The organism is Pseudomonas sp. PDNC002 (assembly GCF_016919445.1).
Classification (GTDB): domain Bacteria; phylum Pseudomonadota; class Gammaproteobacteria; order Pseudomonadales; family Pseudomonadaceae; genus Pseudomonas.
Genome location: NZ_CP070356.1, coordinates 6184019 through 6239268, shown reverse-complemented (window position 1 = coordinate 6239268; position 55250 = coordinate 6184019). Strand labels below are relative to the sequence as shown.

51 protein-coding genes and 1 riboswitch (1 of these 52 cut by a window edge) are annotated in these 55250 nt (G+C 64.7%); of the genes, 22 read left to right on the top strand and 29 right to left on the bottom strand.

Going from position 1 to position 55250, the window contains the following annotated elements:
- Positions 1-612: the 5' portion of a 1-acyl-sn-glycerol-3-phosphate acyltransferase gene (locus JVX91_RS28240; RefSeq protein WP_205337317.1), read on the bottom strand. The gene continues 549 nt to the left of window position 1, outside the view; only the first 612 of its 1161 coding nucleotides appear in the window; its start codon is at positions 610-612; the stop codon falls past the left edge of the window.
- Between the two features lie 130 nt (positions 613-742).
- Here JVX91_RS28240 and JVX91_RS28235 point away from each other — a divergent pair, with 130 nt between their 5' ends.
- The 3 genes from JVX91_RS28235 to JVX91_RS28225 are packed head-to-tail and all read left to right on the top strand — an operon-like array spanning position 743 to position 1822.
- On the top strand, positions 743-925 hold the full coding sequence (locus tag JVX91_RS28235; protein WP_205337316.1) for a CPXCG motif-containing cysteine-rich protein: 183 nt from the start codon (positions 743-745) through the stop codon (positions 923-925).
- Entirely contained in the window at positions 925-1191 is a 267-nt protein-coding gene (locus tag JVX91_RS28230) for a DUF2007 domain-containing protein (protein WP_205337315.1), read from the top strand. Before JVX91_RS28235 ends, JVX91_RS28230 begins: the two co-directional genes overlap by 1 nt.
- A 19-nt stretch (positions 1192-1210) precedes the next feature.
- Positions 1211-1822: an SOS response-associated peptidase gene (locus JVX91_RS28225; RefSeq protein WP_205337314.1), complete on the top strand. Its 612-nt coding sequence runs from the start codon at positions 1211-1213 to the stop codon at positions 1820-1822.
- Positions 1823-2051: 229 nt separating this feature from the next.
- Here the strand turns inward: JVX91_RS28225 and JVX91_RS28220 are convergent, their stop codons facing one another.
- The gene (locus JVX91_RS28220) at positions 2052-4184 is read right to left on the bottom strand and encodes a methyl-accepting chemotaxis protein (RefSeq protein ID WP_205337313.1); all 2133 of its coding nucleotides are present in this window, start codon (positions 4182-4184) and stop codon (positions 2052-2054) included.
- A gap of 359 nt (positions 4185-4543) precedes the next feature.
- On the opposite strand from JVX91_RS28220, the gene JVX91_RS28215 reads away from it, so the two are divergent.
- Together JVX91_RS28215 and JVX91_RS28210 are read left to right on the top strand one after the other, a co-directional pair.
- The gene (locus JVX91_RS28215) at positions 4544-5362 is read left to right on the top strand and encodes a M48 family metallopeptidase (RefSeq protein ID WP_205337312.1); all 819 of its coding nucleotides are present in this window, start codon (positions 4544-4546) and stop codon (positions 5360-5362) included.
- 77 nt (positions 5363-5439) lie between these two features.
- Positions 5440-6423, top strand: coding sequence for an NAD-dependent epimerase/dehydratase family protein (locus JVX91_RS28210; protein ID WP_205337311.1), 984 nt, complete (start codon positions 5440-5442; stop codon positions 6421-6423).
- 396 nt (positions 6424-6819) lie between these two features.
- On the opposite strand, the gene JVX91_RS28205 is transcribed toward JVX91_RS28210, so the two are convergent.
- The 6 genes from JVX91_RS28205 to JVX91_RS28180 all read right to left on the bottom strand — a co-directional run bounded on the left by JVX91_RS28205 (position 6820) and on the right by JVX91_RS28180 (position 12560).
- A complete protein-coding gene (locus JVX91_RS28205; protein ID WP_205337310.1) occupies positions 6820-7263 on the bottom strand; it encodes a ketosteroid isomerase-related protein in 444 nt (147 codons plus the stop codon).
- A gap of 100 nt (positions 7264-7363) precedes the next feature.
- On the bottom strand, positions 7364-7945 hold the full coding sequence (locus JVX91_RS28200) for a TMEM165/GDT1 family protein (RefSeq protein WP_205337309.1): 582 nt from the start codon (positions 7943-7945) through the stop codon (positions 7364-7366).
- 5 nt (positions 7946-7950) lie between these two features.
- Positions 7951-8157, bottom strand: a riboswitch (yybP-ykoY riboswitch).
- Positions 8158-8201: 44 nt separating this feature from the next.
- Entirely contained in the window at positions 8202-9659 is a 1458-nt protein-coding gene (locus JVX91_RS28195) for an amino acid permease (RefSeq protein ID WP_205340125.1), read from the bottom strand.
- Positions 9660-9779: 120 nt separating this feature from the next.
- Positions 9780-10781: a class I SAM-dependent methyltransferase gene (locus tag JVX91_RS28190; RefSeq protein ID WP_205337308.1), complete on the bottom strand. Its 1002-nt coding sequence runs from the start codon at positions 10779-10781 to the stop codon at positions 9780-9782.
- Between the two features lie 52 nt (positions 10782-10833).
- A complete protein-coding gene (locus JVX91_RS28185) occupies positions 10834-11598 on the bottom strand; it encodes a DUF1835 domain-containing protein (RefSeq protein WP_205337307.1) in 765 nt (254 codons plus the stop codon).
- On the bottom strand, positions 11595-12560 hold the full coding sequence (locus JVX91_RS28180; RefSeq protein WP_205337306.1) for a 2-hydroxyacid dehydrogenase: 966 nt from the start codon (positions 12558-12560) through the stop codon (positions 11595-11597). Before JVX91_RS28180 ends, JVX91_RS28185 begins: the two co-directional genes overlap by 4 nt.
- Before the next feature lie 82 nt (positions 12561-12642).
- On the opposite strand from JVX91_RS28180, the gene JVX91_RS28175 reads away from it, so the two are divergent.
- On the top strand, positions 12643-13272 hold the full coding sequence (locus JVX91_RS28175) for a LysE family transporter (RefSeq protein WP_205337305.1): 630 nt from the start codon (positions 12643-12645) through the stop codon (positions 13270-13272).
- 421 nt (positions 13273-13693) lie between these two features.
- On the opposite strand, the gene JVX91_RS28170 is transcribed toward JVX91_RS28175, so the two are convergent.
- Entirely contained in the window at positions 13694-14470 is a 777-nt protein-coding gene (locus JVX91_RS28170) for a helix-turn-helix transcriptional regulator (RefSeq protein ID WP_205337304.1), read from the bottom strand.
- 88 nt (positions 14471-14558) lie between these two features.
- On the opposite strand from JVX91_RS28170, the gene JVX91_RS28165 reads away from it, so the two are divergent.
- Positions 14559-15743: an MFS transporter gene (locus JVX91_RS28165; RefSeq protein WP_205337303.1), complete on the top strand. Its 1185-nt coding sequence runs from the start codon at positions 14559-14561 to the stop codon at positions 15741-15743.
- A gap of 104 nt (positions 15744-15847) precedes the next feature.
- Here JVX91_RS28165 and JVX91_RS28160 read toward each other — a convergent pair whose 3' ends face one another.
- Positions 15848-17023 carry an acetyl-CoA C-acyltransferase gene (locus tag JVX91_RS28160; RefSeq protein ID WP_205337302.1) on the bottom strand — a complete coding sequence of 392 codons (1176 nt, stop codon included), beginning with the start codon at positions 17021-17023 and terminating at the stop codon, positions 15848-15850.
- A gap of 257 nt (positions 17024-17280) precedes the next feature.
- On the opposite strand from JVX91_RS28160, the gene JVX91_RS28155 reads away from it, so the two are divergent.
- The 4 genes from JVX91_RS28155 to JVX91_RS28140 all read left to right on the top strand — a co-directional run bounded on the left by JVX91_RS28155 (position 17281) and on the right by JVX91_RS28140 (position 25575).
- A complete protein-coding gene (locus JVX91_RS28155) occupies positions 17281-18963 on the top strand; it encodes a fatty acid--CoA ligase (RefSeq protein WP_205337301.1) in 1683 nt (560 codons plus the stop codon).
- A 207-nt stretch (positions 18964-19170) separates the two neighbouring features.
- Positions 19171-21099, top strand: a complete 1929-nt coding sequence (locus JVX91_RS28150) for a DUF1302 domain-containing protein (RefSeq protein ID WP_205337300.1) — start codon at positions 19171-19173, stop codon at positions 21097-21099.
- A gap of 168 nt (positions 21100-21267) precedes the next feature.
- Positions 21268-22635 (top strand): DUF1329 domain-containing protein, encoded by a 1368-nt coding sequence (locus JVX91_RS28145; RefSeq protein ID WP_205337299.1) that lies wholly within the window; start codon positions 21268-21270, stop codon positions 22633-22635.
- A gap of 216 nt (positions 22636-22851) precedes the next feature.
- Positions 22852-25575 (top strand): LuxR C-terminal-related transcriptional regulator, encoded by a 2724-nt coding sequence (locus JVX91_RS28140; protein ID WP_205337298.1) that lies wholly within the window; start codon positions 22852-22854, stop codon positions 25573-25575.
- A gap of 674 nt (positions 25576-26249) precedes the next feature.
- Here JVX91_RS28140 and JVX91_RS28135 read toward each other — a convergent pair.
- Positions 26250-27122: a hypothetical protein gene (locus JVX91_RS28135; RefSeq protein WP_205337297.1), complete on the bottom strand. Its 873-nt coding sequence runs from the start codon at positions 27120-27122 to the stop codon at positions 26250-26252.
- Positions 27123-27294: 172 nt separating this feature from the next.
- Here JVX91_RS28135 and JVX91_RS28130 point away from each other — a divergent pair, with 172 nt between their 5' ends.
- Complete coding sequence (locus JVX91_RS28130) at positions 27295-28233, top strand: alpha/beta hydrolase (RefSeq protein WP_205337296.1); 939 nt, start codon at positions 27295-27297, stop codon at positions 28231-28233.
- A gap of 354 nt (positions 28234-28587) precedes the next feature.
- Here JVX91_RS28130 and JVX91_RS28125 read toward each other — a convergent pair whose 3' ends face one another.
- Positions 28588-29427 (bottom strand): metal-dependent hydrolase, encoded by an 840-nt coding sequence (locus JVX91_RS28125; protein ID WP_205340124.1) that lies wholly within the window; start codon positions 29425-29427, stop codon positions 28588-28590.
- 121 nt (positions 29428-29548) lie between these two features.
- Here JVX91_RS28125 and JVX91_RS28120 point away from each other — a divergent pair, with 121 nt between their 5' ends.
- Positions 29549-30565 (top strand): AraC family transcriptional regulator, encoded by a 1017-nt coding sequence (locus tag JVX91_RS28120; protein WP_205337295.1) that lies wholly within the window; start codon positions 29549-29551, stop codon positions 30563-30565.
- Between the two features lie 62 nt (positions 30566-30627).
- Here the strand turns inward: JVX91_RS28120 and JVX91_RS28115 are convergent, their stop codons facing one another.
- From JVX91_RS28115 to JVX91_RS28100, 4 genes are all read right to left on the bottom strand, one after another.
- Entirely contained in the window at positions 30628-31950 is a 1323-nt protein-coding gene (locus JVX91_RS28115) for an alginate export family protein (protein WP_205337294.1), read from the bottom strand.
- A gap of 110 nt (positions 31951-32060) precedes the next feature.
- Complete coding sequence (locus JVX91_RS28110) at positions 32061-33239, bottom strand: MFS transporter (protein ID WP_205337293.1); 1179 nt, start codon at positions 33237-33239, stop codon at positions 32061-32063.
- On the bottom strand, positions 33236-34366 hold the full coding sequence (locus JVX91_RS28105) for a class II histone deacetylase (protein ID WP_205337292.1): 1131 nt from the start codon (positions 34364-34366) through the stop codon (positions 33236-33238). Before JVX91_RS28105 ends, JVX91_RS28110 begins: the two co-directional genes overlap by 4 nt.
- Before the next feature lie 182 nt (positions 34367-34548).
- The gene (locus tag JVX91_RS28100; protein ID WP_205337291.1) at positions 34549-35361 is read right to left on the bottom strand and encodes a helix-turn-helix transcriptional regulator; all 813 of its coding nucleotides are present in this window, start codon (positions 35359-35361) and stop codon (positions 34549-34551) included.
- A gap of 119 nt (positions 35362-35480) precedes the next feature.
- Between JVX91_RS28100 and JVX91_RS28095 the strand changes: the two genes are divergently transcribed.
- Both JVX91_RS28095 and JVX91_RS28090 read left to right on the top strand, forming a co-directional pair.
- Positions 35481-36122 (top strand): MBL fold metallo-hydrolase, encoded by a 642-nt coding sequence (locus tag JVX91_RS28095; protein ID WP_205337290.1) that lies wholly within the window; start codon positions 35481-35483, stop codon positions 36120-36122.
- An 84-nt stretch (positions 36123-36206) separates the two neighbouring features.
- The gene (locus JVX91_RS28090) at positions 36207-36920 is read left to right on the top strand and encodes an OmpA family protein (RefSeq protein WP_205337289.1); all 714 of its coding nucleotides are present in this window, start codon (positions 36207-36209) and stop codon (positions 36918-36920) included.
- 142 nt (positions 36921-37062) lie between these two features.
- Here JVX91_RS28090 and JVX91_RS28085 read toward each other — a convergent pair whose 3' ends face one another.
- The 4 genes from JVX91_RS28085 to JVX91_RS28070 all read right to left on the bottom strand — a co-directional run bounded on the left by JVX91_RS28085 (position 37063) and on the right by JVX91_RS28070 (position 41777).
- Entirely contained in the window at positions 37063-37977 is a 915-nt protein-coding gene (locus JVX91_RS28085) for an acyltransferase (RefSeq protein WP_205337288.1), read from the bottom strand.
- An 80-nt stretch (positions 37978-38057) separates the two neighbouring features.
- On the bottom strand, positions 38058-40190 hold the full coding sequence (gene pta, locus JVX91_RS28080; RefSeq protein WP_205337287.1) for a phosphate acetyltransferase: 2133 nt from the start codon (positions 40188-40190) through the stop codon (positions 38058-38060).
- Positions 40191-40251: 61 nt separating this feature from the next.
- Complete coding sequence (locus JVX91_RS28075; RefSeq protein WP_205337286.1) at positions 40252-41442, bottom strand: acetate kinase; 1191 nt, start codon at positions 41440-41442, stop codon at positions 40252-40254.
- 2 nt (positions 41443-41444) lie between these two features.
- The gene (locus JVX91_RS28070) at positions 41445-41777 is read right to left on the bottom strand and encodes a DUF3565 domain-containing protein (RefSeq protein WP_205337285.1); all 333 of its coding nucleotides are present in this window, start codon (positions 41775-41777) and stop codon (positions 41445-41447) included.
- Between JVX91_RS28070 and JVX91_RS28065 the strand changes: the two genes are divergently transcribed.
- The 3 genes from JVX91_RS28065 (at position 41746) to JVX91_RS28055 (ending at position 43789) form a co-directional block, all read left to right on the top strand.
- A complete protein-coding gene (locus tag JVX91_RS28065; protein ID WP_205337284.1) occupies positions 41746-42231 on the top strand; it encodes a peptidylprolyl isomerase in 486 nt (161 codons plus the stop codon). The genes JVX91_RS28070 and JVX91_RS28065 overlap by 32 nt on opposite strands.
- 219 nt (positions 42232-42450) lie before the next feature.
- Positions 42451-42936, top strand: coding sequence for a glutathione peroxidase (locus tag JVX91_RS28060; RefSeq protein WP_205337283.1), 486 nt, complete (start codon positions 42451-42453; stop codon positions 42934-42936).
- A gap of 112 nt (positions 42937-43048) precedes the next feature.
- On the top strand, positions 43049-43789 hold the full coding sequence (locus tag JVX91_RS28055; RefSeq protein WP_205337282.1) for a nitroreductase family protein: 741 nt from the start codon (positions 43049-43051) through the stop codon (positions 43787-43789).
- On the opposite strand, the gene JVX91_RS28050 is transcribed toward JVX91_RS28055, so the two are convergent.
- Complete coding sequence (locus JVX91_RS28050; RefSeq protein ID WP_205337281.1) at positions 43776-44183, bottom strand: tautomerase family protein; 408 nt, start codon at positions 44181-44183, stop codon at positions 43776-43778. The two genes, JVX91_RS28055 and JVX91_RS28050, sit on opposite strands and share 14 nt — an antisense overlap.
- Before the next feature lie 4 nt (positions 44184-44187).
- A complete protein-coding gene (locus JVX91_RS28045; RefSeq protein ID WP_205337280.1) occupies positions 44188-44493 on the bottom strand; it encodes a carboxymuconolactone decarboxylase family protein in 306 nt (101 codons plus the stop codon).
- 107 nt (positions 44494-44600) lie between these two features.
- Here JVX91_RS28045 and JVX91_RS28040 point away from each other — a divergent pair, with 107 nt between their 5' ends.
- The 4 genes from JVX91_RS28040 to JVX91_RS28025 all read left to right on the top strand — a co-directional run bounded on the left by JVX91_RS28040 (position 44601) and on the right by JVX91_RS28025 (position 48678).
- Positions 44601-45491: a LysR substrate-binding domain-containing protein gene (locus JVX91_RS28040; protein ID WP_205337279.1), complete on the top strand. Its 891-nt coding sequence runs from the start codon at positions 44601-44603 to the stop codon at positions 45489-45491.
- A gap of 74 nt (positions 45492-45565) precedes the next feature.
- Positions 45566-46156 carry a TetR/AcrR family transcriptional regulator gene (locus JVX91_RS28035; protein WP_205337278.1) on the top strand — a complete coding sequence of 197 codons (591 nt, stop codon included), beginning with the start codon at positions 45566-45568 and terminating at the stop codon, positions 46154-46156.
- A 70-nt stretch (positions 46157-46226) separates the two neighbouring features.
- Positions 46227-47339, top strand: a complete 1113-nt coding sequence (locus JVX91_RS28030; RefSeq protein ID WP_205337277.1) for an NADH:flavin oxidoreductase — start codon at positions 46227-46229, stop codon at positions 47337-47339.
- 379 nt (positions 47340-47718) lie between these two features.
- Positions 47719-48678 (top strand): DegV family protein, encoded by a 960-nt coding sequence (locus tag JVX91_RS28025; RefSeq protein ID WP_205337276.1) that lies wholly within the window; start codon positions 47719-47721, stop codon positions 48676-48678.
- A gap of 3 nt (positions 48679-48681) precedes the next feature.
- Here JVX91_RS28025 and JVX91_RS28020 read toward each other — a convergent pair whose 3' ends face one another.
- From JVX91_RS28020 to JVX91_RS27990, 7 genes are all read right to left on the bottom strand, one after another.
- Positions 48682-49890, bottom strand: coding sequence for a glycosyltransferase family 1 protein (locus JVX91_RS28020; protein WP_205337275.1), 1209 nt, complete (start codon positions 49888-49890; stop codon positions 48682-48684).
- 210 nt (positions 49891-50100) lie between these two features.
- Entirely contained in the window at positions 50101-51258 is a 1158-nt protein-coding gene (locus JVX91_RS28015; RefSeq protein WP_205337274.1) for a hypothetical protein, read from the bottom strand.
- A 370-nt stretch (positions 51259-51628) separates the two neighbouring features.
- A complete protein-coding gene (locus tag JVX91_RS28010) occupies positions 51629-52063 on the bottom strand; it encodes a hypothetical protein (protein WP_205337273.1) in 435 nt (144 codons plus the stop codon).
- Between the two features lie 392 nt (positions 52064-52455).
- Positions 52456-53256 (bottom strand): hypothetical protein, encoded by an 801-nt coding sequence (locus tag JVX91_RS28005; RefSeq protein ID WP_205337272.1) that lies wholly within the window; start codon positions 53254-53256, stop codon positions 52456-52458.
- A 109-nt stretch (positions 53257-53365) separates the two neighbouring features.
- Complete coding sequence (locus JVX91_RS28000; protein WP_205337271.1) at positions 53366-53815, bottom strand: hypothetical protein; 450 nt, start codon at positions 53813-53815, stop codon at positions 53366-53368.
- A 35-nt stretch (positions 53816-53850) separates the two neighbouring features.
- Positions 53851-54627, bottom strand: coding sequence for a hypothetical protein (locus JVX91_RS27995; protein WP_205337270.1), 777 nt, complete (start codon positions 54625-54627; stop codon positions 53851-53853).
- Entirely contained in the window at positions 54624-55034 is a 411-nt protein-coding gene (locus JVX91_RS27990; RefSeq protein WP_205337269.1) for a hypothetical protein, read from the bottom strand. The genes JVX91_RS27995 and JVX91_RS27990 overlap by 4 nt, the downstream gene beginning before the upstream one ends.
- Between the last annotated feature and the right edge of the window lie 216 nt (positions 55035-55250).

Below are 55250 nucleotides of genomic sequence, written 5' to 3'. Positions count from 1 at the left end.
GCGGTCGTCACCGTCCTTGGCGCGGCCCTCGGCCTGGGCGATCCAGATCGACTGGACGTCTTGGCAGATCGAGTGATTGATGTAGGCCGAGAGGTTCTGGTACGCCGCCAGCTTCTCGCGCCGGCCGCTGATGGAGCGGTGCACGATGAAGCTCTTGTTCAGGCGCATCAGGTCGCTGACGAAGGGCTTCTGCAGCAGGTTGTCGCCGATGGCGATGCGCGGGGTCGGCAGCTTGGCGTGGTAGATCGCGTAGTTGCAGAAAGCCGGGTCCATCACGATGTCGCGGTGGTTGGCGATGAACAGGTAGGCGCGGCCGGACTTCAGGCGCTCGACACCGGAGTAGGTGACACCGTCGGTGGCGTGCTCGATGGTGCGGTCGACGTAGGGCTCGAACTTGTCCTGCAGCGCGACGACGCTGCGGATGCCGGTGACTTCGCGGGCCAGCCGATGGGCTATAAGAGGTCTGAGCAGCCAGCCGAACGGACCGGACAGACGCGGGAAACGGTAACGCGCCAGCGCGCCGAGAAAGGCGTCATCGCTCAGCAGGCGTTGCAGGACGGCCGGGACTTCGGCGTCGTTGTACGGTCGGATGGCTTCGAACTCGCCCATCATGCTCTCTATGTATTTGTGGAGGCCGGGCCGCGAAGTAGAGGGCCCGGAAGGGTATGCCGCTGGCCGATTGGCCGAACGGGCACCCAAAAAGACCGCGCGATTATAAACGGAAGTCACGGGGGAACCAGCGATGCTCGAAAGTCAGGATTATTCCTGCCCGTATTGTGGCGAGCCGGCCGAGGCTGTGCTCGATCTCTCCGGCGGCGACCAGAGCTACTATGAAGACTGTCCGGTCTGTTGCCGGCCAATCCTGTTCCAGCTCCATACCGACGGTGTGGAGTGGACCCTGGAAGTCCAGCGCGAGGACGACTGATGCAGCGAATCTATTCTCCCGCCGACCTGATCGAAGCCGAATTGCTGGGTGGCATGCTGATCAACGAGGGCATTTCGTCGCACCTGGGCGGACGCCACCTGGTGGGCGGCATCGGCGAGCTGCCGGGGCTGGGACTGTTGCACCTGTGGGTCGAGGACGATCATGCCGAACGCGCGCGGGAGCTGATCGCCGCGTACAATGCCGCACAACCCCTGCCCGGGCCCGTCGACGACCATGAAGGCGGCCCAGGCGTCCTGCTTTGCTGATTCGTTTTCAAGGGTCCCGATGACCAGCCGCTACGCCCTGTTTCGCTGGAATCGCGAGCTTGCCGATAACGCCGGCTTCCCGTCCGACCTGCAACCGCAGTGGAATCTCGCCCCCGGCGCCCGCGTGCTGATGCTGCGCGAGGAGAACGGCGCGCGCCACGCCGAACTGGCTCGCTGGGGGCTGACACCGTCCTGGTTGAAAGACCTGTCACGCACGCCGGCCCATGCGCGCACCGAGACCGTGGCCGAGCAGCCGATGTTCCGCGATGCGTTCGCCCTGCGCCGCTGCCTGTTGCCGGCCAACGGCTTCTACGAATGGCGCGGGCTGCGCAAGCGGCCGCACTGGGTGTCCGGTGGCGGATTGATCTGCTTTGCGGGGCTCTGGGAGGCTTATCCGGTGGAAGGCCACACTTACTACAGTGTGGCGATGCTGACCCAGGAGGCGGGCGGAATGCGTCGTCCGCTGATCCTCGACGTGGCCGAGCAGGCGCAATGGCTGTCGAGCGAGACCGACACGGCGCGTCTGATGGAGCTGCTGCAACTGCCGCAGGCGAAGTTGCGCATGCAGGCGTTGGCGAACTTCGTCAATGACCCTACCTGCAACGGGCCGGAGTGTTTGACGCCGGCCTGAAGGTTCGTGCCTGGGGTTGCCCTCACCCTAACCCTGGCTACGCGCCCCGATCCTGAGGGAGAGGGGACTGTCAGGTGCAGGATGAAACCTTTATGTCAGCCGGCACGAACGGCCCCCTCTCCCTGAGGGAGAGGGCTGGGGTGAGGGGGAAAGCTTCGCAGCGGGGCACGGTTCACGAGCAAGCTCGCTCTTGCAGCGGCAGGGAGCGAGCGCACCCTGCCGCTATGCCTCACACCTTGAACTGATTCACCAGCCTGCGCTGCTGCTCGGCCAGCTTGGTCAGCTCGGCGCTGGCCTGGGAGGCTTCGTCCGCGCCGCCGGCCACCTGGTTGGCGACCATGCCGATGTTGCTGACGTTGCGGTTGATGTCCTCGGCCACCGCGCTCTGTTCCTCGGCGGCGCTGGCGATCTGGGTGTTCATGTCGTTGATCACCGATACCGCCTGGGTGATCGACTCCAGCGCCTGGGCCGCTTCGCCGGCGTGGCGCACGCTGTCCTCGGTCTTGTCCTGGCTCTGCTGCATCACCTGCACCACTTCGCGGGTGCCGCTCTGCAGCTGCTGGATCATCGACTGGATTTCCTCGGTGGCCTGCTGGGTCTTCTGCGCCAGGTTGCGCACTTCGTCGGCGACCACCGCGAAGCCGCGGCCCTGTTCGCCAGCGCGGGCGGCCTCGATGGCGGCGTTGAGCGCCAGCAGGTTGGTCTGCTCGGCGATGCCGCGGATGGCCACCAGGATCGCGTTGATGTTCTCGCTGTCGCGGGCCAGCGACTGCACCACGCCCACCGCGCGGCCGATCTCGCTGGCCAGCGCCTGGATCGCCGTCGAGCTGCTCTCGACGATGCGCTTGCCGTGGTGCGCGGCCTGGTCGGCGTGGTTGGCCGCTTCCGCCGCGTGGGTGGCGTTGCGCGCGACGTCCTGGGCAGTGGCGGTCATCTCGTGGACGGCGGTGGCCACCAGCTCGATCTCCGCCAGTTGCTTCTGCACGCCCTGGTTGGTGCGGATGGCGATATCGGCGGTGTGCTCGGAAGAGTCGCTGACGTGCTGCACCGAGGTCACCACCTGGCCGATCATGCCCTGCAGCTTGACCAGGAAGGTATTGAAGCCTTTGGCGATGGAGCCCAGTTCGTCGGCGCGGTCGCTGGTCAGGCGGCGGGTCAGGTCGCCTTCGCCCTGGGCGATGTCGTCGAGCATGCCGACCAGTTGGCGCAGCGGGCGGGCGATGCCGTGGCCGACCAGCCAGATCACGGCGAGGCCAATGGCGGCGATCAGCAGGCCGACCAGGGTCATGCCCAGGGTGTCGCTGTCGCGCTGGGATTTCAGGTCGCTCTGCAGCTGGTTCAGGTCACCCAGCACGGCTTCCTGCGGCAATTGCAGCATCAGGGTCCAGCGCGCGCCGGAGTCGGCGATGGTGAAGGGCAGGAACAGTTCGATGTGGCCGTGCTCCTTGTCCACCGAGGTCAGCGGCTGGTCGAGGGTGAGCTTGCCCAGGTTGGCCACTTCGTTGGCGTCCAGCACGCTGCTGGCGGATTCGCCCAGCTTGGCCGGGTCCTTGGTGTAGGCGACCAGGCGGCCGTTGGTGGAGATCAGCGCCATCTCGCCAGCCCCGTCGTACAGCTGGCTGTCGGCGGTCTTGAGCAGGTCCTGGATGAAGTCCAGCGACAGGTCCACGCCAACGGTGCCCTTGAACTGGCCCTTGACCATGATCGGCGCGTTGAACGAGGACATCAGCACCATCTTGCCGCCCATCTCGTAGGGCGCCGGATCGATGATGCAGGGTTTGTGCTTCTCTTTCGGGCACAGGTAATACTCGCCCTCGCGTACGCCGGTGGGCTGCATCTTCTGGCTTTCCAGGGTGTCACCCATGGCTTCCACGGTGAGGCTGCCATCCTTGCGATACCACCAGGGCATGAAGCGGCCGCTGGCGTCGTAGCCCGGCAGTCCGGCGTACTGGCTGTCGTTGCCGGCGAAGGCGTTGGGTTCCCAGCCGGCGAAGGCGTCGAGCAACTTGGGATTGAGCTCGACGGTCTGGCGCAGCAGGTTGGACATGCCGGCGCGGCCGATGCCCAGCAGCGGCTGGCCGTTGGCATCGGTCTCATCCATCAGGGCGTTGGTGTTGGCCAGGTCGCGGGCAACGGTGAGCGGGTATTCCAGCTCGCGCTGGATCTGGCTGACCTGCCCGCGCGCCAGGGCGACAAGGCGCTCATTGATCACCTGTTCGAGCAGCGCCTGGGTGCGCTCCTGCACCAGTGCCTGCGTCCGCGAGCCGGCGAACAGTGCGTACAGCACCAGCGCGGCGACCACCGCCAGAACGCTGGCACCCGCCAGCGCGACCACGGAAAACTGGATCGACTTGAATTTCATACGGGTACCCGGAATCTGCCAGAGCCTGCGTGTCTCTCTGTATCGGCAGGCCCCATGGATTTCCTTAGGCGTCCGTTGTAAAGGGTTGTAACGCGCCTGTTTGCCGCTTGTCGCAGGATTGTCGGCACTGGCTCGGCGGACTAGCATGTGATGGCTTTATGAAATCATGGCGACCCCGAAGGCTCGGCGACGACCGGCAACCGCCGCTGCGCAAGCGTTCGCCGCGGCGCCTTCGGCACGGCTGGTGCGTTTCGTAAGTCCCTGCTGCATCGGCGGTTTTCGCGGTGGTTGCCGGGCACCGGGGGTGGGCCTACCATGCGCGCTGTCCTTGGGAGATTGCATTGTTTCAGGAGAGCATCATGCCCAGCGTTTTTCGTGTAGCAGGCCTCGCCGCAGCCCTGCTGCTGACCGCTTGCCAGCAAGTGAACACCACCAGTGGCGGTGTCGTTGGCGTCGAGCGCAAGCAGACCATGTTCAGCATGCTGTCCAGCGCGCAGGTCGACCAAATGTACGCGCAGTCCTACCAGCAGACCCTCAGTGAAGCGTCCCAGGCCGGCAAGCTGGACGCCACCAGTGCCGACGCCAAGCGCGTGAAGGCCATCGCTGACCGGCTGATTCCGCAGACCGGCGCCTTCCGCCCGGATGCGCCGTCCTGGAAGTGGGAAGTCAACGTCATCAAGAGCGACGAGCTCAACGCCAACTGCGGCCCCGGCGGCAAGATCATCGTCTACACCGGCCTGATCGATAAGCTGAAACTGACCGACGACGAACTTGCCGCGGTGATGGGTCACGAGATTGCCCACGCCCTGCGCGAGCACGGCCGCGAGGCTATGTCCCGCGCCTATGCCGAACAGGTCGGCCTGGGCCTGGGCGGCCAGTTGCTCGGCCTCGGCCAGACCAGCGTCGACCTGGCGCATCAGGTGGTGGAATACAGCCTGACGCTGCCCAACAGCCGGCAGAACGAGAACGAAGCCGACCTGATCGGTCTGGAATTGGCCGCACGCGCCGGCTATAACCCCAACGCTGCGCTGACGCTGTGGCAGAAGATGGGACAGGCCGGAGGCGATGCGCCGCCGGAAATCCTCAGCACCCACCCGGCGGACAGCACGCGGATGGCCAACCTGCAGGCCGCCATCCCGAAGGTCATGCCACTGTACGAGCAATCCAAGACCCGCTGATTTCGGTTCGTGATCCTCTTGATCGGCCAGGGGCGGCGTAAGGTTGCGCCGCCCGACCCAATGAACAGGGAGCAACCGTGAAAATCGCAGTACTCGGAGCCACCGGGCTCCTGGGCCATCATGCCGCCCGTGCGATCAAGGCGGCGGGCCACCAGTTGGTGCTGATCCATCGACCCTCGTCGCAGATCCAGCGCCTCGCCTACCTGGAGCCTGAGTGCCGGGTAGCCGAACTCTTCGATCACCAGGGCATGGCCCGCGCGCTGAGCGGGCTGGACGGGGTGATCTTCAGCGCCGGTTACTACCCGGTGCGGCCGCGCCGCTGGCAGGAGGAAGTCGCCAGCGCACTGGACCTGACCAATCATTTCTACGCCGCCTGCCTGCAGGCGAAGGTGCCGCGGATCCTTTACGTTGGCTCGGCGTTCGCCATGCCTTCGCATCCGCAGGGGCTGCCGGGGCACGAAGGGCTGTTCTACGAGGGCCTGCCCACCGGCAAGAGCGCCTACGTGATGTGCAAATGGGCGCTGGACGAACAGGCCCGCGAGCAGGCCCGTGGTGGCCTGCCGGTGGTCATCGGGATTCCCGGCATGGTGCTGGGCGAGCTGGACATCGGCCCGACCACCGGGCGCCTGATCACCGCCATCGGCCGCGATGAGATGCTGCATTACGTGCCGGGCCGGCGGAACGTCATCGATGCTTCCGAGGCCGGGCGCGGACTGCTCAAGGCACTGGAGGGCGGCCGGGTAGGGGAGCGCTACCTGCTCACCGGACACAACATCGAGATGGGCGAACTGACCGCCACCATCGCGCGGCTGCTGGGCAAGCCAGCGCCAACGCCCATGCCGCTGCACCGTGCCCGCGCGCTGGCGACCCTGGGCCGCTGGCGCTACCGCCTGACCGGCAAGATGCCGCTGCTGGACGACACCGCCATCGAGGTCATGGCCGGCGGGCAGTTCCTCGACGGGCGCAAGGCGCGCGAGGAGTTGGGCTTCGAATCCCATGTGCCGCTGGAGGACACACTGGAGCGGGCCATTTCCTGGTTCCACGCCAACGATTACCTGTAGCCGTATCGCGTGGGCTTGTCCTCGTAGGGGCAACTGTCTTCTTCTGGGAAATCCATACCAGTTCATCCCCCTCACCCCAGCCCTCTCCCTCAGGGAGAGGGCAGTCCGAGCCGACTGACGCAAAGGTTTCATCCTGCACCAAACGGTCCCCTCTCCCTGTGGGAGAGGGCCGACCCAAGCACAGAAGCATCTAGTAGGAGCGGACCTTGTCCGCGAAATCCGTCCGATTACGCCGTCTGCTTCCGGCGACCCCTCGATACTCGACTTTGTCCGGTTGGTCGGTTTGGTTGCGGCGCCACTGACGGGATCGGCTTGGTGGCCGGACTTCGCGGACAAGGTCCGCTCCTACAAATGGCGGCTGGAAAAAAGCCCGGCGGATGCCGGGCTTTTTCTGGGTCAGGGCAGTGCCTTCTCGGCAAACGGCCGGTTGGGCAATCCCATCTGCGCGCGGAAGCTTTCCATGTCGAACAGCGTGCACAATTCCTGCAACTGGTCCTGGCTGTTGAATATCCAGAAGCCCATGGCCGAGATGCTGACAATACGGTCGCTGGCCGGATAGCCCAGCACCGGGCGAACGATGCAGCCCATCAGGGTGCTCCAGGTGAAGACCTTGTTGCCCTCGCGGATGCACTCCTCCACGGCCACTTCCAGGTCCTCCATGCCACTGCGAATCTCCTCCACCAGCGCCCGGTAGCCGGCGTTGTCCAGCGGCTGGGCGGTGAAGGCGCTCTTGTAGATGAAGTCCGGGCTGTGCAGTTGCTCGACCAACGCCAGGTGTCCCTTGTTCCAGGCGAGGTCGATGTGATGGCGGGCGATCTTCTTCAGGTCCTTTTCCGGCATGACGACTTCCTTGGTCGTGGGAGGCGGAAGCGCCACTGTGTATCGATGGCGATACACAGGCATTGGCCGGCGCGCCAGCCTCCCAGCGAAAAGCAGTCGGTCAGAGCACGCCGCCCAGTTTCAGCGCGTGCCACACGGCGGCCAGGCCGAGGATGGCGAAGGCGGCGGCGGCCAGGCGACGGATCAAGTTGAGCGGCAGGCGCTCGGCAGCGAAGTTGCCCGCCAGCACCACCGGCACGTTGGCAATCAGCATGCCCAGCGTGGTGCCGATGACCACCAGCCAGAAGTGCGGGTACTGGGCGGCCAGCATGACTGTGGCGACCTGGGTCTTGTCACCCATCTCGGCGAGGAAGAAGGCGATCAGGGTGGTGAGGAAGGGGCCGAACTTCTTCAGCGAACCTTCTTCGTCGTCATCCAGCTTGTCCGGAATCAGCGTCCAGCCAGCAACGGCCAGGAAGGACACGGCCAGCACCCAGCTCAGCGTGGCTTCGGAGAAGAACGAGGCGACCCAGCTGCCGACGGCACCGGCGGCGAAGTGGTTGGCCAGGGTGGCGGCGATGATCCCGGCGATGATCGGCCAGGGTTTGCGGAAACGCGCGGCGAGGACGAGCGCGAGCAGTTGCGTCTTGTCGCCGATTTCCGCGAGGGCAACGATCAGGGTTGGGACGAAGAGGGATTCCATCAGGCGTTCCTAAAGGGGGCGGGTCGACTAATCACCATGACACGCGCCACCTGCCCGCCCCGGGTCAGGTTGCTCGTGTCATAGGTCTTGTCAAACCCGGGCCTGAACGCTGCAGGCCTGGATCGTACGCGCCATGGTCTGCGGACCAAGTGTGTTGACGCGTACCGGGCGAGCTGGGAGCTCGCGGGAGACTACTCCCCTAGGACGGGGCGCATTCTGCCCAAGTCGTAGGACTTGGGCAAGCCTGCGCGTCGGATCATTCGCGGGTGGGGCGAATGTCCATCTCCTCGTAGCGGATGAAGCGGGTCTTGTTCTTGAAGCGGTAGCCCAGCCAGATCGCGAGGAACAGCGGGATGGTGATGTAGGTGGCGATCAGCCCGGCCCAGTCCACGTGTTCGCCGACGAAGGCCTGGTAGTTCTGCCCCAGGGTGATGATCAGGCAGAGGGTGAAGGCGAACAGCGGGCCAAAGGGGAACCACTTGGCGCGGTAGGGCAGGTCGTTGAGGTTGCCGCCCTGCAGGACGAAGCCCTTGCGGAAGCGGTAGTGCGACACGGCGATGCCCAGCCAGACGATGAAGCCGCACATCCCCGAGGCGTTGAGCAGCCAGGTGTAGACGGTCTTGTCGCCGATGAAGCTGGTGAGGAAGCACAGCGCGCCGATCAGCGTGGTGGCGTACAGGGCGTAGCGCGGTACGCCGCTCTCGGACACCTGGCTGAACAGGCGTGGCGCCTTGCCCTGGGTGGCCATGGTGTAGAGCATCCGGGTCGAGGCGTACATGCCGGAGTTACCGGCCGAGAGGATCGCCGAGAGGATCACCGCGTTCATCACGCCGGCCGCGGCGGCGAGGCCCGCGCGCTCGAACAGCAGGGTGAAGGGCGAGGTGCTGATGTCGCTGCTGTCGGTCTTGAGCAGGTTCGGATCGGTGTAGGGGATCAGCATGCCGATGACGAAGATCGACAGGATGTAGAACATCAGGATTCGCCAGAACACCTGGCGGATGGCGATGGGAATGGACTTCTGCGGGTTCTCCGATTCGCCCGCGGCGACGCCGATCAGCTCGGTGCCCTGGAACGAGAAGCCGGCGATCATCGCCACCCCGATCATCGCCTGCAGGCCGCCGACGAAGGGCGCGTCACCGGTGGTGAAGTTGCTGAAGCCGGGGCTGTCGATGCCGTGCATGATGCCGATGATGCTGGCCAGGCCGATGCCGATGAAGATCACCACGGCCACCACCTTGATCAGCGCGAACCAGAATTCGCTCTCGCCGAAGCCCTTCACCGAGAAGAAGTTGAGCATGAACATGATGCCGAGGAAGCCGGCACTCCAGTACATGCCCGAGACTTCCGGGAACCAGAATTTCATCACCAGTTGCGCTGCCACCAACTCGGCGGCAATGGTCACCGCCCAGTTGTACCAGTAGTTCCAGCCCATGGCGAAACCGAAGCCATCGTCTATGAAACGGCTGCCATAAGTGCAGAACGAGCCGGAATCGGGAATATAGGCCGCCAGCTCGCCGAGGCTGGTCATCAGGAAGAACACCATCAGCCCGATCAGCGCGTAGGCCAGCAGCGCACCGCCGGGGCCGGCGGTGGCGATGGTGCTGCCGGAGGCGACGAACAACCCGGTGCCGATGGAGCCGCCGATGGCGATCATGTTCAGGTGGCGTGGCTTGAGGGAGCGCTTCAGATGATGCGGTTTCTCCTTCGGCCCCATGGCGAATGTCAGTTCGACGTCATCTTTGATTCTGCGATTCACGGGTGTCCTCGATATTTCAGGGCGAGCGGCGATGCGCCGATCCGGGCAGGCTCGGTGGAGTGTAGTGCGAGCCTGGGATCAGCGCCGGGCGCTGTAGATACGGAAGCCGTCGGCCTCGGCCAGGGTGCGGCAGGGGCCCAGGTGCTGCTCGATCAGCGGCGGGTATTTCAGGAAGCTGTTGGCCACCAGGCGCAGTTCGCCGCCGCTCACCAAATGGCGAGCCGACTGGCGCAGCAGGTGTTCGGTGGCGGCGTAGCTGGTGTGCACGCCCTGGTGGAAGGGCGGGTTGCTGACGATGGCGTTGAGATCGTTCGGCGCGGCGTCGATGCCGTCACCGGCGATCACCTCACCTTCCAGTCCGTTGGCGACCAGTGTCAGGCGGCTGCTTTCGACCGCGAAAGCGTCGACGTCCAGCAGGGTCAGCTGGCTCTGTGGATAACGTCGTTTGAGCGTGGCTCCGAGTACGCCGGCGCCACAGCCGAAGTCCAGCAGATGGCCGGCCGGCAGCTTGTCCAGGTGTTCGAGTAGCAGGGCGCTGCCACGATCCAGGCGGCCATGGCTGAACACGCCGGGCAGGGTGATGACCTGCAGCGGGCCGTCGGCCAGCGGCAGTTCATAGCGCTGCGCGAGCGCGTGCAGGTCGGGAGCGGCCGGGGCGCCTTCGATGTGTGTATGCCAGAGCTGGCAATGGCGGGCGCTGTCCAGCTTGCTGGCGCGGCCGAATTCGCCGAGCTGCTTGCTGGCGCGCTCGACGCCGGCGCGTTTCTCACCGACCAGGTACAGCTCGCCATCCGGCACGCAACTCGCCAGCGCGGCCAGCAGGTAGTCGGTCAGTTCGCGGGACTTGGGCAGGAACAGCACGGCGGCTTCGAACGTGCCCGCGGGCGGCGTGGCGCCGAAGTGGCAGCGGCCGGCATATCGAGCTTCGAGCTGTTTGACGTCTCCGGCGTGCCAGCTCCAGCCCTGGGCCTGCGGCAGGTCGCCGAGCAGGGCGTCGGCGGGCAGGCCGGCGAGCAGGACGCGGCCCTGGAAGCGCTCGATCTGGCGCAACAGCACTTCACTGGTGGGGGCGTTGGACATGCGGCCTCCTCGAAAAAAGGGCGCGAGTTTAGCAGGGCTGCCGCGGCCGAGCCTAGGCGAGCCGCACCTCGGCGTTCTTCCAGAAGTCGTCGCCACGCAGTTCCAGCATGCCCGCCGCGACTTGTTCGCGCAGGCGCCAGGCGGCCAGCAGGTCGCTGACGAACAGGCCGTCGACGTAGGCCATGGTTGGACCGATCAGCGACTGCACCGGGCGCCAGGACTCGCTGGCGCTGTCCAGCAGGATGCGGTCGATGTGCGCGTAACCGGTGGCACTCAGTTGGCCGTCCAGCCACAGGCGCAGTTCGGCATTCTCGGCCAGTGCGTGCTGCCAGTCCGCGCCCAGGCGCTGGCGCTCGGCGGCGTTCAGTTCGTGGCTGCCAGCCAGCGCGTCGGCCAGCTCAATGGGTTTGAGCATGGCGATGGCGTGGCGGTCCTCGCTGCGGCACTGGCCACTCCCGGCGCCGACGCTGCGCAGGGTGACATTGGCCGGCAGCAGCGCGCAGACGCGGCGCAGTAAAAGTTGCTCGCTGGCGCTGTCGCCGTGCCAGAGAGTGACGGAGCTGACGTCGGGGCTGCGCAGCCAGTTCGCGTCGGTGACCAACTCGATGGCGATTTCTCGCTCACGCAGGGCGTCGCCGCCCAGCTCATGCCAGAACGCGGCGCGTTGCAGGCAGGGCGGCGAGTCCACGTCGGCGAGTGGGCCGACGGCCAGGTCGTCCGGCATCACGCGGATCTTTTTCTCGACCAGCACGCCGGCCTCCACCGCTCGGCGCAGGGCATCGGCGGCACCGTCGCCGCAGACCAGATGCAGGCTCATGGCGCCACCACCCGGCGCGGCTCGCCGGCAAAGAAGCCGGCGGCGTTTTCGCTCAACTGGTCGACGATGCGCTGCCGGGCCTCACGGCTGCCCCAGGCGCTGTGCGGGGTGAGGATGAAGCGCGGGATGTCGCCGGCCAGCAGTGGGTTGCCGTCCTTCGGCGGCTCGACGCTGAGCACGTCGAATGCCGCGCCACCGAGATGGCCACGGCGCAGGGTATCGGCCAGCGCCTGTTCGTCGACCAGGCCACCACGGGCGGTGTTGATCAGGAAGGCGTGGGGTTTCATCAGGTCCAGCTCGCGCTGCCCGATGAGGTTGCGCGTGGCATCGGTCAGCGGGCAGTGCAGGGTCAGGGCATCTACCTGCGGCAACAGGTCGTCCAGGGGCAGGCGATCAGCCCGTGGCGGTCGGCCGGGCAGGGCGCCGAGCAGCACGCGCATGCCGAAGGCTTCGGCCAGCCTCGCCACCGCGCCGCCCAGCTCGCCGTGGCCGAGCAGGCCGAGGGTCTTGCCCTCCAGTTCGACGATGGGGAAGTCCAGCAGGCAGAACTGCGGCGCCTGCTGCCAGCGCCCGGCGCGGATCGCCGCCTGGTAGTCGGGCAGGCGGGTGGCCAGGGCGAGCAGCAGCATCAGGGTGTGCTGGGCCACCGACGGGGTGCCATAGCCCTGGCAGTTGCTCACGGTCACCCCGTGTCGGCGCGCGGCGTCGAGGTCGACGTTGTTGGTACCGGTGGCGGCCACCAGGATCAGCTTGAGGCTCGGACATTGCTCGAACACCTCGGCGCCGATACGCACCTTGTTGCTGATCGCCACCTGAGCGCCCGCGAGGCGTTCGGCCACCTGCTGCGTATCGCTGCGCCCATGCAGGACCAGTTCGCCGAACGGTGCGCGCAGCGGTGCAAGATCGAGGTCACCGAGGTCGAGGGAGGCATGGTCGAGAAAGACGGCGCGCGGGCTGTTCATGGGCAGCTGTACCTTTTGCGGCAAAACGGACTGACGTAAGGTGACCAGCCTAACCAATTTTCCAAGGGTGTGCGGAGGCGCGATGTACTGGGCGGAATTTCTCACGGTGGCACTCATTCATCTGCTGGCGGTGGCCAGCCCCGGCCCGGACTTCGCCGTGGTGGTGCGCGAGAGCGTGGCCCACGGCCGCCGCGCCGGCACCTGGACGGCGCTGGGCGTAGGCAGCGCGATCTTCCTCCACGTCACCTATTCGCTGCTGGGCATCGGCCTGATCGTGTCGCAGTCCATCGTGCTGTTCAACGCGCTGAAATGGCTGGCCGCGGCCTATCTGCTGTACATCGGCATCAAGGCCCTGCGGGCGCGGCCGGCTGATCCGTCCGCCGCCGAGAACGTCGCCGCGCCGGTTGCCCGCACGGCGCGGGGCGCCTATGTCGCCGGCTTCGTCACCAATGGCCTGAACCCGAAGGCGACGCTGTTCTTCCTCTCGCTCTTCACCGTGGTGATCAACCCGCACACGCCGTTGCTGGTGCAGTCTGGCTATGGCGTTTACCTGGCATGCGCCACGGCGGCGTGGTTTTGCCTGGTGGCGCTGCTGTTCAGCCAGCAGCGCGTGCGCGCCGGTTTCGCCCGCATGGGCCACTGGTTCGACCGGATGATGGGCGTGGTGCTGATTGGGCTGGGGATCAAGCTGGCATTCACCGAGCTGCGCTGAGGCCGAGCCGCTTTTCGCAGGAGCGAGCTTGCTCGCGAACCGCCCAACCTCCTGCGTTGCCGACTAGCAGGGTTCGTTCCCGTAGGAGCAACTGTCTTTTCCTGGGAAGGCCATACCAATGCATCCCCCTCACCCCAGCCCTTTCCCTCAGGGAGAGGGGGCAGCCCGAGCCGACTGACGCTGAGGCTTCATCCTGCACCTAACGGTTCCCTCTCCCCCTGGGAGAGGGTTAGGGTGAGGGCCGATCCCGCACGCAGAACTATCAGGTAGGAGCGGACCTTGTCCGCGAATTCCCAACCAAGCACGCCGGATGTCCCGGCAGAAAGCGAACCTCTTCGCGGATAAGATCCGCTCCTACAACGGCTATCGAACGCAAGCGGCCCTTCGATGTAGGGCGGATACGGGGACGATGTGGCCAGGGTCAGGCCTTGATCTCCGCCAACTGCGCCAATGCCTGCAGGTACTCCCGCGGGTTTTCCCCCAATAGCCTGCGGAACATCGCGCTGAACGCGCGGCCGCTGGTGTAGCCCAGCGCCGCCGCCACGCTCTGCACGCTCTCGCCGGCCAGCAGGCGCGGCAGGGCTTCGGTCAGGCGCAGCTGCTGGCGCCATTCCTGATAGCTCATTCCCAGTTCCTGACGGAACAGCCGCGCCAGGGTGCGTGAGCTGGCGCCCACCTGCTGGCCCCAGTCCTCCAGGGTGTGCGGGTGCTCAGGGTGCTTGAGCAGCGCCTTGCAGATCGCCTTCAGGCGTCGATCGCCAGGGAGCGGCAAGGCCAGCGGCAGCCGCTCCAGGGTGGCGATTTCCAGCAGGATCAACTGCTCCAGCAGTGGCAGCCCCGGCTCGCCCGGCTGCGCCTGCCAGCGGATGCAGCGCAGAATCATTTCCCGCAGCAGCGGGGTGACCGCCAGCACGCAGCAATCCGTGAGGTTGTCCGGGCAGGCTTCGGCGCGGATGAACAGGGTGCGCATGTGCACTTCCCCGCACATGTGGATCTCGTGCCGGGTGCCCGGTGGAATCCACACCGCGCGGCTGGGCGGGATGACCCAGGCGCCCTGGCGGGTGACCAGCCGCATCATCCCGCTGGCGGCATACAGCAGCTGTGCCTGCGGGTGATCGTGGGATTGCACGTGGTGGCCGTCGGCGTAGTCGAGGCCGACGGCAGCGAGGCGGAGGTCGTCGGAGAGGTCCAGGTGCATGGCGGATTTGATGACTTTTCTGTCAGGTCTGCGTTTTCACGACACCCTAGCATGCTCTCTCCTCCCACCCAAACCGAGAGCCGATGCCATGTCCCGACCTCGAACGATCATCCGCTACATCAATGCCGCCCACATCATCGACCACATGTTCATGCTGATCTTCCCGGCCGCCGTGCTGGGCATGACGCAGAGTTTCGGCCTGAGCTACGCGCAGATGATCGGCCTGTCCCTGGGCGGCTTCATCGCCTTCGGCGCGTGCTCGATCCCCGCCGGCTGGCTAGGCGACAAATGGGATCGCCGGCACATGATGCAGCTGTTCTTCTTCGGCATCGGCGTGGCTTCCGTTTTTACCGGGCTGGCGAATTCGGTGCCGATGCTGGTCACCGGCCTGACCCTGATCGGGGTGTTCGCCGCCATTTACCATCCGGTGGGTACCGCGATGCTGGTGGCCCATGCGCGCAACCGTGGCCACGAAATCGGCATCAACGGTATGTGGGGCAACCTGGGCGTCGCCTTTGCCGCGCTGCTGACCGGCTTTCTGGTTGCGCACTTCGGCTGGCGCGCGGCGTTCATCCTGCCGGGTGTCATCTCGGTGCTGATCGGTATCGGCTTCGCCTGGCAGGTGCGCGCCGAGGAGCCGGTGCCGGTGGCGCATCCGGCGCCGCGCGGGGTGGGCGGACAGAAGCTGTCGATGCCCCGCGTATTTGGCGTGCTGGCGCTGGTGACGGCGACCGGTGGAGTGATCTTCAACGCCAGTACCGTGACCTATCCGCGCCTGTTCCAGGTGCGCCTGGAAGAGTTGCTGTCGTCTCCGGAAAGCCTTGGCGTGGTGGTCAGCCTGGCGTATGCCTTCGGTGCCGTGGCGCAGCTGATCATGGGGCGCCTGCTGGACCGCTTCAGCCTCAAGGCGCCGTTCCTGATCATGACGCTGGTCCAGGGGCCGCTGCTGGTGGCGCTCGCCTACGCCTCGGGCTGGCCGGTGGCGGTGATCGGCGCACTGTTCATGTTCGCGGTGTTCGGCCAGGTGACGGTGAACGATGCGATGGTCGCCAACTTCGTTGCGCCGCAGTGGCAGGCGCGGGTGTTCGCTTTGCGTTACTTCGTGTCGTTCGGTGCCAGCGCGGCGGCGATCCCGTTGATCAGCTACATCGAGCCGCGCCAGGGGTTGGCGGGGCTGTACCTGATCCTCGCGGTGCTCGGCGCGATCACTTTCCTCGCCGCCGTGGTCTTCCCGCGCACGGCGCCCCACGCGGCGAAGGTGGCGCCGGCCTGAGCCGGGAGCGTTCCCGTGGGGCGATGCGCGAGCAGGCGTTCCGACCGGACGCGGATACGAAAAAGGGGCGCCTTGGGCGCCCCTTTTTCATGCCGGTATCGCGATCAGACCAGTTCGATCGCCACCGCGGTGGCTTCGCCGCCGCCGATGCACAGCGAGGCCACGCCACGCTTGCCGCCCTTCTTCTGCAGGGCGTTGATCAGGGTGACGATGATCCGCGAGCCGGTGGAACCGACCGGGTGGCCCTGGGCGCAGGCGCCGCCGTAGACGTTGACCTTGGCGTGGTCCAGGCCGTGTTCGCGCATGGCGAGCATGGTGACCATGGCGAAGGCTTCGTTGATCTCGAACAGGTCGACGTCGTCCTTGCTCCAGCCGGCCTTCTTGAACAGGTTGGTCATGGCGCCGATCGGGGCCAGGGTGAACTCGGCCGGGTCCTGGCTCTGGGTGGCGTGGGCAACGATCTTCGCCAGCGGCTTCAGGCCACGGCGCGCGGCTTCCTCGGCGGTCATCAGAACCAGCGCGGAGGCGCCGTCGGAGATGGAGCTGGCGTTGGCGGCGGTGATGGTGCCGTCCTTGCGGAAGGCCGGGCGCAGGCCGGGGATCTTGTCCAGGTTGGCGGTCAGCGGCTGCTCGTCGTCCTTCACCACGGTCTCGCCCTTGCGGGTGGTGACGGTGACCGGGACGATTTCCGAGGCCAGCGAACCGTCCTTGATGGCGGCCTGGGCGCGCTGCAGCGACTCGATGGCATAGGCGTCCATCTCTTCGCGGGTGACGTTGTACTTGTCGGCGGTTTCCTGGGCGAAGGAGCCCATCAGGCGACCGGTGCGGGCGTCTTCCAGGCCGTCGAGGAACATGTGGTCCTTGATCTCGCCGTGGCCCATGCGCAGGCCGGTGCGGGCCTTCTCGATCACGTAGGGGGCGTTGGACATGCTTTCCATGCCGCCGGCGACCATCACGCTGTTAGTGCCTGCTTTCAGCAGGTCATGGGCCAGCATCACGGCCTTCATGCCCGAGCCGCAGAGCTTGTTGATGGTGGTGCAGCCGGTGGCGGCGGGCAGGCCCGCGTTCAGCGACGCCTGGCGGGCCGGGCCCTGTTTCAGACCGGCGGGCAGTACGTTGCCCATGATCACTTCCTGCACGTCCTCGGGCTGGATGCCGGCACGGGAAATGGCTTCGCGGATGGCGATGGCGCCCAGGTCGACGGCGGAAACGCCGGACAGGCTGCCCTGGAAGCCGCCCATGGGAGTACGGGCGCCGCTGACGATGACGATCTCGGACATGAATCTAACCTCTTCGCTCTTGTTGTAGGAGCCCGTGTTCAGTCGGCTGCGCTAGCTCGCAGGCCATACGCGGGCTCCGGGTAAGGAGGCCGGCTGTGAACGACCGGGCGCCAGGATTCTACCGCGTGACCGGATGTCGCCAAAGAGTCATCGGCAAATCACTCTTTTGACTGATGAATGGTGCGCCGGGGCGCTCTAGAGTCGGTCTCATCCTGATGAGACTCAACTCGAAATCCAGCCTTGAGAGTGCGCACGCCATGCTGAAGACCCGCGTCATCCCTGCTGCACAGAACGCCTATCAGTACCCGCTGTTGATCAAGAGCCTGCTGCTGTCGGGCAGTCGTTACGAAAAGGGCAGGGAGATCGTCTATCGCGACACCGTGCGTTACAGCTATGCCACCTTCAACGAGCGCGTCGCGCGCTTGGCCAACGTGCTGAGCGAGGCCGGCGTGAAGGCCGGTGACACCGTGGCGGTGATGGACTGGGACAGCCACCGTTACCTGGAGTGCATGTTCGCCATCCCGATGATCGGCGCGGTGCTGCACACCATCAACATCCGCCTCTCGCCGGACCAGATCCTCTACACCATGAACCACGCCGAGGACCGCTTCGTGCTGGTCAACAGCGAGTTCGCCGCGCTCTACCAGGGCATCGCCGGGCAGCTGACCACGGTGGAAAAGACCCTGCTGATCACCGACGGCGCCGACAAGAGCAGCACGCTGCCCAACTGCGTCGGCGAGTACGAGACCCTGCTGGCCGCCGCCAGCCCGCGCTACGCCTTCCCCGATTTCGACGAGAACTCGGTGGCGACCACCTTCTACACCACCGGCACCACCGGTAACCCCAAGGGTGTGTACTTCACCCACCGCCAGCTCGTGCTGCACACCCTGGCCATGGCTTCCACCATCGGCAGCCTGGACAGCATCCGCCTGATGGGCACCGACGATGTCTACATGCCGATCACCCCGATGTTCCACGTCCACGCCTGGGGCGTGCCCTACGTGGCGACCATGCTGGGCGTGAAGCAGGTGTATCCGGGTCGTTACGAACCGGACCTGCTGTGCAAGCTGATCCGCGAGGAGAAGGTGACCTTCTCCCACTGCGTGCCGACCATCCTGCAGATGATGCTCAACGCGCACAGCGCCAAGGACCACGACTTCGCCGGGCTGAAGATCATCATCGGCGGCAGCGCGCTGAACCGTGCCCTGTACGAGGCGGCCAAGGCGCGTGGCATCCAGCTCACGGCGGCGTATGGCATGTCCGAGACCTGCCCGCTGATCTCCTGCGCCTACCTCAACCAGGAGTTGCGCGAGGGCAGCGAGGACGAGCGCACCACCTACCGCATCAAGGCCGGCGTGCCGGTGCCGATGGTGGAGGCGGCGATCATGGACGAACACGGCCAGTTCCTGCCGGCCGATGGCGAATCCCAGGGCGAGCTGGTCCTGCGCGCTCCCTGGCTGACCCAGGGCTATTTCCAGGAGCCGCAGAAGGGCGAGGAGCTCTGGGCCGGCGGCTGGATGCACACCGGCGATGTGGCGACCCTGGACGGCATGGGCTTCATCGATATCCGCGATCGGATCAAGGACGTCATCAAGACCGGCGGCGAGTGGCTGTCTTCGCTGGAGCTGGAAGACCTGATCAGCCGCCATCCGGCGGTGCGCGAAGTAGCGGTGGTCGGCGTGCCCGATCCGCAGTGGGGCGAGCGACCCTTCGCGCTGCTGGTGCTGCGCGAAGGCCAGGGGCTGGACGCCAAGGGATTGAAGGATCACCTCAAGCCTTTCGTCGAGCAGGGGAACATCAACAAGTGGGCGATTCCCTCGCAGATCGCCATTGTTACTGAAGTTCCCAAGACCAGTGTCGGCAAGCTCGACAAGAAGCGTATCCGGGTAGACATCGCCCAATGGCAGGAAGCCGGTAGCGCGTTCCTTTCCACGGTATGACCGACGACCGGTAAGTCAGGGTTTTCACCGCGCCGGCCAAGCAAGCGCTTGGCACGGCGCAGCCCAGTGATGACGGCCCCTGGGGCCCGGCGCAAGCGTCTAGTCAGGGCCTTTGTAAGAGAAATCACACTTTCGAGCGATCAAGCGTTGTAGGACGCTGGATATAGTCGCCACTACTCATAACAAAAAACACATGGAGTAGCGTCGATGAAAACCATGCAACATATCTGGCGCCTGGCACGGTTGCCGCTGGCAGTCAGCCTGGCGTCCTCGCTGGCGACTCCCGCTTCCGCCGTCAGCTTCAACATCGGGGAAATCGAAGGTTCGTTCGACTCGACGCTGTCCGTGGGGGCCAGCTGGTCGACTGAGAATCCGAACAGCAACCTCATCGGCGTGAACAACGGCGGCAAGGGCCTGTCCCAGACCTCCGACGATGGTCACCTGAACTACAAGGCCGGCAAGACCTTCTCGAAGATCTTCAAGGGCATCCACGACCTCGAACTCAAGTACGGCGACACCGGCGTGTTCGTACGTGGCAAGTACTGGTATGACTTCGAGCAGAAGGACGAAAATACCGAGTTCAAGCCGCTCTCCGACCACAACCGCAAGGAAGCCGCCCAGGCCTCCGGCGGTGAAATTCTCGACGCCTTCATCTATCACAACTACAACATCGCCGACCTGCCGGGCACCGTGCGCCTGGGCAAGCAGGTGGTGAACTGGGGTGAAAGTACCTTCATCCAGAACGGCATCAGCGTGATCAACCCGTTCGACGTCACTGCCTTCCGCCGTCCGGGCTCCGAGATCAAGGAAGCCCTGGTGCCGGTGAACATGTTCTACCTGTCGCAGAACCTGACCGAGAACCTCTCCGCCGAAGGCTTCTACCAGCTGGAGTGGGACCAGACGGTGGTCGACAACTGCGGCACCTTCTTCTCCCAGCCTGATGTGGTGGCTGACGGTTGCACCCAGAACCTGGCGGTGCTGACCAACAACGCCGCCTCGATCCGCACCCTGAATGCCCTGCTCGGCCCGAACCTGGCGGTGACCCCGTCGCCGTGGGACGAAGGCCTGGTGGTCCGTCGCGGCCCGGACCGTGACGCCCGCGACAGCGGCCAGTATGGCCTCTCGCTGAAATACTTCGCCGACAGTCTGAACACCGAGTTCGGCGGCTACTACATGAACTACCACAGCCGCCTGCCGATCTTCAGCGGTCGTGGCGCCGACGCCTCCAAGGTCGCGCAGATCAACCAGCTGATCACCAACATCGCGCGGATACCTGGCGGCGCGCAGCTAGCGGCCCAGGCCGGTGCGGCGGCGATGGCGGGCAACTCCAGCTACTTCATCGAATATCCCGAAGACATCCGCCTGTACGGCCTGAGCTTCTCCACCACGCTGCCCACCGGCACCGCCTGGCAGGGCGAGATCAGCTACCGTCCGAACGCGCCGGTACAGCTGAACACCACCGACATCCTGTACTCCGGCCTCGATCCGGTGGCCATCGGCGGCAATCACATCTACGACAACGCCTCGGTGCTGACCGGTAACGCCGGTGAAGACCTGCACGGCTACCGCCGCAAGGAAGTCACCCAGCTGCAGACCACCTTCACCCACTTCTTCGACCAGGTGATGGGTGCCGAGCGTCTGACCCTGGTGGGCGAAGTGGGCTGGACCCACGTGGGCGGCCTGGAAAGCCAGAACGATGCACGCTACGGCCGTGACCCCGTGTTCGGCCCGGGCCCGCTGAACGGCAGCCTCAACGGCCGCCCGACCTGCGAGGCGCTCAACGCGTCCACCCTGGGCTCCGGTCCGCAGAACAACCTGTCGCGCAAGTGCGAAAGCGACGGCTTCACCACCGCCGACTCCTGGGGCTACCGCGCCCGTGCGATCTGGGACTACAACGATGTGTTCGCCGGCGTGAACCTGAAGCCCAACGTGGCCTGGTCCCACGACGTGGACGGCTACTCCCCCGGCCCCGGCGGTAACTTCGAGGAAGGCCGCAAGGCGGTCAGCCTGGGTATCGATGCTGACTACCTGAACACCTACACCGCCAGCCTGGCCTACACCAACTACTTCGATGGCAAGTACTCCACCGTCGATGACCGTGACTTCGTCAGCCTGAGCTTCGGTGTGACCTTCTAAGCCGGCCGTTCAACCGGCAAGCGGCCCGCCCTCGCGGCGGGCCATCCGCGCGGGCTGGGTGACCCGGCCCGCGCGAGCAGCAGACAAGACCCGTGAACCGTTCTTTCAGGGCATCCCCGCAAGGGCGGCCATCACGGTGGGCAAAGACTCAACGAGGACGATAAACGAATGAGAACAACAAAGATCCTGCTGCACACGGGCGCCCTGGCGCTCAGCCTCATCGCCTCCCAGGTGATGGCGGCCGTCTCTGCCGATGAAGCGGCCAAGCTCGGCACTACCCTGACCCCGATGGGTGCGGAAAAGGCCGGCAACGCCGATGGCAGCATCCCGGCCTGGACCGGCGGCCTGCCCAAGAACGCCGGCAGCGCTGACAGCAAGGGCTTCCTCAGCGATCCGTTCGCCAGCGAGAAGCCGCTGTTCACCATCACCGCGCAGAACATGGACCAGTACAAGGACAAGCTGACCCCTGGCCAGCAAGCCATGTTCAAGCGCTACCCCGACACCTACAAGATGCCGGTGTACACCACGCACCGCACCGCCACCGTGCCGGCCAACGTGCTTGAGGCGACCAAGAAGAACGCCACCGCCACCAAGCTGCTGCAGGGCGGCAACGGCCTGGAGAACTTCCAGGTGGCCAACCCCTTCCCGATTCCGAAGGATGGCCTGGAAGTCATCTGGAACCACATCACCCGCTACCGTGGCGGCCACGTGCGCCGGCTGGTGACCCAGGCTACGCCGCAGGTCAACGGTTCCTACTCGCTGGTGTACTTCCAGGACGAATTCGTCTTCCGTACCGACCTGAAGGACTACGACGCCAGCAAGCCGAGCAACGTGCTGTTCTACTTCAAGCAGCGCGTCACCGCCCCGGCGCGTCTGGCCGGTAACGTACTGCTGGTGCACGAGACCCTCGACCAGGTGAAGGAACCGCGTCTGGCCTGGCTCTACAACGCCGGTCAACGTCGTGTGCGCCGCGCCCCGCAGGTATCCTACGACGGCCCGGGTACCGCCGCCGACGGCCTGCGTACCTCCGACAACCTGGACATGTACAACGGTGCGCCGGACCGCTACGACTGGAAGCTGGTGGGCAAGCAGGAGCTGTACATCCCGTACAACAACTACAAGATGGATGATCCGAAGCTGAAGTATTCGGACATCATCAAGCCCGGCCACCTGAACCAGGACCTGGCCCGCTACGAACTGCACCGCGTGTGGCACGTGACCGCCACCCTGAAGCCGGGCGAGCGCCACATCTACGCCAAGCGTGACTTCTTCATCGACGAGGACACCTGGCAGGCCGTGGAGATCGACCACTACGACGGTCGCGGCACCCTGTGGCGCGTCGCCGAGGCGTTCAACCAGTACTACTACAACTACCAGGTACCGTGGTACACCGCGGAAACCCTGTATGACCTGCTGTCCGGTCGTTACCTGGTGCTGGGCCTGAAGAACGAGGAGAAATCCGCCTACGACTTCAACTACAGCGCCTCGGAAAGCGACTTCACCCCGGCAGCGCTTCGCCAGGAAGGCGTGCGCTGATCCCCCGATCCCCACGGGTGGTTCCGCGGTAAAAAAAGACCGGCCTTCGGGCCGGTTTTTTTATGGGGAATCATCTGTCAGATGAATGGAGGGAAGAATGTCGGCTGCCTTCCAGTCATCTTGTGAGCAAAGGTAACAAAATTGGCTTCAAATACCGCTCATGAGCGGCTAGGCTCCGTCGACATAGTGATAAGAGCTAGAGCAAGAGCCAGGCCGATGACCGACTTCTCGACTCTGCCAAGATTGACCGATGTTCCCTCCAGCGCGGGCAACCGGTTCTTCCGGCCGCCGCTGCCGCATGGCCACGTCGCCCGTTCGCGTCTGTGCGAGCGCATGGCGGCCGGGTTGGAGGGACGGCTGATACTGGTGTCTGCGCCGGCGGGGTTCGGCAAGAGTTCCCTTGCCATCGAATTCTGTCAGACGCTGGAAAGCCAGTGGGGCAGTCTTTGGCTGGGGCTCAGTGCAAGGGATAGCGATCCGGGACGTTTCCTCGAGCGCCTGCTCGATGGCTTGCGCCTGCATTTCCCGACGCTCGGCGAAGAGGCCCTCGGCCTCCTGAAGATGCGCCAGCGACACCAGCCATTCGCCTTCGAAGCCTGGCTCGACGACCTGCTCGATGAGCTGGTGAACAGCCTGTCCGCCGAGCGGCCGCTGCTGCTGGTGCTCGACGACTACCACCTGGCCCAGGGCGCGGTACTCGACCGTTGCCTGCAATTCCTCCTCAATCACCAGCCCGAAGGCCTGGTCGTGCTGGTCACCAGCCGCCAGCGTCCGGACTGGCACCTCGCGCGCCTGCGCCTGTCGCGGCAACTGCTGGAATTCAGCGAACAGGACCTGCGCCTGACCGTCGAGGAGACTGCGCAACTGGTCTCCGCCAACGGCGCGCAGCTGGACGACAATGCCCTCGACAACCTGGTCGAGCGTAGCGAGGGCTGGATCGCCGGGCTGCGCCTGTGGCTGCTGGCCCACGGCGACGAACTGGCGGCCAACGTGCCTGACCTGTCGGTGCATGGCGCCGAGGAGCTGATCCGCGACTATCTATTGGAAGAGGTGATCGACAAACAGTCGCCGGAGGTCCAGGTGTTCCTGGCCCAGACCGCGCGCTTCGAACGCTTCTCCGCCGAGCTGTGCGACGCCTTGCGCGATGCCCACGACAGCGCGGCGATCCTGCGTTACCTGCAGCAGCACCAGGTGTTCCTGGTACCTCTGGACGAGCAGGGCCAGTGGTTCCGCTACCACCACCTGTTCTCCGACCTGCTGATGGCGCGGCCATTGCCCGGCTCCGGCCCTTCGACGGCGGCGCTGCACCTGCGCGCCTGCCGCTGGTTCAGCGGCCAGGGCCTGTTCGATGATGCGGTGGAACAGGCGTTGCGCGCCGGTCATCCGGAAGTCGCGGCGAACCTGGTGCAGAGCCTTTCAGAAGAACAATTGCTCGCCGAGCAGAACGTCGCCACGTTGCTGCGCTGGAAGATGGACCTGCCCGACAGCCTGCTGGCCAGCACACCGCGCCTGATCGTGCTGTACAGCTGGGCGCTGGCGCTCGCCTGCCAGTTGGATGCGGCGGAAGAACTGGCCCTGCAACTGTCGCGTTTCCTGCCCGCCGCCGATGGCGCCACCCAGCGCGATCTGCTGGCGCAATGGCAGGCCCTGATGGGCGTGATCGCGCGCGGCCGTGGCGAGATCGATGCCGCCGAGCGGCATTGCGAGGAGGCCATGCGCGGCCTCGGCCCGGAGCGCTTCGGCCCACGCCTGCTGTGCCTGTCGACCTTGAGCAACCTGGCCATCGTGCGCGACGACCTCTGGCGCGCACGCGGGCTCAACCGGGAAGCGCTGGAGCTGGCGCAACGCTTCGGCAATCCGCTGTTCGAGGCCATGGTGCATTACGACCGCGCCCGCGTATTGCAGGCGCGCGGCGAGGTGCTGCGTGCCGAAGACGAGGTGCGCCAGGGTTTGGCGCGGCTGTCCGGCCTGTCCTCGCAGCGTCGCTACGCGGTACGCGGCCGACTGATGCTTTACCAGGGCTACCTGCGCAGCCTGGCGCTACAGCCGGACGAGGCGCGCAAATGCCTCAAGGCCGGCATTGAGGAAGCCCGTGCCTGCCGTGACATCAGTCTGGTCATCGGCTTCTGCGTGCTGGCCAGCCTGGAAGGGCGGCTGGGCAACTACACCCGCGCCTTCGCCCACCTCGCTGAAGTCGAGCGGATGATGCATGTGTGGGACGTGCCGCCGGTCTACTACCTGTCGGCCATCACGTTGATCAAGTGTGAGCTCTGGCTCGGCCAGGGCCAGGTCGAACTGGCCACTGCGTGGCTGGAGCGCCTGGGCCACACCTACACCGGCGACGAGCCGGCGACGCCGCCGGAGTGTTCGCCGCAGCTACCCCGCAGTGTGCAGATGCTCCAGGCGCAATTGGAGCGTCGCGAAGGCCGCATGGTCGATGCCCAGGCGCGGCTGCGCGCCGTGACCAGTGGCGCCTTGCAGGGCGGTGCGCAACTGCAGGCGCGCTTCGCCCAGGGCCAACTGGTGGCGCTGTTGCTGCAGGACGGTCGTGAGCGCGAAGCCGCGTTCGAGTTGGGCGAGTGCCTGAACGGCCTGGCCGCCGGCCTGCTGGTTCCCCTGCATGAGGTGCTGCTGCGGCATCCGGAATGGTTGCGCGAGCAACTGGCCGTGCGGGCTTCCTCGCCGGCCATCGAGGCCCTGCGTGAACGCTTGCCGGCCGCACCGGAGCGCAGCGTGGCGATCAACGATTGCCTCAGCGGACGGGAATTGGCGGTGCTGGAACTGATCGCCCTGGGCTGTTCCAACCAGGAAATCAGCGAGCGCCTGTTCATCTCCCTGCACACGGTGAAGAGCCACGCGCGGCACATCAACGACAAGCTCGGCGTCGAGCGCCGCACGCAGGCGGTGGCGCGGGCGAAGGAGATGGGGTTGTTGCGCTAGGGGGCTTGCTCTGCCTCAGCCTTCCCCTCACCCCAGCCCTCTCCCAAAGGGAGAGGGGGCCGTCCGTGTCGGCGAGTGCCTTGGTTTCATCCTGCGCCGATCAGTCCCCTCTCCCTTTGGGAGAGGTGGCCGTCCGTGTCGGCGAGTGCCTTGGTTGCATCCTGTGCCGATCAGTCCCCTCTCCCTTTGGGAGAGGGGGCCGTCCGTGTCGGCGAGTGCCTTGGTTTCATCCTGCGCCGATCAGTCCCCTCTCCCTTTGGGAGAGGTGGCCGTCCGTGTCGGCGAGTGCCTTGGTTGCATCCTGTGCCGATCAGTCCCCTCTCCCTTTGGGAGAGGGGGCCGTCCGTGTCGGCGAGTGCCTTGGTTGCATCCTGTGCCGATCAGTCCCCTCTCCCTTTGGGAGAGGGGGCCGTCCGAGTCGGCGAGTGCCTTGGTTTCATCCTGTGCCGATCAGTCCCCTCTCCCTTTGGGAGAGGGGGCCGTCCGTGTCGGCGAGTGCCTTGGTTTCATCCTGTGCCGATCAGTCCCCTCTCCCTTTGGGATAGGTGGCCGTCCGTGTCGGCGAGTGCCTTGGTTGCATCCTGTGCCGATCAGTCCCCTCTCCCTTTGGGAGAGGGTTAGGGTGAGGGTCTGCGAGGTCGCGACGAAGGGCAGGACTGAAACCCGCGCCGTGTTCACATCCCTTTCTTCTTCTCCACATCGACCGGCGCGCTCAGGTCCAGCGCTTTCGGCGCTGGCTGCCCCTTGGCCGGCGCGGCCAACTGCTTTTGTACATCCGCCTGGATCGCCTGCAGCACCGGCAGCAGGTCGCGCATGTTCTCGCGTACTTCCGGGTAGGCGTGTTTCTGCGCCAGCTCGTCGACCCGCATGAGCAACTGCACGCGCACTTCCGGCGGCAGATGGACGAACAGCTCGGGCAACTGCTTGGACAGCTCGGCGCTGTAGAGCACCAGGTCCTGGCGGTCGAACTGGGCGGTGAGGCCGAGGTAGTCCAGCGCGCTGCTGGTGAGCATCGAGGCGGCCGCCTTGGCTTCCTGCATGCCCTGCAAGCGCACCGGGTTGCGCTGCTCGCTTTGCGCCAGGGTCATCCAGAATTCCACCGTCAGGTTGAACAGGATCGCCTGTTCGCGCAGCGAGTAGCTCATCAGGCCCAGCGCCTCGGCGCCGTAAGGCTGCTTGGCGGCGCGGAAGTTGAAGTACAGGCGCATCAGCTCCTTGAGCTTGAACAGCACCTCGCGCGCCTCGCTCTGCCGCAGCTCCAGCGGTGCATAGATGTTCAGTTGCGGACGGAAGTTCTCCTCGCTGACCATGCGCTGGTAGATCGGCCCGGTGAATTCGCCGCTGCGCCGGGGCAGTCCGTTGACCTGGGTTTCGTCGATCTTCTTCAGCGCGTCGATCAGCACCTGATAGTCGGCGCTGGTCCAGGGGCTCTGGATGTCGGGAATCTTCTGGCCGAGGTAGAACAGGTCGGCGGACAGGGCAGGGCGGCACAGGAGCAGCAACAGGACGGCCAGTGGCCACAGCGAACGGCGAGAGAGAGTCGGCACGAACGGGCTTTCCTTGCGCGAGGGCGGTCGGCCTAGGGTAGCGAGGGCGGCGCCCGGCGTCATCCCGTGCAGCGCCGCGCAATGCATCGACACTACCTAGGTTGGGCGCGGGCGCGGCGGGGCTGTGGTGTGATCGGCATTCGAGAACAACAAGCACGGGAGTCACTCGTCCATGACCGCCACCCTGTCTCTGCAACCGCCGCTGGCCGAGGGCCTGGCCCGCTATGGTTTCGGCCCCCTGCCACTGGCCGCGCTGAAGGCTCGCTACGCTTCGCCCGAGTCCGGTTCGAAGTTCATCCAGGTCGACGGTTTCGATGTTCACTACCGCGACGAAGGCAGCCGCGACAAGCCGGTCCTGGTGATGGTCCATGGCGTCATGGCGTCGTTGCACACCTGGGATGGCTGGGTCGCCCAGCTGTCCGAGCATTTCCGTATCATCCGCCTCGATGTGCCCGGCTTCGGCCTCACCGGTGGTGGTCAGGACCGCGAGTACGACGGCGAGCGCCTGGTAAAGGTGTTCGGCCTGTTCCTCGATCGCCTGGACCTCAAGCACGTGTCCATCGCCGGCAACTCCCTGGGCGGCTACATCGCCTGGAATTACGCGCTGGTGAACCCGCACCGCGTGGAGCGGCTGATTCTCATCGACCCGGCTGGCTACTACATGCAGAAGATTCCGCTGATGATCGCCAGCGCCGTGCTGCCCGGTGCCGGCATCATGATGCCGATGTGGATGCCGCGGGCACTGGTGGCCCAGGGCATCAAGGAAGTCTACGGCGACCCGCGCAAGATCAAGCCGGGCGTGATCGATCGCTACTACGACATCAGTCGCCGGCCGGGCAACCGCCGCGCGATGATCGACATCTTCCGCGTGCTGGTGAAGGCCAACCGCGAAGAGCTGACCGGTACACCGACCCGCGTTGCCGGGTTGAAGGTGCCGACGATGCTGATGTGGGGTGAGCGCGACCGCTGGATTTCGCCGCGCCACGTGCCGATGTGGCAGCGCGACGTGCCGGGGATCGAGGTGAAGGTCTATCCCGGCGTGGGGCATATCCCGATGGAGGAAATCCCCGAGGAGTCGGCGGCGGACGCATTGCGCTTCCTGCATGCCTGAGCCTTTATCGCTCGATGAAAAAGCCCGGCCATGTGCCGGGCTTTTTCGTTCTGCCGGATCGCATTTCGTAGGGCGGATAACGCGCCAGCGTTACTCGCCGTGCAACGGCCGGCACCAGGTTATTCGCCCTACGATCCGCTTTGCGTCGGAGCGGACTCTGCCCGCGATGTCTTGCCGGCCGCTCCGTTGATGGACCTGGCGTGTGGTTCAGCCGATCGCGGACAGGGTCCGCTCCCACGGGGCATTTGGCTTCGGAGCGCTTTTGTAGGAGCGGATCTTATCCGCGAATCCGGCGGCATCCAGGAAACGACACCGCCCCGACAAGGCGGGGCGGTGTTTGAAGCGAGGGAGAAATCAGCCAGCGTGCGCCAGCGGCTGCGGGTCGTATTCCTTGCGCACTTCGTACAGCACATCGAGGTTGTTGTGCTGCCACGGATGGAAGTCTGACTTGAAGAAGTCCAGGTACTCACGCAGCAGCGGGCGGAATACCCCGTGCTTGCCCCAGGTCCACTTGATGCCGTCGCGCCAGACGCGCCAGTTCCACAGCAGGCCGTCCACCTTGAGCATGTGCACCAGGCCGCGGAAGGTATCCAGCACGAAGAAGAAGGTCGCCATGCGCATCGCCCGGCGCAGCAGCTTGCGGCTGCCGCAGACCTGGTTGTAGACGTCGAAGGCCACCGCCTTGTGCTCGGTTTCCTCCAGCGCGTGCCAGCGCCATAGGCGCTGCATCACCGGGTGGGCGCCTTCCATGGTGCGCGGGTCGGTCAGCAGCCCGTTGGCCATGATTGCGGTGATGTGTTCCAGTGCGGCGGTCGCTGCCAGCTGGCGCTTGGCGGGGAATTTCTTCTGGGTGAAGCGGATGCGCGCCTGGGCGCGCTTCTCGATGGCGGTGACGTCGTAGCCCAGGTCGCGCAGACGCTGGCTATAGGTCAGGTGTTCACGGCTGTGGTGGCCTTCCTGGCCGATGAAGCCACGGATCTGCTCCTTGAGCACCGGGTCGGTGATCTGGTCGCGGAACTGCCGCACCGAGTCGATGAAGAAGCGCTCGCCGTCGGGGAAGAGCACCGACATCGCGTCGAACAGGTGGGATTTGAAGGCGTCTCCGCTGTGCCAGTGACGCGGCAGCGGATCGGGCAGATCGAAGTCCATGTGCCGGGGCTTGATCTCCAGTCCTGCGGGGGTGGTGCTGGCCATGGCGGCTCCAGTGTTGTGGTTATCCATGGTCTGTACTCTGGGCTTGTAGGGAAAGCGTCACAAGGTTATTGTCTGCCAACTTTCCGGTCATATCCGGCCAGCGGTCAATATAAGAAGAACGATGAAACAACCGCTCAACTTCACCGCCGAACTGGTGCCCGTCGCATACGCGCAGGCGCTTCTCGATCTCGCCGAAGAGCTTGGCGTGCCGCGTGCGCGCCTGTTCGAACTGGCCCGCGTGCGGCCCGAGGTGCTGCAGAGCCCCAACGGCCGGCTGTCCTTCGTCGACTTCCACCAACTTTCCAGTGCTGCCCTGGCGTACTGCAACGAGCCAGCCTTCGGCCTGCTGCTGGGGCAGCGGCTGAACGTCTCCACCCACGGGATCCTTGGCTACGCGGTACTGTCCAGCGCCAACCTCGAGCGCGCCATCGCCTTCGCCTTGAAGTACTACCGCGTGCTTGGCCTGGCCTACGATCTGGAGATGGTGGAAGACGGCGGCGTCTCCTACCTGCGCGCCAGCGAGTCGATTCCCCTCGGGCCGACGAGCCGCTTCGCCGCCGAAGGTCTGATGACCAGCCTGCATACCATTGCGCGCTTCCTGGTCGGCGAGCCGCTGCAGGGCGTCAGCGTCGGTTTTGCCTACGCCAAACCGGACTATGCCGAGCGTTACGCCGAGGTGTTCGGCGGTGAGGTGCTATTCGATCAACCGTTCCACTTCATCGGCCTGCCCAGCGAATACCTGGCGCGGCCCATGGCGCTGGCCAACCCGGCCACGGTGCAGATGTGCGAGCAGCAGTGCGAGGCGCTGCTGGCCACGCTGGACGTGCAGGAAGGCCTGCTGACCCGCATCCGCCGCCTGTTGCTGGCACGCCCCGGCGAGTTCCCCGATCTGGAAAGCGTGGCCAACGATCTGCACACCAGCGGTCGCAGCCTGCGTCGACATCTTTCGAACCTGGGCACCACCTACCAGGAAGTGCTCGACGACGTGCGCAAGCGCCTCGCCCTGCAATACCTCACCACGACCCACCTGCCGCTCTACGAGATCGCGCTGCTGCTGGGGTTCAACGACCCGTCGAACTTCCGCCGGGCGTTCCGCAAGTGGACCGGCAAGCTGCCCACCGACTACCGCGAGGATTGAGCCACGGCCCGGTCGCGGCTGCCGCTGGGCAGCCGCGCTGATCGCTGGCCGCTCCGCCGGCCTCAGAAGCGATAGCCAACATACAGTTGCAGGGCATCGAAGGTGTCGTTGCCAAACACCTCGCGGGCCGCGGCCTTGGGTTTCACCCAGTTGTACGAGAGCGTGGCGAAGAGCTGGGTGCTCGCCGCCCAGTCCAGGTACAGCGCGGCCTCGTCGGCGAAGCGCCGGTCGCTGACTGCCTGGCCGTAGTAGTTCTTCTCATCCAGCGAGAACTGGTAGTAGACCGTGCCCGCGCTCAGGCCGGGGGCGACCTGGCCGGCCAGCCGCCACATGTGCACGCGCTCGTTGCTGTCGTTGAGCAGGTAGTTACCCACCACATCGCCGATCACCCAGGAGCCTCGCTCGGTGTAGGCCTTGCTCAATGGGTCCCAGCTCTTGCGGCGGTTGTCGCTCGGATCGTCGTCGCCGGAGAACAGCGCGTAGCGGTAGGTCATCTGCGGCTGCAGGGGCAGTCCCGCGAAGCCGTAGTCCAGGCGCACGTACCAGGCGTGGGCGGAGAAGTTCACCTGTTCGCCTTCGCCGGTCTGCAGGCCGTATTCGGCGCTGATCGCCAACTCGGGCAGGGCATCGAAGCCGCCGTCGAGCCAGCGCAGGTTGTACACCTGCATGCCGTTGCGCGGCGCTATCTGGTTCGCCTGGCTGCTGACGTCGCTGACCTTCAGCGCCATCAGGCCGAGCTGGCCGCGCAGGAACGGGTAGTCGAGGTTGGCACCACTGAAGCGGGCACCACCCAGGTCGTCGTCGTTGCGCAGGCTGAAGGCCTGGCCGGACAGCGCGCCGCCGCGGTAGGCCAGGATGGCGCCATCGCGGAAGGCGGTACGCGGGCCGGACCAGTACGCCCCTTCGCCGAGCAGGTCGAGGTTGCCGTCGGCGAGGATGAAACCGGTGCCGACACGGAAGTTCTGGTTGCCCAGGGTCAGGCGCCAGGGGCCGCGCTCGACGCCGACATACAGTTCCTCCAGCGAAGTCTTGCCGTCCGAGTTGCGGGTGTAGCCACCGGCGTCGCCGTCGCCGAAGGTATGCGCGGCGACCAGCGAGGCGCCGCCGACCAGGCGCAGGTCCTGGTCCAGGGTGTAGCGCAAGCTTGCTTCCGGCTTGAGGAAGGCTTCCTGCCAGACGGCCCGCTCACCCTTCACCTCACCGCTGCGATAGTCGCGCTGGCCGGCTCCGAAGTTGACGTTGTGGCTGTCGATGAAGGTGGCGCCGCTGCTCAGGGCGAAGTCCGCCTGCAGGTCGCCGTTCTCGTAATGGCTGTCGGCGTGGGCGAGGCTCGCCAGGGAGGCGAGCAGAAGCGTGGAGAAAGAACCCAGGTGTTGGTTGTTCATGAAGGAGCTCTGCGCTGTTGTTATTGGGATGGCAGGAGTTCAGGGCGCGACCGCTCGCGACGTGCCCGAAGGCACGCCGGAGGGAAGCGCGAAGTTGTGATGCGGTGGGGTCAGGCGCGGCGACGGGCGAGTGGCAGGATCGCCACGAACGACAGCGCGCAGATGGCCGCGGAGACCTGCAGCAGCAGGCTGAAATTCTCTGTCTCGCCCAACAGCCAGGCTGCCAGCGAAGGGCCTACGGCGAGACCGCCGCAGATCGCCAGGTTGGCCAGCACCACCAGCTTGCCGCCCTGGCGGTCGTAGTCGCTGATGGCCGCGAGAAGGAAGGGCAGGGCGAAGGTCCAGGCGAACTTGAAGGCGCAGGCCGCCAGCACGTAGCGCAGCAGCGAGACGTCACCGAGCAGGCCGATCAGGCTCGACGCCATCGCGAGGTAGCCCAGTGCGAGCAACCACTCGCGCTTGCCGCGGATGCCGATCCAGCTGGCCAGAGAGGCCCCGACCACACCCAGCAGCGAGGCGCTGGCCAGTGCGCTGGAGCTGTCTGCGGCACTGATGCCCTGGGTCCGCGCCAGCTCGCCGACGAAGGTCCAGATACCGGCGAGGCTGAGGTAGAACAGGAAGATCGCCGTCATGCCCAGGGCGATCTTCCCCAGCGCGGCGCGTGCCTGGCTGGGCGGAAGGGCTTCGGCCTGATTGTCGCTGCCCGCAGGCAGGGAGCGGATCAACGGCAGGCAGGCGGCGGTGAACAGGGCGATCAGCAGGAAGAAGCTGGCCACCCGCCAATGGCTGAACAGCCACGGCATGAACTGCAGGCTCAGCGCTGCCAGTACCAGTTGGCCGGTGACCCACAGGCCGAATGCCCGCGCCGCGTTCGGCAGGGTGCCGGCGGTGCCCAGGCAAACCAGCACCAGGGCCGCTTCGGAGAACGCCGTGAGGAAGCGCAGCGCCACCAGCAACGGATAGGACGGCGCCGGCGCACTCATCAGCACGGCGCTGAGCAGGTTGCCGAGGAGGAACAGGGCAGCGGCGGCAGCGGCGATCCGGCGCCAGTTGTAGCGGCGCATCCAGAAATAGGTGGGGATGGTGGAGATCGCCATGGCTCCCAGCTCCATGCTGAACAGGAAGCCAACCTGGCGATTGTCCAGGCCCAGTTCGGCGATGTAGCGGCTGGCCAGGGCTGGCGCGGTGAGCAGCACCAGCGGGCCGATGGCGGAGAACAGCACCACCGCCAACAGGCGCAGGCGCTGCTGCACCGGACTGAGCAACAGGGGCGCAGCGAGGGTGCTCATGCTTCCACCTTTTGCCGGCGAGTCGGGAGCAAGGGGCTGTCGTAGCGGGCGCGCAGGTCGGCGATCCACTGCCGCTGGTGTTCGGCCAGGGCCTGCCCGGGCAAGGCGCGCATCGCCGCCAGGTGCGGGTCCTGAATGTCGGTGGTGATGCCGCTGAGCGTCTCGATCACGGCCAGGCCGAAATAGGGCACCGAGTTGGGCTCGTAGCCGCCTTCGTGGCACAGCACCAGGCGGCCATCGCACAGCTCGTCGGCCAGCGCCATCAGCCTCGCGGTCATGGCCCGGTAGGCATCGCCGTGGAGCATCATGCGCCCCAGCGGATCGTGGGCTCCGGCGTCGAAACCGCAGGGCACCAGGATCAGTTGCGGGCGGTGGGCACGCAGGGCGGGCAGCACGATTTCGTCGAAGGCGTGCAGGTAGGCGCCCTCGCCACAGCCGGGGGGCAGCGGCACGTTGAGATTGAAGCCGCGACCGTCGCCACCGCCCTGTTCGTCGACGAAGCCCGAGTCCTGGGGATAGTTGCCGTCCTGGTGCAGGGAAACGGTCAGTACCCGTGGGTCTTCCCAGAAAATACTCTGCGAGCCGTTGCCGTGGTGCACGTCCCAATCGACCACGGCAATGCGTTCCAGACCGTGCTCGACCATTGCGGCCTGGGCGGCCACGGATGCGTTGGCCAGCAGGCAGAAGCCGCGACCGCGGTCCGCCTCGGCGTGGTGGCCCGGCGGCCGCACCAGGGCGTAGGCGTTGCGTGCGTCGCCGCGCAACACGTGTTTGACCGCCTGGATCACACCGCCAGCGGACAGCCGGGCGATGTCGTAGCTGCCGTGGCCAAAGGGCGTGTTGTCGCCGGCGTCGCCGCCGCGTCCGGCGCTGAGCTCCTGCAAGTGCGAGAGGTAGGCCGGGGTGTGCACCCGCAGCAGTTGCTCTTCGGTCGCGGGCACTGGCTTGACCGCCAGCAGTCGTTCGGCCAGGCCGCTGACTTCCAGCAGGTTGCGCAGCCGGCGCTTGGTTTCCGCGTTCTCGAAATGCAGGCCGGGCTGGACGCCCAGGCCGGGCGCGAACAGGCCGGCGTAGTTGCCGGTGTCGTGCCACATGTAGTGTTCATGCCAGACGAATGCCGTGGTCATTGGCGTAATCCTTGTTGTTGTTCGGGGTGCTGCACTGTGCGCAGGCGGATTGGGCAAGGCAGGGCGAGAGTAGGAAGGCGCCGGAGGAGGGTAAATACACCCGTGGGGGTAGAGCCCCCGTCAGGCAACAGGCAGCCGTGTTCCCTGCGGGAACAGTGATGAGGCGGATGGGTAGGCGTGGATCAGCGCGGTAGAGGCAGCAGTCCGCTGGCGGAATGGCGGAGGAACAGATCGCAGAGTTGCAGCTCGGAGCGTACGCCGAGCCGCGTATAGAGGTTGCGCCGGTGCACCTTGACGGTCGCCTGGCTGATGTTCAGTTGGCGCGCGATCAGCTTGCTGGAGTTGCCCTGCAGCATCAGCCGGGCGATTTCCTGCTCGCGCGGCGTCAGCAGGCCGCCGGCGAAGGATGCCAATGCCCGCGTCAGGCTGTCTTCGTTCGGTGGCTGGGCGGGGCTTTCGCGGCTCTGCGCAAAGCCCCCCAGCAGGTGCTGCAGCAGCGGGTAGAGGTTGCGCAGGGCGCGGAGTTCGGCGGTGGTGGCCAGGTTTCGCTCGCGCCGTCCGATGGACATGACCAGCACGGTGTCGTCGCAGTCGTCGAAGAGAATGTCGATCTCGTCGTCCAGTCGCAGTTCGCGGTAGTAGTGCTTGTAGTAATCGCTGCCGTGCAGCTGGCTGGTGCGTTGGTTGACGCGCAGGATGCCGCTGCTCACGCCATCGCGGATCGAGTTGGATACCGGGTCCAGGCGATACATGCCGTCGAGGTAGCGTTCGATGTATTCGGCGTGGAGCTGGTCCGGGTAGTCCTCGTAGAGAATGCGCGGGCAACCGTCGCCGTGGTACGCCTTGATGATCACGTTGTCGTGGGCCAGGACGGGCTGCAGGGTGTGTGACAGCAGCACCGGAAAGTCCGGGTGGCCCTTGTGCTCCAGCAGTCGCGCGAGGTTCTGGTTCCAGTCGGCGCTGGCCTGGGTGGCCAACAGGTTGCTCAGTTGCATCGCATTGCTCTCTGCATTCGATCTTGTTCTTTTTCAGGTGAGTTGCTGCAATATAGGTGCCATTCGGCCGCCGAAAGCCATGCCGGCTTCGCTGGCCGCTCACCGCTCCGGAGCAACCGATGACCGATCAGCCTGCCCTCATCCGCGAAACCTTCCCCGTTGGCCCCCTGCAGTGCAACTGCACCATCATCGGCGATCCGCTGACGAAGAAGGCCATCGTCGTCGATCCGGGTGGCGACCACGAACTTATCCTCCAGCGCCTCGATGCGCTGGGGCTGAAGGTGGTCAGCATTATCCACACCCATGCGCATCTCGATCACTTCCTTGCCTCCGGGCAGATGAAGGAGAAGACCGGCGCCACCCTGCACCTGCACAAGGACGACCAGTTCCTCTGGGATAACTTGGAGATGCAGTGCCGCATGTTCGGCGTCCCTTATACTCCAGTGCCTTCGCCGGACCAGTGGCTGGCCGATGACGAGGAACTGGCCTGCGGCTGCGGCGTGGCGCTGCACACGCCGGGGCATACGCCGGGCTCGATGAGCTTCTGGTTCCCCAAGGACAAGCTGCTGATCGCCGGCGACACCCTGTTCCGTCGCAGCATTGGCCGTACCGACCTGTGGGGTGGCGACTACGCCACCATCGAGCGATCGATCCGCGATCGCCTGTATTCGCTGGACGAAGAGGCAACCGTGGTCACCGGTCACGGCCCGGACACCTGCCTGGGTGACGAGATGCGGGAGAACCCCTTCATCCGTGCTTAAGGTTGTTACGGAATTATTTGCACGACCTACGCTCTAACCTGCCGCCCGCTAATGGGTGTTTCGCTATTCGAGGAGTCATCCGACATGTTCACCGCACGTAGTCTGTCCATGGTTGCGGCTGCCACCGCCCTTGCCCTCATGGCCGGTTGCGCCTCCCAGAACCCCTATGACCCCAATACCCAGGCCCCGCCGGCCGAGAGTGGCATGAGCAAGACCGCCAAGTACGGTGCGCTGGGCGCGCTGGCCGGTGCCGTCGCCGGTGCCGCGATCAACCACGACAACCGTGGCAAGGGCGCGATGATCGGCGCAGCCGCCATCGGTGCCGCCGCCGCCGGCTACGGCTACTACGCCGACAAGCAGGAAGCCAAGCTGCGCCAGCAGATGCAGGGCACCGGTGTGCAGGTCGAGCGCCAGGGTGACGACATCAAGCTGATCATGCCGGGCAACATCACCTTCGCCACCGATTCGGCAAACATTGCGCCGTCCTTCTATACCCCGCTGAACAACCTGGCCAACTCCTTCAAGGAGTTCAACCAGAACAGCATCGAGATCGTCGGCTACACCGACAGCACCGGCAGCCGCCAGCACAACATGGACCTGTCCCAGCGCCGTGCGCAGTCGGTCGCGACCTACCTGACTTCCCAGGGTGTCGACGGCACCCGCGTGAGCACCCGCGGCATGGGTCCGGACCAGCCGATTGCCTCCAACGCCGATGCCAACGGCCGCGCGCAGAACCGCCGCGTGGAAGTGAACCTGAAGGCGCTGCCGGGCGCGCAGACCCAGCAATACCAGCAGTAAGCATCGCCCATGAAAAAGCCCGCCGATTGGCGGGCTTTTTTGTGTCTGACGTTTGGGATTTCTAGGAGCGGACTTCGTCCGCGATGGTATCCGGCGTGTGGCGAAGTCATCGCGGACGGAGTCCGCTCCTACAAAAGCCGGGTCAGGCCTTGGCGCTGGCCGGGAACTCGCGGTGCAACTGGGCCAGCAACTGGTCCTTGCGCTCCCACAGCTGGTTTACCCACAGCTGGAACTCGGCGCGGTAGCCCTCGTCCTGGTCGTAGCTCTTGCCGATGAACTGGCGCGGGATCTCCAGCTCCTCGAAGCGCACCACCACCGAGCGCAGCTTGCCGGACATCAGGCACCAGAAGGTCGGGCGGCCATCGGGGTAATGAATGGTGACGTTCACCAGGGTCTTGAGCTGTTCGCCCATGGCGTCGAGGACGAAGGCAATACCGCCGGCCTTGGGCTTGAGCAGGTGCTGGAACGGCGAGGCCTGTTCGTCATGCTTGTCCTGGGTGAAGCGGGTGCCTTCGAGGAAGTTGAAGATCGACACCGGAATACGGCTGAACTTGGCGCACGCCTTGCGGGTGGTTTCCAGGTCCTTGCCTTTCTTTTCCGGGTACTTGGCCAGGTACGCCTTGGTGTAGCGCTTCATGAAGGGGAAATCGAGCGCCCACCAGCACAGGCCGATGATCGGGACCCAGATCAGCTCCTGCTTGAGGAAGAAGCGCAGCAGCGGAATGCGACGGTTCAACTGATACTGCAGGACCAGGATGTCCACCCAGCTCTGGTGGTTGCTGGTAACCAGATAGGAATGGTCGTACACCAGTCCTTGCAGGCCCTCGACGTTCCAGTGAGTGCTGCGCACCAGGTTCATCCAGCCCTTGTTGCAGGCGATCCAGCTTTCGGCGATCAGGCTCATGATCTTGCTGCAAACGCTCTGCGCCGCGGTGAACGGCAGGACGATCTTGACCAGCGTCATGCCGAGCAGCAGCGTGGCCCAGCAAACGGTGTTGAGGAACAGCAGCAGGCTCGCAATGACGCCGCGAACGACCAGAGGGAGGAAACTGAGCATCGAGGAAATCCTTATACGTAGGCGCCCGGTTGGCCGGGCGCGTGAAGCGTTCTAGAGGCACATCCTCGTGCCAGGGGCCTTCAGCCCTGATCGTCCTTGCCGCTGTCCGCCTGGATCGCGGTCAGTGCGATGGTGTAGACGATGTCGTCCACCAGCGCACCGCGTGACAGGTCGTTCACCGGTTTGCGCAGGCCCTGCAGCATCGGCCCGATGCTGACGCAGTCGGCGCTGCGCTGGACCGCCTTGTAGGTGGTGTTCCCGGTGTTCAGGTCGGGGAACACGAACACGTTGGCGCGTCCGGCCACCTGGCTCTCGGGGGCCTTCAAACGACCCACGCTGGCGATGGCGGCGGCATCATACTGCAAGGGACCGTCAATCAACAGATCGGGGCGTTTTTCCCGCGCGATGCGCGTAGCTTCGCGGACTTTCTCGACATCTGCGCCGGTTCCGGATTCGCCGGTGGAGTAGCTGATCATCGCCACGCGCGGGGTGATGCCGAAGGACTGCGCCGAGGCGGCACTCTGCAGGGCGATCTCCGCCAGGTCACTGGCCGAAGGATCGGGATTCACCGCGCAGTCGCCATAGACCACCACCTGGTCGGGCAGCAGCATGAAGAACACCGAGGACACCAGGTTGTAGCCGGGCGCGGTCTTGATCAGCTGCAGGGCCGGGCGGATGGTGTTGGCGGTGGTGTGGATGGCGCCGGAGACCAGCCCATCCACTTCGTCGAGAGCCAGCATCATGGTGCCCAGCACGACGTTGTCTTCCAACTGCTGCTCGGCCATCGGCGCGTTCAGGCTCTTGCCCTTGCGTAGGTCGACCATGGGCTCGACATAGCGACTGCGCACCAGGTCCGGATCGACGATCTCCAGGTCCTCGGGCAGCACGATGCCCAGCATCTGCGCCACGGCCTGCACGTCGTCCGGCTTGGCCAGCAGCACGCAGCGGGCGATGCCGCGAGCGTGGCAGATAGCGGCGGCCTGCACGGTACGCGGCTCGCTGCCTTCGGGCAGGACGATGCGCTTGCCGGCGCGGTTGGCACGCTGGGTCAACTGGTAGCGGAACACTGGTGGCGACAGGCGCAGCTCATGGGGGGAGCCGCAGCGTTCTTTCAGCCATTCGAAATCGATGTGTTCGGCGACGAACTCGGTGACGCGCTCGGCGCGTTCACGGTCATCCACCGGGATTTCCTTGTTCATCCCGCTGAGATCGCCAGCGGTGTCGAACGAGCCGGTCTTCACCGTGAGCACCGGCAGGCCGCTCTGCAGCGCGCTGCGGCACAGCTCCATGATCCGTGCATCGGGCATCAGGCCGGAACACAGCAGCAGGCCGGCCAGCGGCACGCCGTTCATGGCGGCCAGGCAGGCGGCGAGGATGATGTCATCACGATCGCCCGGCACCACCACCAGCACGCCGGGTTTGAGCAGGTGCACGGTGTTGGGGGCGGAGGGCGCGCAGAGGATGATCTTCTGCACGCGGCGTTGTTCGTAGTCGCCGGCGTTGAGCACGCTGGCGTCCAGCAGGTCGGCCACGTCGCGGGTGCGCGGGGCGTTCATCTCGTCCTGCCACGGGATGCAGCCGAGCAGGCGCACGTCGCCGTCGCGCAGCAGCGGTGAGTGTTCCTTCAGGCGCTCGCCGAATAACCGCGCAGCGGCCTCGGCGTCGCGGGGCATGTCATCGCTCTCGCCACCGCGCACCTTGTTCACGATCAGGCCGGCCAGGTGCGGATCGCGCGGGCCGCCGAACAGCTGGGCGAGAATTTCGATGCGGTCGGACAGCTCGCTCACCGTCTCGTTGTCCGGCGCGGAGACGAGGATGACTTCGGCATCCACGCTACGCGCCAGGTGGGCGTTGATGCGCGCGGCATAGCTGGCGTGCTTGGTCGGCACCATGCCTTCGACGATCATCACGTCCTTGTCCACGGCGGCGCTGTTGTACATGCCGACGATGTCTTCGAGCAGCTCATCGAGCAGGCCGTCGCCGAGCATACGCTCGACCTTGGACAGCGACAGCGGGGGGGGGGCGTTGAGGCCGTGGGTGCGCGCGACCAGCTCGCTGGAGCGCTCCGGGCCGTCGTCCCCGGCGTGGGGCTGGGCGATGGGCTTGAAGAAACCGACCTTCAGGCCGGCGCGTTGCAGGGCGCGGATCAGGCCCAGGCTGGTGGACGTCAGACCGACACCGAAACCGGTCGGTGCGAGGAAGAAGGTGTGCATCCGGGCTCCTTAAGCCGTGCGGAGGGGGGAGGTGCCCTTGTGGGGCACAACCCGTGGATCTTCAGTCGAGTACTGCCAGGGTGTCGAGCGCGATCTGCCGTTCCTCGTTGGTGGGGATCACCAGCACGCGCGGATGGCCGGCCATGTGGATCGGTCCACCGACGCCGCGTACGCAGCGGGCGTTGGCTTCGCCGTCGAGCTCGAGGTTGAGCACGTGCAGGTGCTTGACCGTGAGATTGCGCACCAGCGCGGAGTTCTCGCCGATACCGCCGGTGAAGATGATGCCGTCCAGGCGCGGCAGCGCACAGGTCAGCGAGGCCAGGGACTTGGCCAATCGGTAACAGAATACTTCGATGGCCAGCGCGGCGTTGGCGTGTCCCTGCTCGCGGGCGTGCTCCAGGGTGCGCATGTCGTTGGACAGCCCCGACAGGCCGAGCAGGCCGCTGTCGTGGTTGAGCATGTGGTCGATCTTCTCCAGGCTCCAGCCCAGGGTGCGCGCCAGGTGGCTGTGCAGGTTCGGATCGACGTCACCCGAGCGGGTACCCATCATCAGGCCTTCCAGCGGGGTCAGGCCCATGCTGGTGTCGCGGCTCTGGCCGTTGGCGATGGCGCAGGTGGAGCTGCCGTTGCCCAGGTGCGCGGACAGCCAGTAGCTGTCGCCCACCGCCAGCCCGCTCATCTCGGCCGCCTTGTGGCTGACGTAGCGGTGGCTGGTGCCGTGGAAACCGTAGCGGCGCACATGCTGCTCGCGGTACAGCGGCTCAGGGATGGCGTAGCGGTACGCGCGCTCGGGCAGGCTCTGGTGGAAGGCGGTGTCGAATACGGCGATGTGCGGCAGGTCCGGGTAGAGCGCCATGGCGGCGTCGATGCCCACCAGGTTGGCCGGGTTATGCAGCGGCGCCAGGGGCGAGGTCTCGCGGATGGCGCTGAGCACTTCATCGGTCAGGCGCGAGGCCTGGGTGAAGCGCTCGCCGCCGTGAACCACGCGGTGGCCGATGGCGTGCAGCTCGCCTTGCGCGGCCTGGGCCACCAGCGGCAGCAGGCGGGCGAGGGCGGCCTTGTGGTCGCCACCGGGCAGCTCCAGGGTCTGCGGCTGCTCGTCGGTTTCGCCCTGCCAGCGCAGGCTGGCGCCGTTGGAGCCGAGGCGCTCGGCCAGGCCGTGGAGGATGAAGTCTTCGCGCCCCTCTCGAACCAGGGCGAACTTGATCGAAGAACTGCCGCAGTTGATCACCAGGATATTGCGAGCCGGCATGCCTACTCCTTGCTGCTGTCGGATTCCTTGGCGCACCAGCCGCAGGGGAACCAGCGGCCGATCTGCGCCTTGCGTTGCTGCGGGTCCAGCACCCAGGGCCGCGACTGCCAGGGCGGCTGGTGGCGCAGGTGCTGGGTATGGCCGCAGGACAAGACTGCCACCCAGTGGCCGTCTTCGTCCTGATGAAAGTCAAGCAGGCGCGGCGGGCCCGCGTGATCCCGTCCGTCTGTCTTCGGGTCGCATTCGGGGGCGTCGCCGCGTAAACTTACGCGCTCAACTTCTATATCAGATAGGTTTCGAACCATGCAGATCGCGGCCAACAAGGCGGTTTCCATCGACTATACCCTGACCAACGACGCGGGTGAGGTCATCGACAGCTCCGCCGGCGGCGCTCCGCTGGTTTACCTGCACGGCGCCAGCAACATCATCGCTGGCCTGGAAAAGGCTCTGGAAGGCAAGCAGGTTGGCGACGAACTCGACGTCACCATCGAGCCGGCCGATGCCTACGGCGAATACAGCGCCGAGCTGGTCGCCACCCTGACCCGTGAAATGTTCGAAGGCGTGGACGAGCTGGAAGTCGGCATGCAGTTCCACGCTTCCGCTCCGGACGGCGGCATGCAGATCGTCACCATCCGCGACATCGAAGGTGATGACGTGATCGTCGACGGCAACCACCCGCTGGCCGGCCAGCGCCTGAACTTCAAGGTGAAAGTGGTCGACATTCGCGACGCTTCGGCTGAAGAAGTCGCCCATGGCCACGTCCATGGCGAAGGTGGTCACCACCACTGATCGCTGCCATCCGGTCGTTCATCGAGATCGGGTGGAGCCATCATTGAGCTGCTACGCTCAAACGGGAAAGGCGCCTTCGGGCGCCTTTCTCATGCGACCTGATCTACTGCAACAAGGCCAGGGCACTTTTCCCGCATCGACTGGGATTGCGCAGCACGACGGACAGGTTGTCCGCTCCCTGCGCGGGCACTTCGTGCCTACCTCTTCAAGGAGTAAGCAATGAGCGCTTTTCACGATCTGACGCTGCAAGGTCTAGACGGCCAGGATCTGCCGCTGGCCCCGCTCAAGGGCAAGGTCGTGCTGGTGGTCAACGTCGCCTCGAAATGCGGCCTGACTCCGCAGTACGCCGGTCTGGAGAAGCTCTACCAGCAATACAAGGATCAGGGTTTCGTGGTGCTCGGTCTGCCGTGCAACCAGTTCGCCGGGCAGGAGCCTGGCAGCGAAGCCGAGATCCAGTCGTTCTGCTCGCTGAACTACGGGGTCAGTTTCCCGATGTCGAGCAAGCTGGACGTCAATGGCTCGGAACGCCACTCGCTCTACCGCCTGCTGGCGGGCGAGGGCGCCGAGTTTCCCGGCGACATCAGCTGGAACTTCGAGAAGTTCCTGCTTGGCCCGGACGGCCGCGTGCTGGCACGCTTCAGCCCGCGCACCGCACCGGATGATCCGGCGCTGATCCAGGCCATCGAGAAGGCGCTGGGCGCCTGATCGCTGCCGGCGGGAGAGGGCGCTTGCGCCAATCCCGCTGGCATTTCTTCCCTTTCGTTGTGTCGTTCCGCGCACGGCGGCTTAATCGGACTACCTGATCCGGGAGTTCGCCATGAGCCGTTTCGCCGCCGAGTCATCCTGCCTGCCCGCGACCCCCGATGCCCTGCGCGCACTGATCGAGCAGCGTCGTTCGGTTCGTCGTTTCCTCGACGAGCCGGTGCCTGATGCCGTCCTGCGCGACTGTCTGGAGCTGGCGGTGCTGGCGCCCAATGCCTGCAACCTGCAGCCGTGGAGTTTCCAGGTGATCCGCGATCCGGACCTGCGGCGCAAGCTGGTGCCGGTCTGTCTGGGGCAGAACGCGGCGCGTACGGCACCGGTGCTGATCGCCGTGCTGGCGCGGCCGGATACCTGGCGCGAGTCCTGCGCCGCCATCCTCGAACAATGGCCCGAAGCGCAGGTGCCGGAGAAGGTACGGCGCTTCTATGAGCGCACCGCGCCCTTCCAGTACGACCAGGGCGCATTGGGCCTGCGTGGGCTGTTCAAGCGTGCGCTGTACTCCGTGGTCGGGTTGCGCCGCGCCCTCATGCGTCAGCCCAACAGCCACGGCGAGATGCGCCTGTGGGCGGTGAAGTCCACCGCGCTGGCGGCGCAGAACCTGATGCTCGCCGTGCAGAGCCAAGGCTTCGCCAGCTGCCCCATGGAAGGCTTCGACGAAGTGCGGCTGCGCAAGGTGCTGCAGATTCCCCGCCGCGCGGTGCCGATCATGCTGCTGGCCGTGGGGCGCGCGGCGGACAACGGTGTCTACAACCCCCGCCTGCGCTTCCCGTTGGAGCAGCGCGTCAGCTGGCACTGACCGCATCGGGCCGCGTCAGCACGCCCATGCGGCCGCCGCCGAACGACCAGTCGTCCGCCTCGCTGTTGGTGATCTGCACCATCACGTCTTCGCTGGCGATCCCCAGGCGTTCGCCCAGCAGCGCATTCAAGCGCCGATAGAACGCCTGCTTGGTCTGCGAATCCCGTGGCCGGCCGATGGTGATGGCGATGAGCACGAAGTCGTCGCTGCGCGGACCGCCGAGGTAGCCGCGGTTGTAGATGAATTCCTCCGCTTCGTGCTGGTGGATCATCACGAACTGGTCACCTTTCGGGACATTGAAGGCGTCGTGCATGGCGTCGTACACGGTGTCGGCCAGCTCGCGCAGGTACTGCGGTTGCTTGCCTTTGCGCAGGGAGATGCGGACGGTGGGCATGGTGTCATTCCTTGTCGAGACGGTTGAGCGCGGAAGCGGCTGTCGGCCAGCCGCCGTAGAAGGCCAGGTGGGTGATCAGCTCGACCAGCTCGTCGCGGGTCAGGCCGTTGTCGCGGGCCAGTTGGAAGTGAAAGGGCAGCTGTTCCGTCCGCCCCAGTGCGATCAGTGCAGCGACTGTCGCCAGGCTGCGATCCCGCGGGCTCAGTTGCGGCCGCTGCCAGATATCGCCGAACAGCACGTCCTCGGTGACCTGCGCCAGCTTAGGTGCCTGGTGCCGCAGGGTAGGGGAGACCTGGGGTGGAAAAGGCATGTTGCCGTTCCTCTTTTGTGACTTGACGGGATCAGACTAGCGCGGCAGTTTTATTCGGAAAATCGGGAAATATTTGATAGATAGTTCGAATAATCAGGATGGTTGCCATGGCCCGTATCAACTTCGACCTGGACGTGCTCCGCACCTTCGTTGCCGGCATCGAGCTGGGTAGTTTCGCCCGCGCGGCGGATCGACTCGGGCGTTCGACCTCGGCCGTCAGCGCACAGCTGAAGAAGCTGGAAGAGCAGGCCGGCACACCGGTGTTGCGCCGCGAGGGCCGGGGCATGGCGCTGACCGAAGCCGGCGAGACGCTGCTGGCCTATGCGCGCCGACTGCTGGAGTTGAACGACGAAGCCGCGGGCGCGTTGCGCGGCGGATCGCTGGAAGGACGAGTGCGCCTCGGGCTGCAGGAAGACTTTGGCGAAACCCTGCTGCCCGCTGTGCTGGCGCGCTTCGCCCGCGCCCATCCCAAGGTGCGCATCGAAGTGCGCACCGCGCGCAACCAGCAGCTCATCGAGGGGGTGCGTAACGGCGAGCTGGATCTCGCGCTGGCCTGGGAGACTGGCGAGCGAACACCGCACATGGAGCGCCTAGGCGCGGTGCCGCAGTGCTGGATCGGACCTTCCCACGTCGTCCCGGCATCCGGTGCGGAGCCGCTGCCACTGGTCATGCTGGAGGCTCCCTGCCTGCTGCGCAGCGCGGCGACGGCGGCGCTGGATCGCGCCGGTATCGCCTGGCGCGTGGCCTTCACCAGCGCGGGTCTGTCCGGTATCTGGGCGGCGGTGGCGGCCGGGTTGGGTGTAGGTTTGCGCACGCCGATCGGCCTGCCCTCCAGTGTCGAACGCCTCGATCCCGAGCGCGCCGGCCTACCGCCCATGGCACCGCTGGGTTTGTGCCTGCACCGCGGTGAAGCCGAGCCCGAAGCGGTGGTGGCGCGCCTGCGGGGGCTGGTTTGCGATGGGGTGGCCGAGCTGCTGGAAAGCCCGTCGATCCGCTGATTCGTTTCTGACAGAAAATCACTGCGATCAATGGTGCTGGAAAAAGCGAGACGACCGGTCATATTCTTGCCGCCATGAACAGCATCCGACTCGACAAGCGCGACCTGATCCTCGCCAAGGGCTCCCTGGCGATGACCCGCAGCGGCTACCACGGCACCGGCGTGCAGGACATCGTCCAGGCCGCCGGGATTCCCAAGGGCTCCTTCTATCACTACTTCGAGAGCAAGGAAGACTTCGCCCTGCAGGCGCTGGAGCATCTCTACGCGCCGCGCCTGGCGCGCTATGCCGAAGCGCTGGGTAATCCGGCACTGGGGCCGCGCGCACGCATCCTCACCTATTACCGCGAGCTGCTGGCGCACTTCGCCCGCCAGGAGAAGCTGCAGTACCACTGCTTCATCGGCAGCCTGAGCTTCGAGATGGCTGAGCTCTCGCCGCCGATTGCCGAGCGCGTCGACGGCATCCTTCAGCAGTCCATCGATACCCTGCGCGACTGTCTGGCCGACGCCCAGCGCGCCGGGGAATTGCCCGCCTCGGAGAACGTCGAGCAACTGGCCGAATTCATCGGCAACGCCTGGCAGGGCGTGCTGGCGCGGATGAAAGTCAGCGCTTCGCTCAAGCCCGTGGAACGCTTTATCGAGCGCCTGGAGCACTTGCTTCAGGCCTGATCTGCCTGAGTCATTCCAACCTTTCACCAAAAACGAGACGACCGGTCGCCTGGCCGTCATGGAGACTTCAATGAGTGTATCCGTCGACACCCTGTTCTCGCCCTTCCGCCTGGGTGATCTGGAACTGCCCACGCGTATCGTGATGGCGCCGATGACCCGCAACTTCACTCCGGGCGGCGTACCGCACGCCCAGGTGGTCGAGTACTACCGCCGCCGCGCCGCCGCCGGTGTCGGCCTGATCGTCACCGAAGGCACCACGGTCAACCACAAGGCCGCCAACGGCTACCCGAACGTGCCGCGCTTCCATGGCGAAGACGCTCTGGCCGGCTGGAAGCAAGTGGTCGATGCCGTGCACGCCGAAGGCGGCAAGATCGTCCCGCAGCTGTGGCACGTCGGCGCCGTGCGCCGCCTGGGCACCGAGCCGGACGCAAGCGTCCCCGGCTACGGCCCGAGCGGCAAGGTCAAGGACGGCACCGTGCTGGTCCATGAAATGACCAAGGAAGACATCCAGGACGTCATCGCCGCCTTCGCCCAGGCCGCCCGCGACGCCAAGGGGATCGGCATGGACGGTGTGGAAATCCACGGCGCCCACGGCTACCTGATCGACCAGTTCTTCTGGGACGGCAGCAACAAGCGCACCGACGAATACGGCGGCAGCCTGGCCAACCGTTCGCGCTTCGCCATCGAGCTGATCCAGGCCGTGCGCGCGGCCGTCGGCCCCGACTACCCGATCATCTTCCGCTTCTCCCAGTGGAAGCAGCAGGACTACAGCGCCCGCCTGGTGCAGACCGCCGAGGAGCTGGAAGCCTTCCTCAAGCCGCTGTCGGATGCCGGCGTGGACATCTTCCATTGCTCCACCCGCCGCTTCTGGATTCCGGAGTTCGAGGGTTCCGATCTCAACCTCGCCGGCTGGACCCGCAAGCTCACCGGCAAGCCGACCATCACCGTCGGTAACGTCGGCCTGGACGGCAGCGAGTTCCTGGCGTTCTTCGGCAACACCGAGGAAGTCGCCCAGCCGTCGGGTATCGATGGCCTGCTGGAGCGCCTGAACAAGGAAGAGTTCGACCTGGTTGCCGTCGGCCGCGCCCTGCTGGTCGACCCGGACTGGGCGGTGAAAGTGCGTGACGGCCGCCTGACCGACATCAAGCCCTTCAGCCGTGATGCGCTGATGTCGCTGGCCTGAGTCGCTCGCGCCTGATGTAAAAAAGCCCCTGGCACTCACGGTGCCAGGGGCTTTCGCTTTTCTGTAGGAGCGGAGCTTCTCCGCGAAATCCCGGTGTAGCCGGGACATCGATTTCGGCGTGACACCGGCCTGTTGGCCGGATCGCGGATAAGATCCGCTCCTACGAAGGGCCCCATGCAGCGTCGTTAGCGCGGCCGGTAAGTGTGTCCCGCTTATGGCGAAGTATTGATTGCCTGAATGGTCTGAAAGCACCGTCCTAGGCGTTTACAAATCTTTTCCGAGACCCACCTTTCCGCATGCTGACTTCCCAGTCCGAAACGGGCAGAGTATGAACGCGTTCACACAACAATAGGCCGGGAGACGGCCATAGGAGTCAGTCATGCGGATCGGCTTGGTAGTCGATGCAACCTGCGACCTTCCCCCCGAATTCCTTGCTGCCAACAACATTCGAGTTCTACCCATCGGTATCCGCGTGGGCGAGCGTCGCCTGGTCGACGATCGCGATCCCGACACCACGCGGGCGTTCTATTCCCGCGACCTGCCCGAGGTTGGTCCGCAGGATGGCAGCGAACCGCTGGATGCCGCCGCGACCCACGCCTGGTTCCTCGATCAGTTGGTCACCGATTTCGACTATGTGATCTGCCTGACCGTCAGCAGCCAGCGCAGCCCGATCTTCGAGAACGCGACCCAGGCATCCTTCAGCCTGCTGCAGAGCTACAAGGAACGCCGCGCCGCCGCTGGTATCGCCGGGCCGTTCGCCTTGCGCGTGATCGACAGCCAGACCGTATTCGCCGGTCTGGCAGTGCTGGCCGCCGAAGGTGTGCGCCTGCTGGGCGAGGACCAGCATCCCAACGCCGTGCGCACCCGCCTGGAACAGCTCAGCCAGCAGATGAACACCTTCCTGGTCGCCAGCGACCTGGGGCACATCCGTCGCCGTGGTTTCCAGAAGGGCGACCGCAGCAGCATCGGTGACCGCCTGCGCGGGGCCTTCCTTGGCCTGGGCTCGATGCTCGACATGAAGCCGGTGCTCAGCCTGGTGCAGGGCGAGGACAAGCCGGTATCGGTGTCGCCGAACTACGAGAAGTCCGCCGAGCGCCTGCTCAACTTCGCCCGTGCGCGGGTCGAGGCGGGCGAGTTGCTGGCGCCGCAGATGTGCCTGAGCTATGCCGGCGATCCTTCCGCGCTGCGCGACCTGCCGGGCTTCGCCCAACTGGAGGACGCCTGCGAGATGAAGGGCGTGAAGATGCACCTGGCGATGCTCAGCCCCACCGGTGGCATCAACCTGGGAGCGGGTGCCATGAGCTTGTCCTTCGCGGCTGAGCCCAAGCCCTTCGCCTGAGGTTCACTTGGGCAGCGATGAACCTTCCGCCCGGCCGAGGGCGGAGGGATTCCTCCCCGGCAGCATCGCGCTGCGGCAGGCAGCCTGAAGATATCCCTCGAAGCGCTCCACCACTGTCTCCCATGCCTGGTGAATGGCATGGTGCCGCGCGTTCAGGCGAACCCGGCGCAGGCGCTCCGGATCGCTCAGCAGCCAGCTGGCCGCCTCGAAGAAACCCTGGTTATCGCCTGGTTCGGCGAGCACGCCATTGTGCCCGTGGCGAATGTGCTGGCCCGCCGCCGCCTGGTCGAAGGCCACGACCGCCAGCCCCGATGAAAGCGCTTCGAGCACCACGTTGCCGAAGGTTTCCGACAGGCTGGGGAACAGGAACAGATCGCCGCTGGCGTAGTGTCGGGCCAGCTCCTCGCCGCGTTGCAGTCCGCAGAACACGGCTTCAGGTAATTCCTTCTGCAACTGCGCGCGTTGCGGGCCGTCGCCGACGATCACCAGGCGCAACTTGAGTTGCGGGTGTGCCGCGCAGAGTGCGCGGAAGCTGCTGCCGAGCAGGGTCAGGTTCTTTTCCGCCGCCAGCCGGCCCACATGCAGCACAGCAATATCCCGATCGCCCAGGCCCCACTCGCGGCGCAGCCCATCGTCGCGGCGTGCGGGGTTGAACAACTGGCTATCGACTCCGCGCGACAACTGCGCCAGGCGCTCGAAGCCGCGGCGCTCCAGCTCGAGCGACTGGCTGGCGCTGGGCACCAGGGTCTGCTGGGTGCGATTGTGGAACCAGCGCAGGTAGAGGGTGACCAGACGCATCAGCGGGCCGAACCCGTAGTGCGCGCTGTACTGCTGGAAATTCGTGTGGAAGCCGCTGATCACCGGAATTCGCAGGCGCCTTGCGGCGCGCAGGGCTGCCAGGCCCAGCGGGCCTTCGGTGGCGATGTAGAGCACGTCGGGACGGGTGCGCTTCCAGTGCCGTAGCAGCTTGTGCAGGCAGGACTGGCCCCATTGCAGGCCGGGATAACCGGGCAGCGGCCACCCGCGCGTCAGCACCAGTTCGCCATCGCTGTGACGCCCCTCGTCGCCATGCTGGCGCGGGCGCACGACCTGGATCTGATGGCCCAGGCGCAGCAGGCCCGAGGCCAGCCGGCCGAGGGTGTTGGCGACGCCGTTGATTTCCGGCGGAAAGGTTTCGCTGATCAGCGCGATGCGCAGGGGAGTCGTGGTCATGCACGCAGTGTCGCGGCCCGCAGTGGCGCGCCGATGACGCCGCGATGATCGAAATGTGACAGCCGCTCGGCGACGATGGATTGTTGCTGCCGCGCGGCGTTATCCAGTGGGAATTGTGGTGACGAAAACAAGGGGAGGGGCTATCGGCCAGAGGCGGACGTTAATCGAGGCTAGTTTCGCTATCAAGTCATTACGCTGACACGCAACAAACTATTTGCTCTTCTCCTTAATCTCTACCCAAGCCAAGTCTGATTTACTGGGGATCGACTGAGCATAATACTCCTTCGCTGAAAACCAGTTAGCTCTTTCAAACTCCTGCATCTTCGGGCCAAAACTATTCTGAAACTTCAAACCCTCATGACAATTCCCTGCTGGATCGCATAAAGTCGCATAACCATAGACAATCAAGGCATGCAAGTCTCCAGGACATTTCTTCCCTTTTAGCCCGAGCAGACATGCACCGCCCACCACGACAGGATTGCCTTTATCAATAGCACTCTTGATCTCGCGCATCATTCCTTTGTAAGTAAATTTCTGTCCTTTAGCGGGGTAGTAGTGAAACTCAGCCTGATTCTGATACTCGAAAAACACCCGGTTCTTCGCGCGGGCACACTCTCTCGGATAAACAAACCGTGCGAAGAATCGGTCGAAACTCTCCTCTTCCAGACTTCTCATGATACGCCGACGCGTGGCCTCAAGGTCATGGTCCTTCGCCTGGTAAAGCCTGGACGCCTCGTTGACGACAGACTCCGGTAGGCTGGCCTCATCAAAGCCACTCTTGCTGTATTTTTCGTAGAAACTGGAAAAACCAGACAAGAACTTACGTTGCTTTGCGACTTCCTCGTCACTGGCAATCTTGTCTTCAATGATCAGATCACCAAATATCATCTTTTCATTGAAACACGCCTGGCTGGCAACGTTTCCCACCAGAATCGTCGCCGCCTGCAACACTTTTGCCGGCGATCCGCCCTCCTGAATCCCCTGATAAGAACTCGAATACTCGATTTCATCATCGCCAGTATCGGATGCAAAACGTGCCATATCGAGTGCAGAAGCCAGAGACTCCGGCGGCGCCTTGGAGCAATCCAGCTTATCGTACTTGCACAGATAATAATTGAGCACTCCAGTCGCTGCGTGGCTGTAGCACATGCCCATGCCGAACTGGTTTGTTTCGTTTGGCATATTGGAGATTACATGTGCGTTCGACACGCTAAAGCCTTCGTCAAAGCGAACCATGAATGCAGGAGCTGGAGCCTTTGCAGGTTCAGATGCACAGACGAGTTCAGATAACAGGAAAAGAGTAATCCCAGAAAAGAAACTCCGTGCTATCCACATTGCTCCACCCTGCGAAAGCTGTGCTTTATCCAATTCAAAACACAACAGGCCCGACCGCGAGTCGGTATGAACCTGCGCTCAAAATTGCCGCTCAGTACCATCCGGCGAATGGAGTCGAAGGATAAGCGGGCTAAGGCAGATTGACATCATCCAAACGAATGAAGGCGACGTGCAGCAAAGCGGCAGGGTGATTTCTAGCTGCGACTGAGCGACGGCCTCGCGGGATGGCTCTGGCGCGGCTGTCTGGGGACAGGAAGCCAGTGATCAGCGGCGCCCGAGGCCCGGAAGCTGTCGTTCGATTCGAATCGAGCAAGGGCGCAGCTGGTGGGCAGAAATCGGCCAGTAGCGGACGTTGAACAGGAATCAACGAAGCCGTTAATTGATCGTCTCGAACGATGGTTGATCAGAAGTAATCTTTTCGCCAATCCAAATAATCAAGATCGCGAGAGAATCCTTTTTTCAGCTCGACGCAATAGTATGACAATCGTGCAATCTCGGAGGGTGTCTCATGCCAAATCATTTCCGCAATTTGACGCATACTTAATCGCTCAAGCAAATCCTGATAGAAAGCATTGACAATCTCTCTCGAGCGACCCATATCTTTAGAGAAGAGTAGAGAAACTTTTTCCGAAGTTTCCTCCAGGAGATAAGGGATATCGCACTCAATGATTGTTTCGCTCTCCGCCTCGCTTAGAATGGATTCTGATAATGAGTGAATAATAGATCTAGCAATCAAGGCCGGAGTCGTTGTTGTAACTATAATGTCACCCCTTTCTTCGAGCTCCCTCAAAGACCTCAGGATGACATCCACAAACTTCTGGTGTTCGACGTTGCTCATGGCCAGTCCTTGATTATTTTTAAAGTTTAAACTCAATGGTTTTGTGAGGCGGCTTCGATCGCAAATTTATATAGTTTAGCTTTTGTAGATTTAAGATTTCAAAAATTCGCTGGGCAGCCCCTCATTAAAGGAATACCCATTCCGGCCAATCGATAATCACATGCACTCTAGCACCATGGGGAAAGCGTCCGCTTTGGGCCGGTAATAGCCTCTCGCCAGGGGCAGTAATCGGCCATTGAACGTAGAAGCACTCATTGCGTCAGCGAGCAGCGGGAGCTACAAGCCAGTTGCTTCGGAGGAGCGGCGTTGCCTTTGCAATTCGAAATCATCGCGCAGGTAGGTGCGTAGCTCCTCAACGAGATCGCAACGACGACCTCCGTAGTGTGCACAGACTACCGGGTGCTTTCGGGAATGCTCCCGTCCGTCGCCAATCCAGGCGCCGGAGCATGAGTTAGATGTTTTAGCGCTGCAAGGAGGCGCTCATCCATCACGTAGCCACCGAGCATGATCTTGCCCTGGGCATTGCGTTGCGCTGCCGTCCCCATGGATTTGCCAAGTTCGATACCGATGGGAATGCCTGCTGCTCGTACCTGCATCGCTTGCAGCGAATCCCCGGGCACCACGCCCCGAGCTGCGACGTCTGCCAAGTCTCTAACCCCTTCAGCATCAGGTGGTTGACTCATTACCGAGACCACTGCTGGCGGAGTAGCCAATGCCTGATTCAACGCTGATTCGGGGGCGGTAGGAACTCGGGCTTCCGTCTCTCCTGTGGCGACTCGGAAATCCATATAGAAGAAGTAGAACGGCGTGCTCTTCGGGTCACGTGGCACATAGACTCCACCCTCCGAACCATCTAGCCCGAATTGTCGGTAAAAGACCGTGCCAGGGTCTGGCCGCTGTCCAGTTGCCAGGTACTGGTCACCCAGCTCCGCGATAAGGCGCACGTAACACTCCCGCGGGCCACGGTAGTAAATGCCTTCATCATCATGGGCAACGGCAATGTACTCACCGCGTTTGAGCCCCTCCACCATACTTTCGCCAAAGGAATAGCGAGGCGGGTATTTTCGAATTGCATCCTCGCGCAAAACAAAGCGGGACCCATCGCCTTGCGGAATGACACTTCGTCCGGGGATACATCCCGTCATGGACACCATTAACAGCGCCAGAAATACAGTCCTGGAAATACTATTCACGAAGTTCCCTATCCGTTCTTTATTGTGCCGGCATAGTGCCGCATCCGGATTTATCGCCACCAACATCCCTTTAAGACGCGCATCTACGCGATCCAAGGGCATCCGAGCCCTAGCGCCCGGACAGCCAACACTCTCTCGGTTCTAGCTGGGTGACACCCGGCACCGGGTAGGTACTGCCGCGCGGGTCCACCTCCATCAGGGTGAGCTGACAATCCCCCTGGTAGAGGTATCGGGTGACATACTTGTGGCCCGCTTGTGGCTCGAAGGACAGGGCGACCCCACAGAAGAGGCCCGTGGTGGCGCGGCCATCGATACCCTGCTCGAGGAAGACGCGTTTGCCGGCGGGCAAATTGACGTAGTGCTCTCGGTCGGCGTAGTCAACACGCTTTCTCGTATCGCAGCTGTTGCCTGTATCGAGGAAGGCGTAATTTCCGCCCATGAGCTTGATTGTGGCCAGCTCTCCGGTGGTCGGTGGCACGTATTGCTCGGCGCAGGCACCCAGTAGCAGACTGACGGCAACCAGTGAGGCGATAGGGAAATTACGGGCATGGTTATGCATGGCCGGTGGCTCCGGGTAGGTAGGCGCTAAGGAGTTCAGTGTGGCTGCGGCGGTGCCAGGCCCCACATGGCGGCGAAGTCCAATCGATTGATGCTCGTCGCCATCCCGGCCCGGGTCTTGGCCATGCCGTCGACTTCCAGGGCCTTGAGGCTCCCGCCGCCCGATTGGAAGTCCTCCCCGTGAACCAACGGCGTGTTCCACACCACCTCGTTACTCTGCAGATCGATCACCCGAGCGTTGGGGAACGCCGAAATGCCCACGGCGCCAAAGCCCAACGCAGCACCATAGATATCCATGGCCGTGAGTTGCACCAAGTAGCGGTACCCCTTGCCCCGAAGCTCGCCGGTCAGCTTGTTCAGTTCGGTATTCTGTCGATCCGCCAGGAAGAAGTCCGCGATGGGCGGCAGCTTGACGCCGGGCATGGCCGGATGATCACCGGAGGCCTGGGTCAGACAATCCGCCGCGAGGCTGTCGTTGGCCGCGTTGACCACCTCCGGCGCCACCACATCGAAGACACTGTCGGCAGTGAAGCCCTGCTGGTGCAGGCGGCTCGCCAGGTCTGCGCTCAACTCGCGGTCCGGCGACCAGACCCCGGAAAAGTCCTGGCTTGAGGTCTTGGTTTCCAGCCACAACACGCGATACAGCGTCTCGACGTAATTGATGCGCTTGGAGACCAGGTTGTAGCTGACGGCAATCCTTTGCGTCTTGTCGGGCTGGAATGTCTTGCCTTCCACCGCAGCGACCTGCTGCTGGTGGTAGGTGCAGCCACTCAGGAACAGCAGTACCGACAGGCAAAGCACGAGTTTCTTCATGGTTGAGTCTCCTGGTCGGGGCGCTTCACATCGAGCAGGTGGCCGCTGCTATCGAACACGCAGATGAGCGAAATCGCCTCGCCGTCCTGGAGAAATTTCGGACCGATGTCACGGTAGTAGGTGATCACGCTGTCGCCGGTGGAAACGGAGCCCACCGGCAGGGGGATGAAATAACTGGTCGTCGCCGCTTTGCCGGTATAGAGCCAAAGCTCGAGGTTCCGTCGATCATCCTTGCGCACTTCGCGGGGCAGGCCGATGGCCTGTACTACGTCGTTCTTCGAGCTCGCGCCGACGCTGAGGCGCGCGCGCTTGATTTCGCTTGTGCGATCGATCGATGAGCAGGCTGTCTGCAGGATGACAAAGGGTGAAAGCAAAGCGAGGAAAAACGGCGTGCGAAAAACTCGCATGTCCAGTCCTTGTAGGCGAGAAAGCAGGCGTCGAGTCTCTTATCGAGCAACGTTCGTGACGTAGGCGGAGCGCCCGTAATGGCGTGGCGACATTAAAGATGAAATGACGCCTTGTCGATGGGTGATGCCACGGCGTTTCTGCCAGTTTCCGGTAAACAACGTGGGCCCCAGCGTCGACCCCACGCCTCCTTGAAGCGAGCACCCCGACTGCTTCTG

What these genes read in the sequence shown, in the direction of transcription:
- JVX91_RS28235 (WP_205337316.1), top strand. Translation starts at nt 743, where the DNA reads ATGCTCGAAAGTCAGGATTATTCCTGCCCGTATTGTGGCGAGCCGGCC.
- JVX91_RS28230 (WP_205337315.1), top strand. Translation starts at nt 925, where the DNA reads ATGCAGCGAATCTATTCTCCCGCCGACCTGATCGAAGCCGAATTGCTG.
- JVX91_RS28225 (WP_205337314.1), top strand. Translation starts at nt 1,211, where the DNA reads ATGACCAGCCGCTACGCCCTGTTTCGCTGGAATCGCGAGCTTGCCGAT.
- JVX91_RS28220 (WP_205337313.1), bottom strand. Translation starts at nt 4,184, where the DNA reads ATGAAATTCAAGTCGATCCAGTTTTCCGTGGTCGCGCTGGCGGGTGCC.
- JVX91_RS28215 (WP_205337312.1), top strand. Translation starts at nt 4,544, where the DNA reads ATGCCCAGCGTTTTTCGTGTAGCAGGCCTCGCCGCAGCCCTGCTGCTG.
- JVX91_RS28205 (WP_205337310.1), bottom strand. Translation starts at nt 7,263, where the DNA reads ATGCCGGAAAAGGACCTGAAGAAGATCGCCCGCCATCACATCGACCTC.
- JVX91_RS28200 (WP_205337309.1), bottom strand. Translation starts at nt 7,945, where the DNA reads ATGGAATCCCTCTTCGTCCCAACCCTGATCGTTGCCCTCGCGGAAATC.
- JVX91_RS28195 (WP_205340125.1), bottom strand. Translation starts at nt 9,659, where the DNA reads ATGGGGCCGAAGGAGAAACCGCATCATCTGAAGCGCTCCCTCAAGCCA.
- JVX91_RS28190 (WP_205337308.1), bottom strand. Translation starts at nt 10,781, where the DNA reads ATGTCCAACGCCCCCACCAGTGAAGTGCTGTTGCGCCAGATCGAGCGC.
- JVX91_RS28185 (WP_205337307.1), bottom strand. Translation starts at nt 11,598, where the DNA reads ATGAGCCTGCATCTGGTCTGCGGCGACGGTGCCGCCGATGCCCTGCGC.
- JVX91_RS28180 (WP_205337306.1), bottom strand. Translation starts at nt 12,560, where the DNA reads ATGAACAGCCCGCGCGCCGTCTTTCTCGACCATGCCTCCCTCGACCTC.
- JVX91_RS28175 (WP_205337305.1), top strand. Translation starts at nt 12,643, where the DNA reads ATGTACTGGGCGGAATTTCTCACGGTGGCACTCATTCATCTGCTGGCG.
- JVX91_RS28170 (WP_205337304.1), bottom strand. Translation starts at nt 14,470, where the DNA reads ATGCACCTGGACCTCTCCGACGACCTCCGCCTCGCTGCCGTCGGCCTC.
- JVX91_RS28165 (WP_205337303.1), top strand. Translation starts at nt 14,559, where the DNA reads ATGTCCCGACCTCGAACGATCATCCGCTACATCAATGCCGCCCACATC.
- JVX91_RS28160 (WP_205337302.1), bottom strand. Translation starts at nt 17,023, where the DNA reads ATGTCCGAGATCGTCATCGTCAGCGGCGCCCGTACTCCCATGGGCGGC.
- JVX91_RS28155 (WP_205337301.1), top strand. Translation starts at nt 17,281, where the DNA reads ATGCTGAAGACCCGCGTCATCCCTGCTGCACAGAACGCCTATCAGTAC.
- JVX91_RS28150 (WP_205337300.1), top strand. Translation starts at nt 19,171, where the DNA reads ATGAAAACCATGCAACATATCTGGCGCCTGGCACGGTTGCCGCTGGCA.
- JVX91_RS28145 (WP_205337299.1), top strand. Translation starts at nt 21,268, where the DNA reads ATGAGAACAACAAAGATCCTGCTGCACACGGGCGCCCTGGCGCTCAGC.
- JVX91_RS28140 (WP_205337298.1), top strand. Translation starts at nt 22,852, where the DNA reads ATGACCGACTTCTCGACTCTGCCAAGATTGACCGATGTTCCCTCCAGC.
- JVX91_RS28130 (WP_205337296.1), top strand. Translation starts at nt 27,295, where the DNA reads ATGACCGCCACCCTGTCTCTGCAACCGCCGCTGGCCGAGGGCCTGGCC.
- JVX91_RS28125 (WP_205340124.1), bottom strand. Translation starts at nt 29,427, where the DNA reads ATGGCCAGCACCACCCCCGCAGGACTGGAGATCAAGCCCCGGCACATG.
- JVX91_RS28120 (WP_205337295.1), top strand. Translation starts at nt 29,549, where the DNA reads ATGAAACAACCGCTCAACTTCACCGCCGAACTGGTGCCCGTCGCATAC.
- JVX91_RS28115 (WP_205337294.1), bottom strand. Translation starts at nt 31,950, where the DNA reads ATGAACAACCAACACCTGGGTTCTTTCTCCACGCTTCTGCTCGCCTCC.
- JVX91_RS28110 (WP_205337293.1), bottom strand. Translation starts at nt 33,239, where the DNA reads ATGAGCACCCTCGCTGCGCCCCTGTTGCTCAGTCCGGTGCAGCAGCGC.
- JVX91_RS28105 (WP_205337292.1), bottom strand. Translation starts at nt 34,366, where the DNA reads ATGACCACGGCATTCGTCTGGCATGAACACTACATGTGGCACGACACC.
- JVX91_RS28100 (WP_205337291.1), bottom strand. Translation starts at nt 35,361, where the DNA reads ATGCAACTGAGCAACCTGTTGGCCACCCAGGCCAGCGCCGACTGGAAC.
- JVX91_RS28095 (WP_205337290.1), top strand. Translation starts at nt 35,481, where the DNA reads ATGACCGATCAGCCTGCCCTCATCCGCGAAACCTTCCCCGTTGGCCCC.
- JVX91_RS28090 (WP_205337289.1), top strand. Translation starts at nt 36,207, where the DNA reads ATGTTCACCGCACGTAGTCTGTCCATGGTTGCGGCTGCCACCGCCCTT.
- JVX91_RS28085 (WP_205337288.1), bottom strand. Translation starts at nt 37,977, where the DNA reads ATGCTCAGTTTCCTCCCTCTGGTCGTTCGCGGCGTCATTGCGAGCCTG.
- pta (WP_205337287.1), bottom strand. Translation starts at nt 40,190, where the DNA reads ATGCACACCTTCTTCCTCGCACCGACCGGTTTCGGTGTCGGTCTGACG.
- JVX91_RS28075 (WP_205337286.1), bottom strand. Translation starts at nt 41,442, where the DNA reads ATGCCGGCTCGCAATATCCTGGTGATCAACTGCGGCAGTTCTTCGATC.
- JVX91_RS28065 (WP_205337284.1), top strand. Translation starts at nt 41,746, where the DNA reads ATGCAGATCGCGGCCAACAAGGCGGTTTCCATCGACTATACCCTGACC.
- JVX91_RS28070 (WP_205337285.1), bottom strand. Translation starts at nt 41,777, where the DNA reads ATGGAAACCGCCTTGTTGGCCGCGATCTGCATGGTTCGAAACCTATCT.
- JVX91_RS28060 (WP_205337283.1), top strand. Translation starts at nt 42,451, where the DNA reads ATGAGCGCTTTTCACGATCTGACGCTGCAAGGTCTAGACGGCCAGGAT.
- JVX91_RS28055 (WP_205337282.1), top strand. Translation starts at nt 43,049, where the DNA reads ATGAGCCGTTTCGCCGCCGAGTCATCCTGCCTGCCCGCGACCCCCGAT.
- JVX91_RS28050 (WP_205337281.1), bottom strand. Translation starts at nt 44,183, where the DNA reads ATGCCCACCGTCCGCATCTCCCTGCGCAAAGGCAAGCAACCGCAGTAC.
- JVX91_RS28045 (WP_205337280.1), bottom strand. Translation starts at nt 44,493, where the DNA reads ATGCCTTTTCCACCCCAGGTCTCCCCTACCCTGCGGCACCAGGCACCT.
- JVX91_RS28040 (WP_205337279.1), top strand. Translation starts at nt 44,601, where the DNA reads ATGGCCCGTATCAACTTCGACCTGGACGTGCTCCGCACCTTCGTTGCC.
- JVX91_RS28035 (WP_205337278.1), top strand. Translation starts at nt 45,566, where the DNA reads ATGAACAGCATCCGACTCGACAAGCGCGACCTGATCCTCGCCAAGGGC.
- JVX91_RS28030 (WP_205337277.1), top strand. Translation starts at nt 46,227, where the DNA reads ATGAGTGTATCCGTCGACACCCTGTTCTCGCCCTTCCGCCTGGGTGAT.
- JVX91_RS28025 (WP_205337276.1), top strand. Translation starts at nt 47,719, where the DNA reads ATGCGGATCGGCTTGGTAGTCGATGCAACCTGCGACCTTCCCCCCGAA.
- JVX91_RS28020 (WP_205337275.1), bottom strand. Translation starts at nt 49,890, where the DNA reads ATGACCACGACTCCCCTGCGCATCGCGCTGATCAGCGAAACCTTTCCG.
- JVX91_RS28010 (WP_205337273.1), bottom strand. Translation starts at nt 52,063, where the DNA reads ATGAGCAACGTCGAACACCAGAAGTTTGTGGATGTCATCCTGAGGTCT.
- JVX91_RS28000 (WP_205337271.1), bottom strand. Translation starts at nt 53,815, where the DNA reads ATGCATAACCATGCCCGTAATTTCCCTATCGCCTCACTGGTTGCCGTC.
- JVX91_RS27995 (WP_205337270.1), bottom strand. Translation starts at nt 54,627, where the DNA reads ATGAAGAAACTCGTGCTTTGCCTGTCGGTACTGCTGTTCCTGAGTGGC.
- JVX91_RS27990 (WP_205337269.1), bottom strand. Translation starts at nt 55,034, where the DNA reads ATGCGAGTTTTTCGCACGCCGTTTTTCCTCGCTTTGCTTTCACCCTTT.